The sequence below is a fragment of the Pseudoalteromonas sp. P1-8 genome, assembly GCF_001399985.1.
In the GTDB taxonomy this organism is placed as follows: Bacteria; Pseudomonadota; Gammaproteobacteria; order Enterobacterales; family Alteromonadaceae; genus Pseudoalteromonas.
The window spans coordinates 222,624-263,712 of sequence record NZ_LJSO01000008.1 but is presented as its reverse complement, the minus strand read 5'-3'; the positions used below and the strand labels follow the sequence as shown (position 1 = coordinate 263,712).

37 protein-coding genes and 1 pseudogene (1 of these 38 running past the window's edge) are annotated in these 41,089 nt (G+C 40.3%); 9 read left to right on the top strand and 29 right to left on the bottom strand.

Annotated features, from left to right (window positions below; all coding sequences use genetic code 11):
- From AN213_RS20280 to ilvN, 3 genes and pseudogenes are all read left to right on the top strand, one after another.
- A pseudogene (locus AN213_RS20280) lies at positions 1–384 on the top strand (transposase); the annotation flags it as partial.
- A gap of 785 nt (positions 385–1,169) precedes the next feature.
- Positions 1,170–2,894, top strand: a complete 1,725-nt coding sequence (locus AN213_RS13395) for an acetolactate synthase 3 large subunit (RefSeq protein WP_055198832.1) — start codon at positions 1,170–1,172, stop codon at positions 2,892–2,894.
- Positions 2,894–3,391 (top strand): acetolactate synthase small subunit, encoded by a 498-nt coding sequence (gene ilvN, locus AN213_RS13390; protein WP_054551998.1) that lies wholly within the window; start codon positions 2,894–2,896, stop codon positions 3,389–3,391. The genes AN213_RS13395 and ilvN overlap by 1 nt, the downstream gene beginning before the upstream one ends.
- 82 nt (positions 3,392–3,473) lie before the next feature.
- Here ilvN and AN213_RS13385 read toward each other — a convergent pair whose 3' ends face one another.
- The 15 genes from AN213_RS13385 to AN213_RS13315 form a co-directional block, all read right to left on the bottom strand.
- Positions 3,474–3,749 carry an HU family DNA-binding protein gene (locus AN213_RS13385; protein WP_004586404.1) on the bottom strand — a complete coding sequence of 92 codons (276 nt, stop codon included), beginning with the start codon at positions 3,747–3,749 and terminating at the stop codon, positions 3,474–3,476.
- 204 nt (positions 3,750–3,953) lie between these two features.
- Entirely contained in the window at positions 3,954–4,487 is a 534-nt protein-coding gene (locus AN213_RS13380) for a DUF3833 domain-containing protein (protein WP_055198831.1), read from the bottom strand.
- The gene (locus AN213_RS13375; protein WP_055198830.1) at positions 4,480–4,977 is read right to left on the bottom strand and encodes a chalcone isomerase family protein; all 498 of its coding nucleotides are present in this window, start codon (positions 4,975–4,977) and stop codon (positions 4,480–4,482) included. Before AN213_RS13375 ends, AN213_RS13380 begins: the two co-directional genes overlap by 8 nt.
- Positions 4,978–5,032: 55 nt before the next feature.
- A complete protein-coding gene (locus AN213_RS13370; protein WP_055198829.1) occupies positions 5,033–5,527 on the bottom strand; it encodes a DUF2878 domain-containing protein in 495 nt (164 codons plus the stop codon).
- Positions 5,505–6,767 carry a cyclopropane-fatty-acyl-phospholipid synthase family protein gene (locus tag AN213_RS13365; RefSeq protein ID WP_055198828.1) on the bottom strand — a complete coding sequence of 421 codons (1,263 nt, stop codon included), beginning with the start codon at positions 6,765–6,767 and terminating at the stop codon, positions 5,505–5,507. The genes AN213_RS13370 and AN213_RS13365 overlap by 23 nt, the downstream gene beginning before the upstream one ends.
- A 4-nt stretch (positions 6,768–6,771) precedes the next feature.
- On the bottom strand, positions 6,772–7,521 hold the full coding sequence (locus AN213_RS13360) for a DUF1365 domain-containing protein (RefSeq protein ID WP_055198827.1): 750 nt from the start codon (positions 7,519–7,521) through the stop codon (positions 6,772–6,774).
- Entirely contained in the window at positions 7,514–8,770 is a 1,257-nt protein-coding gene (locus AN213_RS13355; protein ID WP_055198826.1) for an NAD(P)/FAD-dependent oxidoreductase, read from the bottom strand. Before AN213_RS13355 ends, AN213_RS13360 begins: the two co-directional genes overlap by 8 nt.
- Positions 8,767–9,477: an SDR family NAD(P)-dependent oxidoreductase gene (locus AN213_RS13350; protein ID WP_054562359.1), complete on the bottom strand. Its 711-nt coding sequence runs from the start codon at positions 9,475–9,477 to the stop codon at positions 8,767–8,769. The genes AN213_RS13355 and AN213_RS13350 overlap by 4 nt, the downstream gene beginning before the upstream one ends.
- Entirely contained in the window at positions 9,477–9,923 is a 447-nt protein-coding gene (locus AN213_RS13345; protein WP_055021067.1) for a nuclear transport factor 2 family protein, read from the bottom strand. The genes AN213_RS13350 and AN213_RS13345 overlap by 1 nt, the downstream gene beginning before the upstream one ends.
- A 1-nt stretch (position 9,924) precedes the next feature.
- Positions 9,925–11,316 (bottom strand): deoxyribodipyrimidine photo-lyase, encoded by a 1,392-nt coding sequence (gene phrB / locus AN213_RS13340; protein ID WP_054562361.1) that lies wholly within the window; start codon positions 11,314–11,316, stop codon positions 9,925–9,927.
- Complete coding sequence (locus AN213_RS13335) at positions 11,316–12,269, bottom strand: DUF523 and DUF1722 domain-containing protein (RefSeq protein ID WP_054562362.1); 954 nt, start codon at positions 12,267–12,269, stop codon at positions 11,316–11,318. Before AN213_RS13335 ends, phrB begins: the two co-directional genes overlap by 1 nt.
- Positions 12,270–12,279: 10 nt before the next feature.
- Positions 12,280–12,930, bottom strand: coding sequence for a ChrR family anti-sigma-E factor (locus AN213_RS13330; RefSeq protein ID WP_055198825.1), 651 nt, complete (start codon positions 12,928–12,930; stop codon positions 12,280–12,282).
- Positions 12,923–13,546, bottom strand: coding sequence for a sigma-70 family RNA polymerase sigma factor (locus AN213_RS13325; RefSeq protein WP_054562364.1), 624 nt, complete (start codon positions 13,544–13,546; stop codon positions 12,923–12,925). Before AN213_RS13325 ends, AN213_RS13330 begins: the two co-directional genes overlap by 8 nt.
- Before the next feature lie 62 nt (positions 13,547–13,608).
- Entirely contained in the window at positions 13,609–14,187 is a 579-nt protein-coding gene (locus AN213_RS13320) for an LON peptidase substrate-binding domain-containing protein (RefSeq protein WP_055021069.1), read from the bottom strand.
- Between the two features lie 220 nt (positions 14,188–14,407).
- Positions 14,408–14,686, bottom strand: coding sequence for a hypothetical protein (locus AN213_RS13315; protein WP_054562366.1), 279 nt, complete (start codon positions 14,684–14,686; stop codon positions 14,408–14,410).
- Positions 14,687–14,944: 258 nt separating this feature from the next.
- On the opposite strand from AN213_RS13315, the gene AN213_RS13310 reads away from it, so the two are divergent.
- On the top strand, positions 14,945–15,574 hold the full coding sequence (locus AN213_RS13310) for a hemolysin III family protein (RefSeq protein ID WP_054562367.1): 630 nt from the start codon (positions 14,945–14,947) through the stop codon (positions 15,572–15,574).
- Here the strand turns inward: AN213_RS13310 and AN213_RS13305 are convergent.
- Positions 15,571–15,879, bottom strand: coding sequence for an MGMT family protein (locus tag AN213_RS13305; RefSeq protein ID WP_054562368.1), 309 nt, complete (start codon positions 15,877–15,879; stop codon positions 15,571–15,573). The genes AN213_RS13310 and AN213_RS13305 overlap by 4 nt on opposite strands.
- Positions 15,863–16,774, bottom strand: coding sequence for a LysR family transcriptional regulator (locus AN213_RS13300; RefSeq protein WP_055021070.1), 912 nt, complete (start codon positions 16,772–16,774; stop codon positions 15,863–15,865). The genes AN213_RS13305 and AN213_RS13300 overlap by 17 nt, the downstream gene beginning before the upstream one ends.
- A 117-nt stretch (positions 16,775–16,891) precedes the next feature.
- Here AN213_RS13300 and AN213_RS13295 point away from each other — a divergent pair, with 117 nt between their 5' ends.
- Together AN213_RS13295 and AN213_RS13290 are read left to right on the top strand one after the other, a co-directional pair.
- Positions 16,892–17,977, top strand: a complete 1,086-nt coding sequence (locus AN213_RS13295; RefSeq protein ID WP_054562370.1) for an efflux RND transporter periplasmic adaptor subunit — start codon at positions 16,892–16,894, stop codon at positions 17,975–17,977.
- The gene (locus AN213_RS13290; protein WP_055198824.1) at positions 17,977–21,048 is read left to right on the top strand and encodes an efflux RND transporter permease subunit; all 3,072 of its coding nucleotides are present in this window, start codon (positions 17,977–17,979) and stop codon (positions 21,046–21,048) included. The genes AN213_RS13295 and AN213_RS13290 overlap by 1 nt, the downstream gene beginning before the upstream one ends.
- A 68-nt stretch (positions 21,049–21,116) precedes the next feature.
- On the opposite strand, the gene AN213_RS13285 is transcribed toward AN213_RS13290, so the two are convergent.
- Positions 21,117–21,338 (bottom strand): hypothetical protein, encoded by a 222-nt coding sequence (locus tag AN213_RS13285; protein ID WP_054562372.1) that lies wholly within the window; start codon positions 21,336–21,338, stop codon positions 21,117–21,119.
- A 315-nt stretch (positions 21,339–21,653) separates the two neighbouring features.
- Between AN213_RS13285 and AN213_RS13280 the strand changes: the two genes are divergently transcribed.
- Positions 21,654–21,869 carry a hypothetical protein gene (locus AN213_RS13280; RefSeq protein ID WP_054562374.1) on the top strand — a complete coding sequence of 72 codons (216 nt, stop codon included), beginning with the start codon at positions 21,654–21,656 and terminating at the stop codon, positions 21,867–21,869.
- A gap of 136 nt (positions 21,870–22,005) precedes the next feature.
- Positions 22,006–22,194: a hypothetical protein gene (locus tag AN213_RS13275; protein WP_054562375.1), complete on the top strand. Its 189-nt coding sequence runs from the start codon at positions 22,006–22,008 to the stop codon at positions 22,192–22,194.
- Between the two features lie 73 nt (positions 22,195–22,267).
- Here the strand turns inward: AN213_RS13275 and rluF are convergent, their stop codons facing one another.
- The 11 genes from rluF to AN213_RS13220 all read right to left on the bottom strand — a co-directional run bounded on the left by rluF (position 22,268) and on the right by AN213_RS13220 (position 38,898).
- On the bottom strand, positions 22,268–23,212 hold the full coding sequence (gene rluF, locus AN213_RS13270; RefSeq protein WP_054562376.1) for a 23S rRNA pseudouridine(2604) synthase RluF: 945 nt from the start codon (positions 23,210–23,212) through the stop codon (positions 22,268–22,270).
- Positions 23,213–23,301: 89 nt separating this feature from the next.
- Positions 23,302–24,393 (bottom strand): ABC transporter substrate-binding protein, encoded by a 1,092-nt coding sequence (locus AN213_RS13265; RefSeq protein WP_055198823.1) that lies wholly within the window; start codon positions 24,391–24,393, stop codon positions 23,302–23,304.
- 43 nt (positions 24,394–24,436) lie between these two features.
- Positions 24,437–25,519 (bottom strand): DUF418 domain-containing protein, encoded by a 1,083-nt coding sequence (locus AN213_RS13260; RefSeq protein ID WP_095209757.1) that lies wholly within the window; start codon positions 25,517–25,519, stop codon positions 24,437–24,439.
- A gap of 7 nt (positions 25,520–25,526) precedes the next feature.
- Complete coding sequence (locus tag AN213_RS13255) at positions 25,527–26,741, bottom strand: EAL and HDOD domain-containing protein (RefSeq protein ID WP_054562379.1); 1,215 nt, start codon at positions 26,739–26,741, stop codon at positions 25,527–25,529.
- 91 nt (positions 26,742–26,832) lie between these two features.
- A complete protein-coding gene (locus tag AN213_RS13250; protein ID WP_055198821.1) occupies positions 26,833–28,371 on the bottom strand; it encodes a glycogen synthase in 1,539 nt (512 codons plus the stop codon).
- Between the two features lie 123 nt (positions 28,372–28,494).
- Positions 28,495–29,796, bottom strand: coding sequence for a glucose-1-phosphate adenylyltransferase (glgC, locus tag AN213_RS13245; RefSeq protein WP_054562381.1), 1,302 nt, complete (start codon positions 29,794–29,796; stop codon positions 28,495–28,497).
- Positions 29,797–29,814: 18 nt separating this feature from the next.
- On the bottom strand, positions 29,815–32,337 hold the full coding sequence (locus tag AN213_RS13240) for a glycogen/starch/alpha-glucan phosphorylase (RefSeq protein ID WP_055198820.1): 2,523 nt from the start codon (positions 32,335–32,337) through the stop codon (positions 29,815–29,817).
- Positions 32,330–34,387, bottom strand: a complete 2,058-nt coding sequence (gene glgX / locus AN213_RS13235; RefSeq protein ID WP_055198819.1) for a glycogen debranching protein GlgX — start codon at positions 34,385–34,387, stop codon at positions 32,330–32,332. Before glgX ends, AN213_RS13240 begins: the two co-directional genes overlap by 8 nt.
- Positions 34,377–36,614, bottom strand: coding sequence for a 1,4-alpha-glucan branching protein GlgB (gene glgB / locus AN213_RS13230; protein ID WP_054562384.1), 2,238 nt, complete (start codon positions 36,612–36,614; stop codon positions 34,377–34,379). Before glgB ends, glgX begins: the two co-directional genes overlap by 11 nt.
- On the bottom strand, positions 36,614–38,590 hold the full coding sequence (malQ, locus tag AN213_RS13225) for a 4-alpha-glucanotransferase (protein ID WP_054562385.1): 1,977 nt from the start codon (positions 38,588–38,590) through the stop codon (positions 36,614–36,616). Before malQ ends, glgB begins: the two co-directional genes overlap by 1 nt.
- A gap of 8 nt (positions 38,591–38,598) precedes the next feature.
- A complete protein-coding gene (locus AN213_RS13220) occupies positions 38,599–38,898 on the bottom strand; it encodes an isoamylase early set domain-containing protein (protein ID WP_054562386.1) in 300 nt (99 codons plus the stop codon).
- A gap of 1,210 nt (positions 38,899–40,108) precedes the next feature.
- Between AN213_RS13220 and AN213_RS13215 the strand changes: the two genes are divergently transcribed.
- On the top strand, positions 40,109–41,089 hold the 5' portion of the coding sequence (locus AN213_RS13215) for a bifunctional diguanylate cyclase/phosphodiesterase (RefSeq protein WP_055021078.1). Its footprint extends 942 nt past the window's final position; only the first 981 of its 1,923 coding nucleotides appear in the window; its start codon is at positions 40,109–40,111; its stop codon lies beyond the right edge, outside the window.

The window sequence follows — 41,089 nt, the reverse complement described above, 5'->3', positions numbered from 1 at the left end:
GAGCAATCTGACTACACCAGTATTAAATCTAGAATTAATGCAGCTCAAAATAATAAGCAACCAAAACCGCTTATGCGCTTTGCAGGTAGACCTCGTAAACATATGCCTAAGGGACTACCATTTGAGCTCAAAACATACCTGCAACTTGTTGATTGGACAGGCCGCTCAATACGAGAAAATAAGCCTGGGAAAATCCCAGATAATACGTTACCAATACTTGAAAGATTAAACATTTGTGCAGAAAACTGGCTCACACTTACTACTTCCTTTACTCGCTCATTTAAAAATACTGCAGGTAAAGAACAAGCAATCACAGCTTATACAAATCACATGAAGCGAAAACGAAGAAGCTCTATAGCTAATAGCTTAGCCTTATTTACTTAGTTACACATTCGACACTAGAAATCAATTTTACAAATCCAATCCTTTTAATTCTAGAAGCATAACAACTATTGCAACTAGCACTGACCAGTGTGTAAAACTAAAAAAATAACTCAGCACATAAGACTGAAATTTAATTAATGACAATGAAAAATCACTATTTTTATAGCAATTCAACTTGTTCTGAATAATTCACATCTATCTTTAGCTGATTCTTATTAAAAATAAGTTGGGTGTCTGGTTAAATATTTAAGTTGGCTGTCTTTTTAAAAATTAACCAAACCTTATTGTAGCGAGGTGTTAAGATGGGTGTCTAATTATAAAAAGAAACCTATTCTGATAGTAGCTAAGTTATGCAAGGCAGTAACGTAAATGCATTATCTATTGGTATAGTTAGCAATTTGCCACACGAACAATTCAATGCATAGTTCCACCCAAAAACAATAACAATTAAGCATATGGGTGCAACATAAATATCAAAAAACTTAAATACTGAAAAATTAATGCAAAAAGCCACATTTGCGGTTGACATCAGTTTCCAAAACGCTTAAAAATACTCCTAACATTTTTTAAACAGCAGCCATCTAGTCGGCTGTGCATTTTTTAGAAGAAAATTAAAAAATAATGAATATTCGCCGTCACCTTTTAGTCGTCAACGTTCTCGTACTGGTCTTAGTTACAAGCCCAGCGGGAGGCTATTAAAAGGTGAAAGCACGCTTTTTAAAAAACCCCCGCCATATGCGGGGGTTTTTTTATGCATTTATGCTTGCACACACAGAGGAATGAGGATGAGTACAACTGAATATAATGGATCCGAACTAGTTGTTCGGGCACTTAAAGGGTTGAATGTTAAGTATATTTTTGGCTACCCTGGCGGGTCTGTTCTTGATTTATATGACGCGTTATTTCAACAAGAAGATATTGAACATATCTTAGTACGTCACGAACAAGCCGCAACTCATATGGCTGATGGTTATGCCCGGGCTACTGGTGAAGTCGGTGTGGTGCTAGCCACTTCTGGCCCTGGCGCTACAAACTGTGTAACAGGTATCGCGACAGCGTACATGGATTCTATCCCAATGGTGGTGTTATCTGGCCAAGTTCCTACTGGTTTAATTGGTGATGATGCATTCCAAGAAACTGATATTGTTGGTTGTTCTCGCCCTATCGTAAAGCACAGCTATAACTGTCGTAGCGCAAAAGATATTCCAACAATCTTAGCTAAAGCATTCTACTTAGCCAGCACAGGCCGCCCTGGCCCGGTTGTGGTTGAATTACCTAAAGATATGCTTAACCCTGAGCTAAAGTTTCCATTCGAATTTCCAAAAACAACTGAGCTTCGAACTTATAACCCGAACACTAAAGGCCACTCAAAACAAATTCGCAAAGCAGTTAGCGCAATTTTAGAAGCTAAAAAACTGGTTATTTACTCAGGTGGCGGCATTATTCTATCAAATACCTCTGAGCAACTAACTCACTTGGTTGAATCATTAAATGCGCCAATCACTAACACCTTAATGGGCCTAGGTGGTATCAGCGGTACTCACCCTAACTTTATTGGTATGTTAGGTATGCATGGCAGCCTTGAGGCAAATAAAGCCATGGCAAATGCAGATGTTATTTTGGCTTTAGGCGCTCGATTCGATGATCGGGTAACGAATAACGTTAAAAAATTCTGCCCTAATGCCACGATTGTTCATGTTGATGTTGACCCAACCTCTATTTCTAAAACAATTAAAGCGCACATCCCGGTTGTTGGCTGCTTGAAAACAGTGCTTGAGCAGTTACAAACGGCGATTGATAAGAGCCCTATTTCAATTGATCGTTCGGCACAAGAAGACTGGTGGCGTCAAATTATTAGCTGGCGTGAACAAAAATGCCTAAGCTACAGCACTGATGGCGATAAAATCAAACCACAAGCCGTTATCGAGGCAATTTACAAAGCAACCGATGGAGATGCTTACATTAGCTCTGATGTAGGTCAGCATCAAATGTTTGCAGCTCAGTATTATCCGTTTAAACACCCTCGCCAATGGATCAACTCTGGTGGCTTAGGCACCATGGGCTTTGGATTACCTGCAGCAATGGGCGTTAAGCTTGCCTTCCCTGATAAAGAGTCTATCTGTGTAACGGGTGATGGTTCTATCCAAATGAACATTCAAGAGCTATCAACATGTTTACAATACAATTTAGCTGTGAAAGTTGTGTCGTTGAATAACCGCTCACTGGGCATGGTACGTCAATGGCAAGATATGATGTATTCAGGTCGTCACTCATCTTCTTACATGGAATCACTTCCTGATTTCGTAAAATTAGTAGAGAGCTATGGCCACGTAGGTATTCGCGTTGATCATATTGATGAGCTTCAACCTGCTATTGAAAAAGCCATGTCTATTAACGACAGACTGGTATTTTTAGATATCTGTGTAGATGAAAAAGAACATGTTTACCCTATGCAAATCAAGCTAGGGGCAGTCGATGATATGTGGTTACGTAAAGGAGTAAAAGCATAATGCGCCGTATTTTATCAATCTTATTAGAAAACGAACCTGGCTCGTTATCGCGCATTGTAGGCTTATTTTCACAGCGTGCTTACAACATCGATAGTCTGACTGTTGGCACAACTGACGATCATTCTCTTTCGCGTATTACCATTACAACCATGGGTGATGATCGCATCGTTGAGCAAATCACCAAACAAGTGAACAAGCTTGTAGATGTTCTAAAGATTATTGACTTAACCGAAATGGCACATATCGAGCGTGAGCTGTTATTAGTGAAAGTTTTTGCCCAAGATGAAACCACTCGAGCAGCAGTAACGCGTGTTGCTGATGTGTTCCAAGGTGCTATTTTAGATATGGGGCGCCACAGCTACACACTACAACTTGTAGCGAGCACAGAAAAGATTGAATCTTTCCTTGATACCCTGCGTCATGAATCAGACATTATTGAAGTTGTACGTTCAGGTGCGGTTGGTATTGGTCGTGGTGATAAAGCGTTAAAGGCATAAGCCTTTTTCGCTATCGCAACAAAACGCCAGTTACAAAAAAAGGGCTATAAGCCCTTTTTTCAATAATTAGTAAGTTACCCTATTAAGGATTAACTTGGTCTTTAAGACCTTTACCCGCTTTAAAGCTTGGGATAGTTGCTGCTGCGATTTGGATTTCTGCACCAGTTTGTGGGTTACGGCCAGTACGCGCTGCGCGCTCTTTTACTGAGAAAGTACCGAAACCAACTAATGCTACTGAGTTACCTTCTTTAAGAGAGCTAGTAACTGCGCCAGTGAATGCATCTAGTGCACGAGTTGCTGCCGCTTTTGAGATTTCTGCATCAGTAGCAATTTTTTCAACTAATTGAGCTTTATTCATTGTTAGATTCCTATTCGTTATTATTTTGCCTTCGCAAAACCTATCTTTATGCATTTTTGAGAAGTTAGCAACAGCAAATTGCTATTTTTACGTAATTTATTCAAAAATGACTACTATTTAACTATCAATCACAAGGTTAGTGACATCAGTATTAATAAAGACTTAATTTAACTTCCATCACAAAATTTTATGATAGCTAAACCATCATTCAATTTTCTCGATAACCAAGGTAACTTCCCCGACCTCAAAGCCAAACTTATCAATAGCGGTACGGTTTATCAAGCGTGATTGTGTTACCAAGTACATCCAATCATCGAAATTTACCACTAAAGTACTACCATCATATGGAAGCTCGACAGAATATGTCCAATGGAACACGCTTCCATTGCTCTCACCCTTTGCTTCGCCAATCACATCTGATGCTGTCCCTGTGATACTGCCATCATCATTAATGGTGATGTACCAAACACGGTTTTGCGTTTCGCCATCATCATAAACAAATTGCTCGTCAATCACTCCCTGATTGCCATTCCAAGATGCTTGCATGTCTACTACCAGCTTACGTGTTAACTCGCCCTTGTGGTCTTGCACAACGCCGTAGGCTTTGAGCTCACCACTAAAAAACTGCTTAAAGTCAAACTTAGGCTCTGTACCTTGATAATAATCAACATCTGGCGCAGAGCAGCTGGTAATTAACAGTACCATAGCGAAAATAAAGAGTGCTTTGAGCTTAATCATGTTTCCCTCCAATAAGCTGTTTACGAAGTGATGGTTCAGACGTGTCGGCGCTTAACCAAATTGCTAAGAAGTTGTCAGCGAATCTTTTATCATCGATTTGCCCTAGCTCTTTGTCATTAAAGTAAAAAGTACCAATTCCTTGTTCGTTTGTTTGAAACGACAATGAATCGTTTTTTTTGATATCAGGCCAAAGGGCTAGTAACTGTTTGTCATAAACACCTACCATGTCATTGAGCTTTAAATGTCGCCATTGCTCGTTGGTTGCTTTGACGATGTCTTTCGCATCGAAATCCCGCAAATAAGTAAGTGTAAGTTTGCTTGGGTGTTGGCCAAACTGATACGAGCCCGATGGAGTCTCTAATTTAGCGTTATAAACATCCCAAAACAGATACTCCATTTTCGCTTGGCCCACCGTTTTAAAGCCATTTGCATACACTCCCGCATAGAACAATAACGCAGCAAATAAACTTAAATTAAGTGACTGTTTCATCAAATAATCCTTAAAGTTGTGTTATCAAACACTACGAAAAACCACCTAAAACTGATCATTTAGCCGTTAAAAATCGCTTATTAATAGCGATAATAGCCATAAACATACTTGCCCAACCCAAACCATAAACCAGCCAAAACTGCCAAAGAACGAGCTCAGTATTAAGCACTTCAAAGCGCATTCCAGCGTAGTAACTAGCAGGAGCGAATAACGCGCAAACACCCCAAGCAATATACCAAGGCAGTTTTTGTAGAAACTGCATCGAAGTATTAATGGTTAAAAGCAGTGCAGCCCAAAGTACAACAAGCCATAAAGGAAAGGGGCTTACTTTAAAGGCAAGTAAATTAAAGCTGCTGGCGAGCAATTCATAGCCCAGTGCGAGAGGCAAGCCACATAATAGTAGCCAACTATCTTGCTGGCGTTGCTTTGATAGGTAAATCATCAAAGCGACAACAGCTAAAGCGGGTATCAGAGAGTTATGCTCAAGGAGTAAGGCCATAAACCAGACTCCTTGAAACAAAGCAAAATTAATAATCGAGCGCGATATCATCGCCAGAATGGCCAAAACGAGGTTTACGGGCAACTAAATGAACTGTACTGATAGCACGGGTTCTAAACGCACCTTCACAGTAAGCTAAATAAAACAACCATAAACGATAGAATCGCTGGTCAAATTTCACTTTATCTATTTCAGGCCAGCTAGCGACAAAGCGCTCGCGCCAATCAGCCAGTGTTCTTGCATAGTGAACACCAATATCTTTTACACTATGCACAACCATGTCTGTTTGCTGCTTTATTTGCTTATTCATTTCGTCTAAACAAGGCAAACAGCCACCTGGGAAAATGTACTGCTGAATGAAATCGGAATTTTTAAGGTAATGGCTGTAACGCTGATCAGCTATGGTGATTGCTTGAATAAGCATGGCACCACTGTCTTTTAATAAAGACTGACATTTTGCAAAAAAGCCAGGCAAATACTCATGACCGACAGCTTCAATCATTTCGATTGATACAAGCTTATCGTACTTGCCCTCTAAGAGGCGGTAATCCTGCTTTAATAAAGTAATTTTATGCTCAAGGTTAAGCTCTTTAACCTTTTGTTCAACATAGGCATGTTGCTCATCAGAAATTGTGGTCGTTGTTACATGGCAATCAAAATGTGTTGCTGCATAAATCGCAAATGCGCCCCACCCTGTGCCAATCTCAATCACCGAATCACCTGGTTGTAAATCAACCTGCTCACAAATCAATGCTAGTTTGTGCTCTTGGGCCTGTTCAAGGCTAGCTTGTTTTGAAGGGTAAACAGCACATGAATACAACATTTCGTCACTTAGAAATGCACTATATAAGTCGTTGCCTAAATCATAGTGCGCCGCAATGTTCTTTTTTGAACCGCTTGCTGAGTTTTTATTTTTAATGTGATTAACTCGGTGCACAATGCCACTCAAAAAGGCGAATTTTTTCTCGAATGCATCTAGCTGATCTTGATTAAGAGCAAATATTTCAATAAGTTTAGTGAGGTTGTCACAATCCCAATAGCCAAGAATATAAGCCTCTCCGGCCCCCACACTGCCAGATAACGCAAATGACTTATACATAGCAGCATCATTTACCGTGACCGTTGTGTGTAAATCACTTGTAATGTCACCGAATTGCTCTTTTTGGTTACCCTCTTTTAGGGTAATGCAACCTACATTGATACTGTTGAATGCACCTATTACCAGTTTTTTATAAAGCTTTGTCATCCAGCCGGTCGTTTGGGCTTGTGTTAAATTTGATACTTTTTCCATCACATCACCTAGTTGAATTCTCTTGTTTGCCCGAGTGGCCAATAAATGGCACACGTTTGCAAAACAACTTCAAAGCATGAAGGTAAATACCTTTAAAAATACTTAACGTCATAGCCGGAAACTGTTTAAGCACGGCGCTAACCTGCTCTTTCGTGAGAGGCTGCTTTTGCAAACGCAGGGTTGCATCAAACAAAAGAGTGTCGTCTTTTTTATTTTCAATATGAATCATGGTGTTATCAGAATTCATTCTAATATGCCAATGATAGTTCATATCTAAGTTCATGAAAGGTGATACGGAGAAAACCTTTTTAAAGTTCACTTTTTTTTCAAGGGGTACGACATAATAATGACGCTCATTCCAAGGCGTATTGCTCACTTCAGCAAGCATGTGAGTGAAATCGCCATGACCAGTTTGAAAGAAGAAAAAATTAACCGGGCTAAAATAAATTCCTAAACAGCGCACCTGTCCGAGCATAAAAACATGGGTAAATTCATCGTCAATCCCAAGCTCTTTAATTTTATTGAGTGCACGCTGCTTGAGTGGCAGCTGCATATCGGTTTGATAATTAAAATAGTCGCTCTGATTAAATTTAAGTGCCTTAAAGCCACTTAAGCCAAGCCAAGGATGAACTCCATTAAGCTCGTCAGGCTTAGCTAAATCAACCCACATCATATAAAGCGGGTACTTAAAGTGATGCTCTTTGACGGCAAAGCGCCTGTGGCGAACATCACCTACATATATGGCGCTATTCAAACTCGACTCCGAGTTGCTTTGCCACATTTACAGCACTTCTTACACCGTCTTCGTGGAAGCCGTTGTACCAGTACGCTCCGCAAAAATAGCTGTTATTTTTACCGTCAATAAGAGACTTTTGCTGCTGAGCGGCAATCGACTGCTTATTAAATACCGGGTGATGATAGGTAAACTCGCGTAAAATTTTATCTTTATTAATGCCATCAAGGTGGTTAAGCGTGACACAAAATTGCGTGTCGCTCTTAATGCCTTGCAGAATATTCATCTGATAAGTCACCACTGCGGCTTTGTCTGTGTTGTTATTTAACAGATAATTCCAGCTCGCCCATGCGGCTTTGCGTTTTGGTAGCAGTGTAGTATCGGTGTGTAGTACCACTGAATTAGCCGTATAAGGTATCGCTGAGAGAACACTTTTTTCGTCTTCAGTCGGATCTAATAACAGTTTTAATGCTTGATCTGAGTGGCAAGCAAACACAACTTTATCGAATGATTCACTGTGACCATCATCGAAATGGACATGCACACTATCATCTTTTCGAGATACCGAGCTGATATTACTATTTAAACGAATTTTATCAGCAAAACCTTGGATCATAGGTTTAATGTATTCGCGAGAGCCACCCGGAATAACATACCACTGCGGGCGATTAGTGATATCCAACAAACCGTGGTTATAAAAAAACTTAACAAAAAACTCTACGCCAACTTGTGCCATCTCTTTAATGCTTGTAGACCAAATAGCAGCGCCCATCGGCAAGATATAATGAAAACGAAAGAACTCGTTAAAGTCATGCTCGTCTAAAAACTCGCCTAGAGTTTGATTTGCTTTATAATTTTTTTCAACATGTAATGATTTACACACATCATTAAAGCGCACAATGTCTTTTAAAAGTTTCCAGAATTTAGGGCGAAAGATATTGCGCTTTTGTGCGAACAAACTCCAAAAAGTATGGCCGTTATATTCAAAGCCGGTTTGTTCGTTATGCACACTAAAGCTCATTTGCGTTTTCTGACGCTCAACACCCAAGCGCTTAAGTAGTTTTTCAAAATATGGGTAAGTTCGATCGTTAAAGACAATAAAGCCTGTATCAACAGCGTACTCAACGCCATCAACTTTTACGTCTATGGTTGCAGTATGGCCACCTATGTAGTCGTTTTTCTCAAATACGGTTACATCGTAGTGTTTATGCAATAGGTGCGCACAGCTTAAACCCGCTATGCCAGATCCAATAACAGCCACTTTTTTCAACGTGATAATCCTTTTGCAAGCTTCAGCCAAAGTGGCGTAGGAAGCATTCTTAAAAATTTTAAAATGAAGGTAAAACGGTGCGGAAAGTGCACTTCTTTGCGCCTTTTCGCGACCCCTTTATAAATATAATTTGCCGCTTTTTCTGCACTCACCGCCATTGGCATTGGAAAGTCATTTTTGTCTGTAAGCGGCGTTTTAACAAAACCTGGGTGAACTAAAGTGACATCGATATCTTTTAAATCAACCGCTAAGCTATTGGCTAAATAACTTACACCGGCTTTAGACGCACCATAAGCTTGGCTGCGTGGTAACGGTAAATAAGTCACACTAGAGCTTACGATTACAAGCTGACCACCGGGCTTTATTTTTGGTAATAACGCCTCCAGGCAATAGCCCATACTGAGCAAGTTGGTCGTGATCACCCGCTCAAACAAACTGCTGTCAAAATTGCGAGCATCATCAATGTATTCACAATTGCCAGCATTGAGAATAACCCGGTCAAATTGTGTATAAGCCACTGTGCTCGAACGAATATCTTGAAGGTCGGTTGCGTCAAACTGGCAAGACTCTATATTTTGATGCTGGCTCAATTTAGCAAGCTTTTCTGTATTTCTACCGCATGCAATGACCTGTTCATTATTGTCTGCATAAAGCTTTGCTAATGACTCGCCAATACCTGAGGTAGCACCTGTAATTAATGTCGTCATTATGCACTCGCTCTTTTATCGATGTATTTCACAGCCGAGCCAAGCACTGGAATATGCCTATAAAGCATAGCGCCTACATCAAAATAATCGCGGTGATTAATTATTTTATTGCTAGCAAATTTTAAACAGCTATGACCCGCAACCGAGATTGCTTTGCCTTTGTTTAGCTTTGGATGGCGATAATACATGGTCCAATAGATAAACGCAGTGTGGTCTTTGCTCTGAATATTTTCAGTAACATAGCTGTCTTCGATAGCAAATTCGCAAGAAAGCACATTGGCGTAGAGGTTTTTGAAATAGTCACGCAGATCCCCAAGACCATTTACCGCATGCAAGGGATCTGCAAACTGAATATCTGGGTGATAAATTTCATCCAGTAACTGTAAATTGTCTTTATTGAGTGATTGATAAACATCAATAAACCTATCAAGGATCGCCTTGTCCATGTCACACCTTAAATGCGTTTAGCGCTCGCTCTCGCGCGGCTTTATGATCAACAATTGCTGGCCAATAACTGCTCGACTTACCCTGTTTCGCTAAATAATCATGCGGAAAATGGATTTGTTTAGCAGGTATTTTTTCCAGCTCTGGTAAATATTTACGGATAAATTCACCATCTGGATCAAATCGCTCGCTTTGGGTGATAGGATTAAAAATTCGAAAATACGGCTGAGCATCACACCCCGTACTTGCAGCCCATTGCCAGCCACCGTTGTTAGATGCAAGGTCGCCGTCTATGAGATGCTGCATAAAAAAGCGTTCGCCTTTACGCCAATCAATTAATAAGTGCTTAGTTAAAAAGCTCGCGACCACCATGCGTAAACGGTTATGCATCCAGCCAGTTTGCAGTAGCTGCCTCATTGCTGCATCGACTAACGGGTAGCCTGTTTTACCTTCGCACCATGCTTTAAAGTCGCTTTCATCATCACGCCACTTCACGGCGTTGTATTTCTCATTAAAGTTATCGTATTTATTTAGATTTGGATAGATAGCGATAAGATGACGGTAAAACTCACGCCAAATCAGTTCGTTAACCCAACAAAACAAGTTACTTTTACTACTTCGTAGTACATCTGGGTGGCGCTGCTGGATCAGTGCCAATAGTTGATGAACGCTAATAATGCCAAGTGCTAAGTAAGGGCTTAAACCTGAAGTGCCTTTAATGCTTGGGATATCACGCTGGTCTTGATATGTTGCTAGCTTCTCTTCAATAAAGCGCGCGCAAACGTGGCTGAGCGTTTCATCATCGACAGGCCACTTTTCTGAGTTGCCGTCTGAGGCTAATAACTCACTTGGCTGCCACTCAATGGGCTCGAACATCTCTGGCGGCTCAGCAAAATAAAAGTGGGTGTCTTGATAAACTTTTAGCCATGCATTTTTAAATGGCGTGAATACTTTAAACATTTCGCCGCTTTGATTCTTGATACTCCCTGGCGGCGCAATTACATCGCCGTCGTATGCGCAAAAAGCAATCCCTTTACTATCAGCGTACTGTAAAAAGGCATTATCTCGGTTTACTTCATTAAGCTCATATTCGTTGTTAGCGTATACATTTTTTACTTGGTGTTGCTCGCAAAATGACGCTAATTTTTCAACACAACCGGCGTAATCAGCTGCATCAATAATATGTAATTCAATACCTTTACTTGCTAAAAGCTTCCCCAAGAAGCTAAGCCTACGCTTTAATAAATCTAGCTGAATATCAGCCACATCATGCTTTTGCCATTGCTTTTCAGTAATAAAAAATACCGCATTTCTGCAACCATTTTCGATTGCCTGATACAAAGCGTCGTTATTAAAAAGGCGCAGATCGCGCCTAAACCAAAATAATGTATTCATTAAATTCCGTAGCGTAGTTTTAATTCGTTCGGATAGGGGTCAAGATACACTTGCTTAGCAAGATACTCGTTTGGGTGCACTTTTAAATGATGCTTAATTAACGTAAGAGGTACGTAAAGTGGCACTAACCCTTGGCGATATTCATCGATGGCATCACGTAGTTCTTGCTTTTCAATCTTAGAAAGCGATTTTTTAAAATAACCTTGCAAGTGCATTAATGTATTAGCGTTATTTTTACGTGAAGCTGGTTTTTTAAGGGCTGTCATTAACCCCAAAATATATTCATCAGCCAAAGTTTGGATATCTTCGCCATCAAAAGTGCCAAGCAGATTTCCTAAGCTACGGTAAGCTTCGTAGTTATGAGCCATCAATAAGTACTTATATTGGGCATGAAACTGAGTCAATCTATGTACTGTGAGTGGTTGTTCGCTTAATGTTTGCCAGTGCTTATAGGTATAAACACGCATTACAAAGTTTTCGCGAAGGTGCATATCATTTAAACGACCGTTTTCTTCGCAAGGTAACAATGGGTTATGTGCCATTATTTGCTCTGCAAAAAAGCCGATACCTTCTGAGGTATTGCCCGTTCCCGCTTCGTTATAAATTTTAATACGTTCCATTCCGCAACTTGGGCTTTTGGCACAAAATACAAAGCCGCTTAAATCTGCAGTTTGCTCTGTCGCAACACGTTTACCGTATTCTGTTAATTTAGGGCCAACATCGCCAGTGCCATCTGGGCGACACACTTTAATAGTATCGCCAACACGCACTTGACGAATAGTTGGTCGAGGGATTGGCAGGCCTACCGCTACTTCAGGACAAAACTTTTTATACTCAACATGGTTAGCCAACTCATCCATGCAAAAATTAGATTTTTTGTGCCCGCTGTCAAAGCGAACTTTGTCGCCTGCTAAGCAGGCGCTTAAACCAATTTTAATTGTCGATTGCTGCATATAAACTCTACTAATAGATAAGATTACCAATTGGGTTCAGTAATTTACTAATACCTTTATTGAAGTGTAGGGCACTACTAACAACTGTAAAGCACAAGCACCCTTCAATCGTTTTAGGTGTGTGATTGTGACGACCATCTAACATCATAAAGTCACCCGGTACATAGTGTCCGTCTTCATCACTAAACTTCCCATCTAATAATAAAGTGAGCTCAAATCCAGTATGAGTGTGCTCAGGTATTTCACCACCCGCATCAATATGAAGCAGGCTTGCTCGTAATGGGCCATCTTCTAAATCAATACGAGAGCGGGCAAGTTTGCCTATTTGCATAAAATTGCTGTGGCCAATGCGTGTAAGTGCTCTAGGTAAAGTGTAGGTTTTATCTTTAACATCAACTGACACCTGTTCTTGCTCGTACACTTCATCAATTGATTCATCAGCGGTGATGGCATCAAAAAGTGTTTTATCGAACATATCATCCAAGTCGGTAGCTGATTCAGTAAAAACATTATCAGCATTTTTCGCTTCAAGCGCAGCGAGTTCGTTTTGACACACAGGGCACATTTCAACATGAATAGCGACTGCAACACTCAAAGTGGCAGGTAGATTACCTTCACTGAACTTGGCAAGCAATTCGTTGCTAGGATGGTGCTTAATCATGGTGATCTCCCATTTCATTGCGTAACTTCTGCAAGGCTAAGCGAAGACGAGATTTCACTGTGCCTACGGGAATATTTAAATGTTCAGCAAGCTGCTCTTGCGACATATCTTGAAAGTACACCCCGCGCACAACTTCACGTTGCGCAAGCGGTAGTTTATCAAGGTACTGTTTGATCTGTTTATCTTCTAAGTGGTCACTGAATTCGTGCTGGCCCGGCTCGGCTTCATCTATCAATGGCCAGATATCTTCACTAATGCACTCTTCTTTGCTGCTCTTCATTTTTCTTAGCATATCGAAAGAGGCATTACGCATTACTGTGTATACCCAAGTTGTCGCTGCACCTTTTTCTTTGTGGTAAAGGTGTGCTTTACGCCAAACTGAGGTTAGTGTTTCTTGAACTAATTCCATCGCTTGTGCTTCAGAACCGAACTGCTTTATTCCAAAACGTTTAATTTTTGGTGAGAAATATTGGAAAAGTATTGCAAACGCACGTTTATCACGGTGCTCAGCAACAGCAAATAAAGCATCAGCAAGCTCTTTGCTTGGAGTATCTGGCATGGCAGAGTATTGACCTGTGTTAGGTTTACAACCTGTTTGAAGTTGTTGACTTACCATCTTTATGTCATCCAATTATTGTCGTTTAAAGTAATACGGCAAATAGTTGATGTTAGATCACATTAATCAGTAAATTCGTTGTTGATTAGAGTATGGAGGAAACTTAGCAAGTTTTCAAAGTTAGATTTATAAGCAAGTTGTTGTTTTTTAACTAACGATATTGGCAAAATTTCAAGCCAACGGGCAACAACCCAAGCAAGGTTATCGAATTGTGGGGCTTTATATAGGCCTGCTAAATCCGGCTGATTTGCAAATACAGCACGAAGTGTGTCACTCAATAAAGTGTTTTCGTCATTAATTGGCGTGCTTACGTACCATGAAGGTGACGTAATTATTTCGATGTCAGCATGTCGAAGTTGCTGCTTATCCTGAAAAGCGTTATGCATAGACACTGCATGCTCAGCATAAACATCAATTAATAATTGACCATTATCATCTTGATTGAAGTCGGTTATTTGCACTAAACAACCAATTTCGGGCAAGTTAAGATCTGTATCGTGTTGGTAGGTGCACAGCACAAAACCAGTGTTATCTTGTACAGCTTCTTTGACCATCGTTAAGTAACGCTGCTCAAAAATTCTTAGCTTGGTGAACCCTTCAGGTAAAATAAAAACCGGTAAAGGAAAAATCGCACGCTTCATAAAGTCTACTATTCTAAAACCACATGCCTTTAATTACGTGCGCTTTTAATCCGCCGATCAATATTTCATGAAATCTTAATATCTACTTTGTACCTTAGAAGTTGAACCATTGTGCAACGTTACGAAATAATTCGATAGATGCATATGCACTGAGTAAACTCAAAACCGGTGCAACCATAAGTAAAAATAAGCTGATTTCACTACTCATTGTCTTGTTTCCTTACTGCTTGTTTGTTGCTTTAGGAGCTTGAGCAACTTTTAACTCTTCTTCTTTCGAAGCAATTGCATCTTCACTCATGTAAGTATCTAGTAACTTTTGAGCATCAAACTCAATGCTGTTCATTACGCTTTCCTTCAGCTCGTTACTCGCTTGTTGAACATAGCTTTTAACAGATTGTGTAATTGTGTTGCTGATATCTAATTCAAAGTCAGTAGCACTTGCTTGAGTTGACCCTAATACAAGTAACGCAGCAGTAGTTAATTTAAGTGAGTTATTCATAGTGGTATTCCTTGTCTCTTTAAGTAATTAGTCGTAATTACTTAATCAAAGGTTGTGCCACCCTGAAAATAAATTTTAAATTATTGATTTTTAAGGTTTAAATTATTGATTGGTTTTTTAACCTTATTCAGGGTTGGTTAATAAAACCAATGGATTTAAATGTTTTGACCAACATTTAGTGAAAAAATAAGCATTGTAAATTTCAGCGCACACTTGTACACTGAAACTGTTTTATTCACTCATTTTTAGTAGATAGATATGACAGAGCAACTCCCTTATTCACGCCAAGAAGAACAACTTAACGTGCTTACTCACGGCATGGGAGTACTGTTTGCGGTATATGTACTGTGGGACTTAGTTTCACAATCTAAAGCTGTGTCAGCTACGGTAAGTGCCATCGTGTATGGCTCAAGCCTACTGGTATTATTTTTAGCCTCGACCTTATATCACGCCAGTACCAGAGAGCGTATACGAGCCATTTATAAAAAATGTGACCACTGTGCGATTTACTTGCTTATTGCAGGTACCTACACGCCTTATTTGGTTATTTCGTTATCTGGGGCTTGGGCAATTGCTGCTTTGGTGTTTATTTGGACTTTAGCGCTTGGTGGTGTTGCATATAAATTACTGGTCAAAAACACGAATAAAAAGGTCTCACTCGCTACCTATTTATTAATGGGCTGGTTTGCATTAGCACTTGTTTATCCACTTTATTTGAACCTTGATTTAAGCGCTTTATGGTGGCTGCTAGCTGGCGGGATTGCCTACAGTTTAGGCACTGTGTTTTACAGCGCTAAAACCCGCCATTACAGCCATGCAATTTGGCATGTATTTGTGCTAGTTGGATGTGTTTGTCACTACTTATCAATTAGTTTGTATGTTTATTAGTCCCATTGATGCAGGCGCATATTAATTTTAGCCTTATTAAAAGTAACACCTTCACTGAGTAGTTTTTGTCGTTGCTCAAGGTGTTTATTGCTGCCTTCTGGAAACGATATTTTACCTTGGCTATTAACCACCCGATGCCATGGAATGCTTGAGCCCTCGGGCATCACTTTTAATAACCGCCCCACTAACCTTGAGTTATTAGGATATCCCGCAAGCTTTGCTACTTGCCCATAACTGGCAACTTTCCCCTCAGGAATGGCACAAATAATGGTATAAATTAAATCTTCTTTAGTTGCCTGCTGCACGACTCGACTCCAAATACTGTTTACTGACCTCGCTAAAATCCTGCCAAATGGCTCTTGCAACAGGGCCATGATGAACCGAGTGCTGTCGAAATACACGAATTTCTGCACCAAACTGGTGTTCACGATCGATAATTTTAATTTGTTGTAATAAACCAGCGTCAATTTCCGCTTGGCAATGTTGCAAACTGATCATTGCCCAGCCCGCACCAGAGAGCAAAAACGACTTAACACTGGTTATATCGTCAATTTTCATTAACGCAGAGCCTAGCGTATAAGAAAGCCTATCACTGTCAAAACTCAAGTCACTTTCAAACATGGCTAAACACGGGTAATTTTGAATATCTGCAAAACTGATTTCACTGGGCACTACATCAGGCGCGCTAACTATACCTATATCAAATTTACCAATCGGTAAACTTTCGAGATCCCCTGTTGCATGAAACAAATCAAACCAAGGGCCAATTCCTAAATCAGCCTGATGACTATTAACCTGCTCTAGAGATACAAAGCGCTTACCTGAAGAAATACTAAACTCAGTACTAGCAAAACGTTTGAAGGTTTGGCTGATCACTTGGTTATAACTATTTTGATGGCAAAGTTGCTCGTAACAAATTTTATAATTGGCTTCATTACCTAGTGCCAGCTCTTTAGCAAGTGAGCTTAACTCACTGTTTGCATTAAGTAATTGCTTGGCCTCACGATAAAAAATACGGCCCTTCTCAGTTAAATGTAACCTGTATTGGCTTCGGTCTAGTAACTCAAACCCTAGCTCTGATTCTAGCTTCTTAATAGCTAACGTGAGCGCTGGTTGAGTCTTATGCAATTTAAGTGCGGCTTGGCTCAAACTAGAGCTTTGCACAATAGCATCTAGAATGATTAATTGATTTAAATTCATTAATGGCAAACTATATAAATAAAATTTATGCTGTTTCTAAAATTTAATAATTTTTATTTTATATCTTTGCAGCGTATCCTGCAGCAAATTTATGCTTTCTTATCTATGGAGAAGACAATGAGATTGGCAACCGCCGCGTTAATGAGCAGCATGTTTTTGCTTCTTGCGGCATGTTCAGAGCAAGCACAGCAAGATGAAGCAGAGCCGGTAGTACGTCCTGTTAAACTTTTTAATATTGGCAATAATTCAGAACAAAGCATTCGCAGCTTTCCTGCTGAAGTTGTTGCTAACCAAGGTTCTTATCTCGCTTTTAGAGTAAATGGTGAGTTACTTGAGTTCCCTGCTCTTGCGGGCCAACACGTTGAAAAAGGAGAGCTTTTAGCAAAACTGGATCCTGAAGATTTTCAACTGCAGTATGAAGAGCGTAAAGCACGTTTTGAACTTGCAGCGTCTCAACTTGAGCGGGTGCAAAAGCTTTTTAATCGCTCCATTGCCAGTCAATCTGAGTTAGACCAAGCCCTTGCCAATAAACAGGTTGCTGAGTCAGCGCTAAAAATTGCCAAAACCAACCTAGATAATAGTGAATTACGCGCGCCGTTCGCTGGTACTGTGGCAAAGGTGTTTGTGAAAAACTTTGAAAATATTCAAGCAAAACAAAACATTCTTCGCCTTGAAACCCGCGACCTGATGGATGTGGTTATTCAAGTACCTGAAAAGCTCATTGCACGTATCGATAAAGACGTACATTACCAACCAGAAGTTGTATTTGATGGTTACCCAAACAAGTCATATCAATTAACCATTAAAGAGTTTGATACCCAAGCCGACCCAATTACTTTAACGTATAAAGTTGTGTTTTCATTACCTGTACCAGAAGATTTTAATCTACTTGCCGGTATGACTGGCCGCGTTGATATAGACTTAAGCAAAATCACCAGCTCACAGTCACCTTATACATTACTGCCTGTTGAGGCGGTATTCTCAGAACCTACTGAGTCTGAAAACAACAACAGCTATGTGTGGCTTTATGACGAAAACACCGGTTTAGTGCACAAGCAAGCTGTTGAAGTTGGCCAATTACACCGTGATGGCATTGAAGTACTCTCAGGTATCAAAGAAGGGCAAATCGTTGTGGCTGCTGGTGTGCACTTTTTAGAAGAAGGCATGAAAGTGCGTCCATGGCAAAAAGAGCGAGGCTTATAATGAGCTTTGCTGCACTCGCTATTGAAAGAAAAGTCATTAGCTGGATGTTCGCGCTGTTTTTACTGATTGGTGGAACCGTCGCTTACTTTGGCTTAGGACAACTAGAAGATCCTGAATTCACCCTAAAAAAAGCCATGGTGATCACCCTTTATCCGGGCGCGTCACCACAGCAGGTTGAAGAAGAAGTCACCTTCCCTATTGAAAATGCAATTCAACAGCTACCGTATGTTGATTACGTAACCAGTATTTCATCACCGGGTAAATCGCAAATTACCGTCGAGATGAAAAGCAATTATCGTAAACAAGACTTACGCCAAATATGGGATGAGTTGCGTCGTAAAATCAATGATCAAGCATCGTCGATGCCCTCTGGTGTTTATCCTAGTAAAATTATGGATGACTTTGGCGATGTATACGGGGTGATGTATGCAGTCACTGGTGATGGTTATTCTTACGATGAGCTTAAAGATTACGTTGATTATTTAAAACGTGAACTGGTTTTAGTCGATGGCGTTAGTAAAGTAACCGTGGGTGGTGAGCAACAAGCACAAGTCATGGTTGAGATTTCAACCCGCAAACTTGCCCAATTAGGTATTTCGCCTAATCGTATTTATCAGCTTTTACAAACTCAAAATAGCGTGTCGAACGCAGGTAAAGTGCGCGTTGGCGATGAATCAATTCGCTTACACCCAACCGGTGAATTTAAAGACGTAAAAGAGCTCGAAAACCTACTCATTTCAAAACCAGGTGAAAATGAGCTTATTTACTTGGGTGATGTTGCTACCGTTTTTCGTGAGTACGCCGAAGTCCCTAACAATATTATTCGCTATAACCAGCAACAAGCATTACTGGTTGGCGTGTCATTTAGCACAGGCGTTAACGTTGTTGATGTAGGCGCAAATATTGATGCCCATTTAGCGTCACTTGAATATCAACGACCACATGGTATGGAAATAAACAGCGTTTATAACCAACCTGCCGAAGTTGAAAAGTCAGTAAGTGGCTTTATTATCAGCCTACTTGAAGCCGTTGCTATTGTTATAATCGTGCTTTTAGTCTTCATGGGCTTTAAGAGCGGCGTATTGATTGGTGTAATACTTCTACTGACCGTACTAGGTACCTTCATTTTCATGAAGTTATTTGCCATTGATTTACAGCGAATTTCGCTTGGTGCCTTGATTATAGCCTTAGGGATGCTGGTTGATAATGCCATTGTCGTAACCGAAGGCATATTAATAAACCTCAAGCGCGGACAAACAAAACTGCAAGCAGCGACTAACATTGTTAATCAAACCAAGTGGCCATTACTGGGTGCTACGGTTATTGCTATTACTGCCTTTGCGCCGATTGGCTTGAGTTCAGATGCCAGTGGTGAGTTTGCTGGCAGCTTGTTCTGGGTGTTGTTTATTTCATTGTTACTAAGCTGGATCACAGCCATTACTTTAACGCCTTTCTTCGCTGATTTAATGTTTAAACAAGCCACTGAAAAACAGCCGCATCACGATGAAGACCCTTATCAAGGTGTTATTTTTAATGTTTATAAAGGCGTGTTACATACAGCAATGCGGTACCGTAAAACCACGCTACTGCTGATGGTGATCCTGCTTGTTAGCTCAGTTTATGGCTTTAAATTTATCAAGCAGTCGTTCTTCCCAGCATCGAATACTCCTATGTTTTATGTTGATTATTGGCATACGCAAGGCGCTGATATTCATACCACTATGGATGGTGTTGCAAAGCTCGAAAAATTCTTACAAGCCGACCCACTGGTTGAAGAAATAACCACAACGGTTGGTCAAGGTGCACCGCGTTTTATGCTGACTTACGCACCTGAAAAATCATACCCAGCCTATGGGCAATTGATTATTCGAGTAAAAGACCGCGAAGCTGTTACAACCATGATCAAAAAAGTACGCGATTACCAACACGAACATGTACTTGATGCTCAGCTTAAAGTTAAACGTATGGAGATTGGCCCATCAACAGATGCAAAAATTGAAGCGCGTTTTTCTGGTGCTGATCCTGTGGTACTTCGCCAATTAGCAAAAGAGGCAAAAGACATTCTGCATCAAGATGCTGGGGCATTTAATATCCGTGACGATTGGCGTGCTCGCTCGAAGTTAATTCGTCCGCAATTTAACGAGCAAAAAGCCCGTCGTTTAGGGATTGCTAAATCTGACCTTGATCAACTGCTTTTAACTAGCTTATCGGGTAAACAAGTGGGCGTTTATAAAGACGGCACGCAAATGCTGCCAATTATTGCTCGCTCACCTGCAGAAGAGCGCTTAAACGTTGAAAGCTTACGTGACTTACAAATTTACAGCCCAGTGTTAGGTGTATTTGTACCGGTGACACAAGTGGTTGATGATTTTGTTGTTGAGTGGGAAGACAGCTTGATCATGCGACGTGACCGTAAGCGTACCATCACTGTAATGGCCGACCACGATGTTATTGGCGATGAAACTCCAGCGAAGCTGTTTGCACGTGTTCGCAAAGCCATTGAAGCTATTGAGCTACCTCGTGGCTATGAATTGCAATGGGGCGGCGAGTATGAGTCATCAACAGATGCGCAAAAAGCTATTTTCGGCTCATTACCGCTAGGTTACTTAGCCATGTTTGCTATAACTGTATTGCTGTTCAATTCAGTTAAAAAGCCTTTAGTGATTTGGGCAACAGTGCCACTAGCCATTGTAGGTGTATCAGCTGGTTTATTACTAATGAATGCAGCATTTAGCTTTATGGCATTGCTTGGCTTACTGAGCTTAAGCGGTATGCTCATCAAAAACGGCATTGTATTAGTTGATCAAATTAACCTTGAACTCGATAGCGGCAAAGACCCTTACAAAGCAGTGTTTGACTCTGGTGTAAGCCGTGTTCGTCCTGTAGCGATGGCTGCAATTACCACCATCTTAGGCATGATCCCACTGCTATTTGACGTGTTCTTCCAGTCAATGGCGGTAACCATTATGTTCGGTCTTGGTTTTGCGACAGTGCTGACACTAATTGTTGTGCCTGTGCTCTATACCATGCTGTTTAAGATCAAAGTACCTAAACAGCGTCACGCTAATTAATACAGATTGACTCTCAACCTAAAGCCCTATCAGCAAACTGTTAGGGCTTTTCTTTATTACCTTTTATTTTAATAAGCAAAAAGGTAATAAAATCCGCCACAGCCAGCAAATAAAAATAAACAACACCAAAAATAAAAGCGCACTGGTTCTTGGTGCTTATAAATGGTGCTAATGCTCCCTGTATAACTTCGGCTACCTACACGAATTTTATTCGTTAATAACCCCAACACCCCATAACCAACAAACAATAGGGATGCAATAAAGATAAATGCATTCTGAAAGCTAGCCATTGATAACCCTGTTTATTAGTCGTGAAAATTGGTCAGCTATCAATTTTTAACTTATTTATTATTCTCGGTAAAGTCGGATGCCGAGAGCTCGCCTGTGTCTAGCATGAATTTTTGTTATTTAAGGTGGGTGTCTAGTTAACGGCACCAAGCTTCCAAAGGTTTGTCTAAAATAACTGTCTGTTTAATGATTAACTTTAAGTTGGGTGTCCATTTATGGTGGACTTTTTGTTATTTAAAGTGGGTGTCTATTTAATGATTAACCTATCAGCTTGTGTGCTAACCTATTGCTGCTTATTTAAGACTTGAAGGGCTAAGATGCGTAGAAAAGTACTTTACTTATTGATTGCAATATTCAGTGGTACCTTAAGCGCCAATGAAAATACATACTATCAGCATGAGTCTAATGTAGCTTTTCACGTTGCCGTTGAAAGTTTATCTGATGCTGTTTTAGCAATTGAAGGACAAAATGGATTGATATTTAACTCAAGATGGATTTTTGGGGAAATAGGCACACCAATCGCATATTTGTGAAGGGCAACAGTCACCCGATTTAGAGCTCGGGTGTGATTCTGTTTCAAGTCCGACTGTTGAATCTCATTACGACTTTCTACAAAACAGTCAGATTGCTCTTTATTTTAGACCTAAGCTAATTGTGAATGGATTCAAATTGATTGAAGCAAGTGTTAAAAACAATAAAGTAACACTATTACTATTTGAAGATGACAATACAAAAGAGCTGTTCTTTGTAAGGAAACATCAACTTATCGATATTATCGCGAAAAAACTCACTAAAAAAGAATTTCAACAGAAAAGAGACCGTCTTGAAGCTGATGCCACTGACCCTAATGAAGGCTGAGGTTGCACTATATATCATTAAAGAACCCTGAAGATTACGAGTAAATACTAGCCAGGGCTCTAATGCGCTGAGCTTACTTTTTCAGACTTAATGTGCCTGTGCGTTTAGTACTGCTACGCTTAGTTTGATTTGGTTTTGATGAATGTGAATTGCCAGCCTTTGCTCTTGATTGACCTTGCTTAGCATCACTGCGTGCTTTTTTCACGTATTTAGAAAAGTCGCGCTTTTTTTCTTCTTCATTACGTGGCTTTTGCTTAGCACGAGCTTGCGTTGGCTGTTTGTTTTCATCAATTGAACGCTCTTGTGTTTTACCTGAGTCGGCAATTGAGTTATTGATCTCAGCCATTTCTTGTTCGGTTAAGTGACGCCACTGCCCTACTTTTAAACCCTTTAGGGTCACGTTCATAATTCGTGTGCGCTTTAAAGTCACCACTTCATAGCCTAAATATTCGCACATACGACGTATTTGGCGGTTTAAGCCTTGTGTTAGTACAATGGTAAATTGCTGTGGGCCAGTTTGCTTGACCTTACACTTTTTAGTAACGGTATCGAGGATAGGAATACCGTTTGCCATCTTATTCACGAACTGGCGATTAAGTGGCTTATCAACTGTCACTACGTATTCTTTTTCATGATTATTACCAGCGCGAAGAATTTTATTAACGATGTCGCCTTCGTTAGTTAAGAAAATTAAGCCTTCTGAAGGTCTATCTAAGCGTCCGATTGGGAAAATACGTTCTGGGTAATTAACTGCTTTAACAATATTGCTTTGGATTTTTCGCTCAGTCGTACAAGTAATACCAACTGGTTTGTTATAGGCAATATAAACCAGCTTAGGCTTTGCTTTTAAAGGTTTGCCATCTATAAGTACATCATCGGCGTCACTAACTTTTACGCCCATTTCTGGCAAGTTGCCGTTAACAGTAACACGACCTTCTTCAATATATTTATCTGCCTCACGGCGTGAACAAAAACCTGTTTCACTGATAAATTTATTTAATCGCTTTAACTCTGTCATGGCACACTTCTGTCTGGATTTTAAAGCCGCTAGTTTATACCAGAAGGCTTTACCAAGCTAGGTAGAATCTAGGCTCTTTCATTGCACTTTTAGTGTAGTGCTGCGTTTTTGGGCTTTTCGCTCAATAAACTATGTAGTGTATCAAAATCGAAAGCGTACTCAGTGCTTTTGCTGTTTTGCAGTAAGAAGGTTTCAAAAGGGATAACCGACCAGTCTTTGATGTTTCTTAGCCAGCTGTAACTTTGAATATTGTGCTTTGTGATCACCCCAAGCTGAAACTTAATCGCATCGTGATTTTGCCAATAAGGGTTACCATTATGATGATCGATAACGCTAATTAGTGCCCACGCTCCCATCATAAAATGCCCGCCAACACTGGCTGTGAGTTTTTGTTGTTCTATTAAGTCTAAATTATCATCAAGCCAATCAATGCCACCAATGAAATAGGCTTTATCTTTTTTACCTTTTACTGCTTCTAGGGCACCTTGCGCCATCAAATCAGACGCACACCAAATCACATTCGTATCTGGGTATCGTTGTAATAATCGGCTCACTTTATTCTCGGCTTCTTGCTTATTCCAACTGGCATACACAACTTGCTCAAGCTCAACATCTTGTTTTCGTAAATAATGAACAAGGCCGTCACTACGGGTGTCAGATTCAGTGCCATAATGGCCATTGATAGCGACAAAGTGAGGCGTTTGCTTTGTATTTATTGCCTCCTCAAGTAAGGCTTTGCCAAGTTGTTCACCCGCTTTGAAGTTATCGTGAAATACTTCACCTAACCAATATTTAAAGCGCTGACGGGGTTTACCGACTTCGTCTCGCTCTACGCCAACAATCGTTTCTTCGAGAGTGATAAAATTTACTTTGTGTTGTTCAAGCAAGCTCATTGACTGCTCTGCGCCACCTGGGTAATTGATTAAAATTGCGTAATCAGGTTTAGGGTTATATTGCAGGTATTGTTTTAGTTCGGCTAATTGAATGTGGCGATTTCCACCACCATAAATTGTTGTGAGGGAAACATTATTTTGCTTGGCAGCAACCTGCATCACATCAGTCACTTTTTGCCAAAATACATCGCTTTTAACAGAGGGATTAACTAACAACACAGAGAATTGCTCGCCAGCATAAAGTGGTGAACAGCAAAGCAATGTAAAAACCAACAAGCAAACTCGCATTACCACTCCGCTTTGTTTTTCTTTGATTGTAGTATACGAGGAATTATCTAGACAATTTCCGCCAAATTAATTCACACGGACCATGTGTAAAGTACTGACTATACACTTTACAAAAAAACAATTGAAAAACAAGCACAACAGCAATAACCAACCAATAATCTATGCGATCAAAATTAAGTGCTGCGCTTGGGTATGCGACTTTAAAAAACAGGATAAAAATCACTGTTTGCATTAGATATAGCGTTAATGACATGCGTCCAGCTTGCTGTAGCAGTAACCAGTTACTGGGGGAATTTTTAACTATTTTCACAATGATGTGGCAATAACAAATGGCCATAGCTAAAGCAGCAAGCCAATTAATCGGTTCAGCAATCGCGTACATGAATACACTTTGGTCAGGCTCTATCATCAACCTTAGAGCCGTAAAACTTATCGCTGCAGCAGTAATCAACTTAAGCTGAGAGTGTGTTAAACCTTTAACAAATACCCCTTGTTTATATAAATAAACGCCCACCAGCATTAACCCTGCAGCCATCCACATAGTGATAAGCGGCACAGCAATAAGCATTATTATAAAAATCAGAAAGTTACTGACGAATCCTGCAAAATAAGAAGAGTAAGCCGCGTCATACGCCATTAAAAAACTCTCAGAGCTTCTCGTTACAGGGCTAAACTCTGGCTCTATAAAGGAGAGTAAAAATGAAATGAAGGCACCAAGAAGTAAAAACAGCATGCCCATACGCAGTATTTTTTCGTCATATTGCTGACTAAATTTAAGCGTTAACCAGCCTGCACAAGCATAAATAAACAAAATATCGCCAGCCCAAAATAAAAAACCATGGGCAAGGCCTATACATGCCAAAACTTTTAGCCGCTTATGTTGCTTCTCGACGCTTTGCCAAAGTTGCCATTGAATAACTAAAGACGCACCGAATAACAGGCAAAAAAGGCTTCTAAAACGCCCATCAATAAACACTGTATTTATGGTGTGAATGAGTGAATCTGAAAATGGTGGCGTAGCACTTGGGGTATAGTCATACTCAAACACAGCAAAGGTGTAGATGTTCATAAACATCAAGCCGAGTACCGCAATACCCCGTAAAACATCCATATTTATATTGCGCATAAATCCCTTATAGGTTTTGCCTGCAGCTATCGCTCCAATTTACCGCATTTTCGTATATCTTGGGAAGGTCAGCACTTTCAATACTTAAATAGGCAACAGCCTGTTCAAGTGCCCACCAACTGCCAGTTTCGTAAGCTTTGACAGTTTCTAGTATGTAATAGAGGATATTTTTTTCTTGCATGAGAGCAGCATGAATTTCGTCAGGAAACGGCAATCGATCCAATAGCTTTTCCATTGGCTGATCTAATATGGCATCGAGCAACGAAAACAGTCCCGTTAAAAATGCCTCACCTGTTTGTTGCTTAGCAACACGCTGCGCTATTAATTCGCAAAAGCGCGCTCTAACAACACAAAGCCGAGTAAGCTCGGCTGGTTTTGACTGGGCACTGTGGGCAGTAATAATTAGGCTAACAAACTTTTTCAGTCGTTCATGGCCTAAATATACAAGCGCTTGTTTTAGAGAGCCAATTTTGCTTTTAATAGGAAACACGCCGCTATTAATTAAGCGCAGCAATTTATAAGCAAGTGCGGTATCTAACGAGAACAAGCCCGCAATTTCACTTATATTTGGATCTGGGCGCATGACTTCAGCATAAATTGATAATACCAGCGCATAGTTGTAATCAATATCGCGATGCTGAATCATTTTGGGTTTAGCAAAGAAATAACCTTGAAAGAAATCAAAGCCCATTTTATAGGCTTTGTCGTAATCATCGGCTGTTTCAAGTTTTTCTGCCAAAAGCTTTATTTTTTTATGTTTTTTAAGCTTATTTACAACAGGGGCAATTTCTTCAAAGGGTGTTTGTTGAACATCAAACTTGATAAGACGAATAAGTTTTAAAAAGCGATCCCACTCAGGTTGGTAGACAAAATCATCCAGTGCCAACTTGTAGTTGTTGTGAAAAAGCTCACGACAATATTCGTAATTTTCGTCGGTAGGTTCCATAGTTTCGAGTAACTCAATCACCACATCTTGAGTTGGCAAAAACGCGCAAAGGTCCAGCTTCAAAGACTCTGGACCTATATTAATTAATGCTTTTTTGCCCGACGTAATATGACGGGTACCTAAATTGAGCTGGTTTTCCATAATGAGTCGAGCCGTTGCCGTACTCTCTGACACATCAGGAAAACTATTTTTTAAACTATCTCTAAATAGTAGCTCATAGGCGACAACTTGTTGACGACGATTAAAGACCGCTTGCCTAGCAACAAATACAGCCACTTTACCTACTTTTTATATTTTATCTCACACTAAGTAATTAATAGCTGAAATTGACAAAAAAGTCACTTAATTACCATGAATCACGCATTTTTTATTGATATAAGCCTGATAAATAGCCTTCTGCAACGGATTGCCACGTAAAACGGGCATTTTCAGCCTGTTCACATATTGCACACCATTGTTCTGGTTGTGATTTTTTAAGCTCAAGCGCATCGCTAAAACTAGTAACAAGTTCGTAGCTTTGTGATGCTAAACTCTCACCTTGGAAACTAAAACCACTCACATGATGCTCTACCGTATCACGCAAACCGCCAACACCGTGGACTAAACATGGCTGACCTGCTCGCATTGCTAACATCTGACTGATACCACATGGCTCAAACGAACTTGGCATTAAAAATAAATCGCCTAAGTGATACATATATTCGCCAACAAAATGTGCGTACCCTTTTAAAAATAGCAGGTTTTCTTGGCGAGCCATAACCGATGTCATAATTTGCTCAAGTTCAGCATCCCCTGAGCCTAAAATAATCATATAGCCGTTATGTTGTTTTAAGCGCTGACACAACTCATCTAACACCAGTCCTTTATCAAAAGGCTGGCGAAGTAACAGTGCTTTTTGGTCCGTTAAACGGCCCACACTGGTTACTAATGGCCCTGAAAAAGGCTGAGTTTTAAATTTAAGTAAGCGTTGATGCGCTATGTAATAGCTTGAATCTAAAACCGGACTTTTTGCCATCCATTGAAATAATGCATTTTCGGCATGTTGATAAAGGCTCGCTAAACTAATGTCCTCAAGCTTCATTCCAGGGTATTCGCAACCATTAAGAATGCCCACTACGCGGCCTTGTTCATAAGCAGCTTGTAGGTCAGCTTCAAGCCCCTCACCACCAAAGAAGCCTTTTTCTGCATCACTAGGGCGCAATACTTCTTGGCAATACGTTGGCGAAACGAGGTGTACTTTATCAACCAGATTAATTGCTGTACGCATTGGATTAAAGCAATCAAAATAACGCGGATCGCATAATCGTTCGCCGTTATAACCTAAGCTTGGGAACCACGCTTCTAGGCTTGAGCTATCGCCTTTAAAAGGACGTATCCCTTGCAATGCAAGGTTATGTACTGTGTAAGCTAAAAATAAGTGCGATAGTTTCTTATAACGGCTGTCTGTTTTTAGTAATAGAGCAACACAGGCACTGTGCCAGTCATGTAAATGCACAACATCCGGCGTGTGGATAAGCCCTTGTAATAAGGCCTCGCAAACTGCAGCGTTGAAAAGAGCAAACTTACTTGCATCGGTTGCAAATGGGCGCCCTGGTTCATCATTACAATAAACAGCACCATTATGGCGGCTAAATTCCCAATGAGATATAAGTAGTTGCGTTACACCTTCATCACTTTGAGCGAGCTTCCACACATCCAGTTTTTGCATTTGACCTGCAAATGGCACATGTACTACACCTATGTGATGACGCTCTAAATAATCAAAGCCATAATCAGGGATCACCACATCAACAGTAAGGCCTTTTTCTACTAACGCTTTAGGACAATCTCTAACAACATCCGCTACACCACCGACTTTTGCATTCGGTAATGCATCATTCTCTGCAGCTACCATCAATACATGCATGCTTTGCAGTACTCCATAAAACTGTTATACCAATCAGCAATAGTACTTAATTAAGCGAATTGGTATTATTCAAATATAAATAAGGGAGGGACATGCCCTCCCTTTTTCATTTAACGCGATTGCTTAAGCAAGTCGTTTATTATCTTGTTCTTGTTGTTTTAACTTTTTTGCAAGTTCATTCAACATATCACGAGTTACCAACACAATCCCTTTTTTCGAGACTCTAAAGCCATTTTCTTTGTCAGCTTTGTGATCGTAGCCAATTTCTAGACCTGCTGGGATCTCACAATTACGGTCAATAATAGCACGCCTAATTCGGCAATTTCGCTGTATTTTCGCACCAGGTAAAATCACAGACTCTTCAATTTCACAGAATGAGTGAACATATACATTCGAGAACAGCAGTGACTTTTTAACTTTAGAGCCAGAGATAATACAGCCACCCGAAACTGTTGAATCAACAGCCATTCCACGTCTGTCATCATCATCAAAAATAAACTTAGCAGGTGGTAACTGCTCCTGATAAGTCCAGATTGGCCATTTTGGATCATAAAGGTCAAGCTGAGGCTCTGGCATTACCAGCTCCATGTTAGCTTCCCAGAATGAATCAAGCGTACCCACATCGCGCCAGTATGGTTGACCATCTGTGTTAGAGTCTCTAAACGGATATGCAAACACGTTATGCTCTTCGATGATAGCTGGAATGATATCGTGACCGAAATCACGGCCTGAGCCTTCCGTTTCTGCGTCTTTTTTCAATTGTTCAAATAAGAACTCAGTATTGAAAATATAGTTACCCATTGATGCTAAGCAGGTTCCTGGTTTACCCGGTACAGACGTTGGCTCAGCAGGCTTTTCATCAAAACGACGGACACGATTACTTTCATCAACCGTCATTACACCAAATGTATCTGCAGCTTCTTCGCAAGGTACTTCAATACAACAAACCGTCATATCAGCACCTGTCTCAACATGTTTTGCTAACAAACCGCCGTAGTCCATACAATATACGTGGTCACCAGAGAGGATCATGACATACTTAGGCAGTTCATGACGGATGATATCCATATTTTGGAATACCGCATCAGCTGTACCGCAATACCACTCGTCACCATATCGCTGAGATGCAGGTAAAATCTCTACAGATTCACCCAATTCTTTCTTAAAGTGACCCCATGCACGGTTTACGTGACGAATTAACGAGTGCGACTTATATTGAGTAGCAATACCAACTCGACGAATACCTGAATTAATACAATTCGACAATGGAAAGTCGATTATTCGGTGTTTACCACCAAAATAGACAGCTGGTTTAGCACGCCAGTCTGTTAATTCATGTAAACGTGAGCCACGTCCACCGGCAAGAATTAGGGCATACGTTTCTCTGGTTAAACTACTTATGTATCGGTTTGCATAACTTGGCATAACTCTCTCCGTCTTAAGCTAGCTGCTTTTCTTCTGTGTGTTTTGCTGTGCACTAGTGTCCAGTAATGGCTCCAAATGCCAGATATCTTCACTGTATTGACTAATGGTTCTATCGCTCGAAAACATGCCACTGGCTGCAGTATTCAAAATACTCATTTTGGTCCAGTGAGCTGTGTCTAAGTAGGCTTGTTCAACTTGCTCTTGTGCTTCTACAAAGCTGGCAAAATCATGAGCAACTAACCATGGATCGTGCGGGCTCTTAATCGCCGCAATAATGTCGTCAAATAAATTAGGCTCAAACAAATTGAAGTGACCGCTCTCAAGTAATTGCATTACTTTATAGAGGCTGTCAGTTTGGTGAATAATCTGCTCAGGATTATAGTGCGCTTTGATATCATCAATTTGCTCTGCACGTGCACCAAATAAGAAGAAGTTGTCAGCACCCACAGCATCACGAATTTCGATGTTAGCGCCATCTAACGTACCTATAGTCAATGCGCCGTTCATCATGAACTTCATGTTACCTGTGCCAGATGCTTCTTTACCTGCTGTAGAAATTTGCTCAGATAAATCCGTCGCTGGGCAAATAGTTTCCATTGCTGTCACGTTGTAATTAGGTAAAAAAGCAACTCTTAAATACGGTTTAGCAAGCGGATCCTTGTTGATCACTTCTGCTACGTTATTAATTAATTTAATAATTTTCTTCGCCATGTAGTAACCTGGTGCAGCTTTGCCGCCCAATAGCACACAACGAGGAACAATGTTTGCTGTATCGCCTTGGCGAATACGGTCGTAAAGGTGAATAACGTGCAATACGTTTAATAGCTGACGTTTATATTCGTGAATACGTTTCACTTGCACGTCAAACATCATTTCGGCATCAAACTCAACACCACAGCGGTTTTTCACTAACTCAACAAGGCGTTGCTTATTGCTGTGTTTTACAGCTTGCCATTGTTTATGGAATTTAGGGTCGTCATATAAACGACGTACCTGACTAACTTTACTAAAGTCTGCAACCCATTCATCACCAATATGTTGATTAAGCAGTTTAGTCAACTCAGGATTACAATGTGCTAACCAACGACGAGGTGTTACACCATTGGTTTTGTTGTTAAACTTCTCTGGCCATAGCTGATAAAACTCATTGAATAGGCCTGCTTTAAGTAGCTCAGTGTGAAGTGCAGCCACACCATTCACCGAATAGCTACCAACAATCGCTAAATACGCCATGCGAATTTGTGGATCAGGGCCTTCTTCGATAAGCGATAGCGCACGTTGTTTTTCAACATCACCTGGCCATGCTAACGCAACTTCAGCGAGGAAACGTGCATTGATTTCGTAGATAATTTCTAAAATACGCGGTAATAATCGGGCAAATAAAGATACTGACCACTTCTCTAATGCTTCAGGAAGTAAAGTGTGGTTTGTATAGGCCATGGTCTTAGTCGTGATAGACCACGCTTCTTGCCAATCTAGCTCATACTCATCAACCAAAATACGCATAAGCTCAGCGACAGCAATACTTGGGTGCGTATCGTTTAATTGAAAAACATGGTAATCAGCAAAATCAGAGAAGTCTTCGCCATGTTTGCTAACCCAAGTGTCAATAATGTCTTGTAAGCTCGCTGATGATAAGAAGTACTGCTGACGTAAACGCAGTTCTTTACCGTTCTCACTGCTGTCATTCGGGTAAAGAACCATGGTAATTTGTTCAGCTAAGTTTTTACGCGCTACTGCTTCTGAGTAACTACCCGCATTAAATTCGCTCAAATCAAATTCGTCTGTTGCTTCTGATTTCCATAAACGTAAAGTATTTACAATATCATTCTTGTAACCCGGAATTGGCACATCATAAGGCACAGCTAAAACATCATGAGTATCTAGCCATTGACGGTGATCACGACCATATTTATCAGTATAACTTTCAACATGACCAAAGAATTTTACGCGCTTTGATTGCTCTGGTGCACTTAGTTCCCACGGGTGTCCTTCACGTAGCCAGTTATCAGGTTGTTCAATTTGATGACCATTTTCAATAGCTTGATTAAACATGCCGTATTCATAGCGAATACCATAACCAACCACAGGTAATGCAAGGCTTGCACAGCTATCTAAGAAGCATGCAGCTAAGCGCCCTAAACCACCATTACCAAGACCTGCATCATGCTCAGCCTCAGCAACTTGCTCGAGCTCTGTGCAGTATTCTTGTAACGCTTTAGCGACTTGCTCATCTAAGTCTAAGTTCAAAATCGCATTGCCAAGTGCACGCCCCATTAAAAACTCAAGTGATAAGTAAGCTGTTTTACGGCGTTTTTGTTCATGGATTTGCTGTTTGGTCACACGGCAACGAGCAACTAATCGGTCACGAATAGTTAATGCTAATGCATGGTATAAATACAGTTGTGATTTACCCACTTTGTCACGCCCAAGGGTGTAATAAAAATGGCGTGATAAGTCATCATCTAGCGTACTTTCATCAACTGTAGGCGCATCCTGCCAGCCCTTTACAATACATACTTGATCGGCATTTTTAGCCATGATTTAGATCCTCTGAATTGGCGGTAAAAACCCAGCTGCTCATTGCAGCAATCTGGTGTTCCTTATCAACAAATTGTGTTGACATAGGATGAATGCTGGTCAGTGCTAACTGCCACTTTCCTTTTTCTAAACTAGGAAGTTGGCAAGTTACCGGCTCTGCTCCTGCATTTAATATGATCAATAAAGCTTGATTTGTATGCTTGTCGGTCAGGCTGTATATCAACACTTGGCGATCACCTTGATGCCAATCGTCTTGTTGCATATTGGAGCCTGATTCGGTGAACCACGCGACTTCATATCGTGGGTCATTATCGTGAACAAAAAAGCGGTGTTTAAAAATGCTGAACTGCTTACGAATGCGCAGTACATCGTCAATAAATCGAGTTAGAGGATGACTGAATTGTGAGTCTTTCCATGCAAGCCAGCTTGTGCGATTGTTTTGACAATAGGCGTTATTGTTACCGCCTTGTGAGTGTGCCATTTCGCTTCCTAATGAAAGCATAGGCACGCCTTTAGAAAGTAACAAAGTTAACAGCATATTTTTTTGTTGTTGTAAGCGTAATTTGCTCACTTGTGGATCGTTGGTAAATCCTTCGACACCACAATTGAATGAATGATTACCACTGTGGCCATCACGATTTTGCTCACCATTAGCTTCGTTGTGTTTATGCTCGTAGCTAACTAAATCAGCCAGCGTGAAGCCATCATGGCTGGTGATAAAGTTAATACTGTTAAGTGGCCCACGTAGGTTGTGCTCAAACAAGTCAAACGAACCATGTAAACGTTTTGCAAGCTCGCCAATTACGCCCTGCTCTTGTTTCCAAAAGCGTCTTATCGTATCGCGATACTTATCATTCCATTCACGCCAAGGCGCAGGAAAAGCCCCTAATTGGTATCCACCGGGGCCAATATCCCACGGCTCTGCAATCAGTTTAACTTGGCTTAGTACTGGGTCTTGATTAATCGCTTGGAAAAACGCATGTGCCTGATTAAAGCCATTAGGGTTACGCGCTAAAATGGTCGCTAAGTCAAAACGAAAGCCATCGACTCCCATCACTTCAACCCAATAACGCAAGCTATCAAGTACCAGCTGTAAAGAGCGAGGCGAATCAATATTTACGGTGTTACCACAGCCGGTATCATTAATATAATGCTGGGGTTTATCAGCAACGGTGCGGTAGTAACCTAGATTGTCTAAGCCACGTAGCGACAAGATAGGTCCATCTGTGCCCGCCTCTGCTGTGTGGTTATAGACCACGTCGAGTATTACTTCGATATCTGCTTTGTGAAGCGCCGCCACCATTTCTTGAAACTCGCTAATATCATCATTAACCAGATACTCTTTATGCGGTGTAAAGAAATTAAGTGTGTTATAGCCCCAGTAGTTTTGTAAGCCTTTGGCTGTTAAAAACTGCTCACTGATAAAAGCATGAACGGGTAATAACTCTAAGCAAGTCACACCAATAGTACGTAAATGTTCTATAAAACTAGGGTGGCTTAAACCTAAAAACTTACCTTGTAACGGTTTTGGGATCTCAGGGTGGCGGCAGGTTGCACCAACCACATGACACTCATAAATTACCGTTTTTCCCCAGCAGTGATTCGGTTTTTTACCTGTGTAAGGTGCCAGTTCACGGACTCGTGATTTTGGCATATCAATGGCATTATTAACCTGACTTAACTTTCCTACAGGCATTTGCCCATAGTGACGTTCACTCCAAGTAAACTCACCATACAAATCTCGGGCATACGGGTCTAACAGCAATTTGTGATTATTAAAAAATAGTCCTTTTTCGGGTGCGTACTCACCATCAGCGCGAAAGCCATACAAGGCGCCACTTTTCAAAGGGCTCACTTTCAGTGTCCAGATGCCACCTTCGTTCATATGCATCGCAAGGGTAAGAACTTCTGAATGACCGCTGCTATCAAATAAGCACAGAGACATATGTTGTGCTTGTGGTGCGTACACAGCAAAGTTTACGCCCTCACCAACAACAGACGCCCCTAAAGGTGAGCTCACACCGACTTCTAGTTCGACACTATGACTCATCGCTCACCTTCTTAAGGTAAATTGTCGCAAGGCCTGGCAAAGAAACACTAATACTTTGATTAAAGCCATGACTTTCTTTCGCTTGGCTTACAATTATTTGCTCTGCATGATTAGTTGCTTCAACGCCAGAACCAAAATAATCCTCTTTGTCGGTATTCAAAATAACTTGATAGGTACCAGCTTTTGGCACACCAATCACGTAGTCGTGATACACCTGCGGCGTTAAATTACAGATCACCACCACAAAGTCTTCAGCTTTTTTTGCATAGCGAATAAAGCTAAACATACTTTGCTCAGCATTATTGCTATCAAGCCACGCAAAACCCGCAGGGCTTGTATCCTGCTCGTATAAAGCTGGCGTGCTAGTGTATACAGCATTTAAATCTTTAATCGTTTGCTGCATACCACTGTGGCTAATATGTTCAAGTAAATGCCAATCAAGCGATTGGTCGTGATTCCACTCTTTACGCTGGGCGATTTCTGCCCCCATAAACAATAATTTTTTACCTGGATGCGCCCACATAAAGGCATAATATGCACGTAAGTTCGCAAACTTTTGCCAGTCATCCCCTGGCATTTTTTCAATTAATGAGCCTTTACCATGCACCACTTCATCGTGGCTAAGCGGTAGAATGTAGTTCTCGCTGTAGGCGTAAACCATTGAAAACGTCATTTCATGGTGGTGATGCGAACGGTAAATTGAATCGCGCTGCATATAATGCAAACTGTCGTTCATCCAGCCCATGTTCCACTTATAACCAAAACCTAAACCATCATGGTCAACTTGGCGCGTAACACCTGGCCATGCTGTTGACTCTTCGGCCACCATCATAATGCCCGGATTTTTTGCATAGCAGCGCATATTGACTTGTTTTAAGCACTCAATGGCGCCTAAGTTTTCTCTGCCACCGAATTGATTTGCAACCCATTGCCCTTCTTCACGGCTATAGTCTAGATAAAGCATTGAGGCAACCGCATCCACGCGCAAACCATCAATGCCAAATTCATGCAGCCAGTACATTGCATTCGCAATTAGGAAGCTACGAACCTCTGCGCGGTCATAATTGTAGATATAGGTATTCCAATCAGGGTGAAAACCTTGTCTAACATCGGCATGTTCGTATAAATGGGTGCCATCAAAGCGATGTAAACCGTGAGGATCACTTGGGAAATGACCAGGTACCCAGTCCAGTATGAGACCAATATCTGCTTCGTGACATTGCTCGACAAAGTAAACAAAATCTTCAAAGCTGCCATAGCGACTGGTTGGGGCAAACAATCCAACAGGTTGATAACCCCAAGAACCATCAAATGGGTACTCGCTGATTGGCATTAATTGTAGGTGCGTAAAACCGAGCTCTTTTGTGTAAGGAATAAGATTATCAGCAAGTTCACGCCAAGTGAGATAGCGCTCGCCATCATCTCGTCTTTGCCAAGAACCCGCATGCACTTCATAAATACTAACAGGCGCATCAATACTGTTTCGTTTTGCACGATTTGCTAACGCCTTTTCAGAAAGCTGAATACCTGTTTTTAGCTTTTGTAGCACTGACGCCGTACCCGGTGCTTGTTGCATCTTAAACGCAAATGGATCGGCTTTATCAAGCACTTCTCCTGTTAGAGTGGTGATAGCAAATTTATAGCATTGATGCTCTTTAAGCCCAGGAATAAATAACTCCCATACCCCACTGGCAGGATGAAAACGCATAAAATGACGATTACGCTGCCAATAGTTAAATTCACCAATAACCGATACACTACTGGCATTCGGCGCCCACACTGTAAAGCGAACACCATCAACGCCTTGTTGAGTCACAAAATGTGCACCAAAATGTTGATACGCATGCTCTAAACTGCCTTCATTAAACAGATACATTGCCTGTTCATCTAAGCTGCTTTCAAAGCTGTACTCATCGTATTGTTGATGAGTAAATTCATTGCTATAGCTAACATCTAGCTGGTAGTCAGGCTTAGTTTTTGATTTAATATTTGCGATAAATAAATGACTATCACCTTGTTGCTGCGCAACGATTTTTTCTGTGCCAAGCAGAATCGAAACACTGCTTGCGCCAGGCAAAAAGCAACGAATTTCATAGCTGGTAGGGCCACTTTTATGCGCCCCAAGAAAGCTGAAAGGATCTCTAAAACAACCACTGGCTAATGCATCGATTTGTTTTTGATAAATAACAGGTTGTGCACTTTGCTCTTGACGAACACGACTTCGCATTATTGATTCCTTATCGAAATTAAATTGGCTAAGAATGACTGTTGCGCTTCGATAATCTGCGCCGCTGGACGCGACAATAAACGCCGCCAATTTGGGTACTCTTTATCAGTACCGGGGATATTTACAGGCAGTATTTGCTGATCTAAGTCATCTATTTGAATAGTAAATAGCTTTGCTGGTGCTGCCGCTAATGAGGATGCCAACGCTTCATAAACCGTAAAGGCATCTGTTTCTAACGATAAATGCTGATTTGACTCTCGTGCTATAAAATTAAGCATACGATGCTTTTCAATGTTTCTCGCATCGAATTGAGCCCGAGTTTGCTCATCATCAAGCAAACCATATTGTTGTTTAATAGTAATATCATGGCCAATCCACCAGCCTTTGAATGGTGGTACGTCATGGTTGGCTATCATTAAAAGACTATGAGGAGCAAAATGCTCAGCCGCTAAAAACTCACCTTGGTGATCCTTTTCAAAGTAGAACAACCCGTTTGAATAGATTGCACTTGCTTTTAATGCTTCACGCACTTCATTAGGTACCACGCCTAAATCTTCGCCAATAACCACACATTGATTGAGGTGAGATTCAATCTTTAGAATTGCTAATAGTTGTTCAAAGGGATAATAGACATAACAACCATCTTGCTGGGAATTATTTTCAAAACACCACCAAAGTCGGCGTATCGCCATAACGTGGTCAATTCTAAGTCCACCAACATCTTCCATATTGGCGCGGATAAGTGAGCGATAAAACGCAAAATTGTCTTTACTTAACTTCTGTGGATTAAGTGCCGGCAAGCCCCAATTCTGACCATGTTCAGCCCAAGGGTCTGGCGGAGCTCCAACATGTGCATTTTCGGCAAATAATTCATTTTGGCTCTTGAACTCACTGCCATCACCTGCACAGCCAACGGCTAAGTCATTAATAAGGCCAATTGCCATACCACTGTCACGGGCAGCTTGCTGGCAGATATTTAATTGAAGATGAGCTTGCCATTGTAAATAGCTAGCATAATCACGGTCCCCAACCAACATGGTCGACAGGCTGTGTTTATGGGTTTCACAAAAACGAGTGAACTGCTGTTTTCGCTCTGCTGAGCCAAATTCACAAAAGTGTTGATATAAACAGCTAAACACTTGATATTTAAAGTCACTAACTGATGTATAATCAATGTAAGTCGCATCGGTTTGCGGTTTATCCGCTAACAATTTAATAAGTGCATTATTATTTTTTGCGTCTTCGCATAATGACACTGCAATATACAGCGGGTTCAATAACGCTCGGCTATTTGGACTATAGGGACTCGCCCTCTCAGGGCTGTGTTCAAACAGTAAATGCAGTGGATTAAGCAACACATAATCCATGTTTTTAGTCGCGGCTGCTTTAATAAGCTTTGTTAAGTCAGCGAAGTCACCAATTCCTAACCCCTCTTCATTGCATAAGCTATAAAGCTGAATGGATAAGCCCAAACGCTTTTTGTCATCAATAGAGAAGCTTTCTTTAGGTGTGATCCATAGCTGACTGTGAGATTGCTGATCTGCCACAGTAATGAGTGCATCATGATAACCAATTGGCATTTCAGGAACTGGCAATGCAAGCTCAAGATAACGAATACCGTTTAGACCATAATCACCAAGAATAGCTAAACCTTGTAAGTTTTCACAAGTAAAGTGAATATCAAGCGAAGGCACGCTTAGAGTACATGAGCGTGATAATAAACGCTCATCAACGCGTACTTTCAAAATTGGGTGGTGTGCCTCAATAATGCTTGTATGAGGCAACAAATTCAGCCATGTACCTGCATCTAATGCAAAATTAAGTTGGTTAATTGCATCAGTATCCTGAGTATCTACACCACAACAACTAAGTGCCTGCATGCGTGTACTTTCATCGAAAATAACATGCTCACCAGTGTATTTAGTATATTCATAGCCTATGCCATGCAGGTAATATAACTGCGAAAGTGACTGCATCAAAACACCTAAGCGCGTTGGGTATTAACAATGCTGTTATCAGTACCAAAACCGTTAGGAATATAACCATCTGCTTGGTGGTCATTGTCCCATGTTTCGCCATTGATTAAGTAACGGAAGTGAAATTCTTGATCTAGCGGTAAGCGCTGCTTGCATTTGAATACTTGTTCTTTTTTATTAAACTTCATTGGCACTGGCTGCCAATCTGTAAACTCTGCAACTAATTGCACATCATCAGCGTCAGGGTGTTGGAATTCAAAGGTAACTTCTGTTTCGTCTTTAGTTTTAAAAAAACGTTTACTTAGCATAGTGGGCTCCAATTCAACCAATTGGTAAATTAATCCTTGCCACAGTACCGCATTCGACGACTCATTCAGCGGAAGCTGTGCGTTTCAGGTTTCTTAACTTGCTTACTAAAACATCAAGTTTGTATCTAGTAAACCAAACCTATATTTACGCATTATGACAGTGCATCTGTATGTTTTTCGCACCACCATAGTGCATAAAACACACAAAAACTACAACAATCATATTGCTGTATTATTACGAGCAATAACTGAACCAAGTTGATAATAAAATATACTTTATTTTCAGTACCTTTTTTATCAACCTTATTCGCAACTTATAAAAAAGTAGATAACAATTTAGATTGGGTAAAGTGAATAAAATTGAAGTGGAAAGTTAGAGCAATCATACTAAAATAAACACTACTTCTTTCGTCAAAAATAAACTGCCAACTATTTATAAAAACAAGACAAAACAGATTTACATCGTATAGCCCTGTTAAATAAATTAACAAACATGATGGTAATAAAATCTTTATTTTTTGACTGGTTATTAATTTTTTATCACAGGAAAACTTATAAAACGCAACGAAAATTTAATTTTATAAACCAGACGCTAATCCCGCACTACCCAATTAACTTTTTTAAAAATTATCTCAGTGCATATACAAACACAATAAGTAGAAAAGCGTAAATTCGAACGGACTACCAATCCCTGAAAGCATTAACAGTGCTGCTTTTCAGCAATGTTATAACCACTTTTTCTGACCACAAGAATAGCTAGCTTAAAACCTGTTTCGGATAAAACTAGCAAGCCACAGCAAAAGTTGGTATATAACATTTAAAAATTAACAATTAACCGAAAAAATAATAAATTCCACACACAGCCATCAGAGATAATAAAATAAATACAAAGTAGTGACTTATTGTTTAGCTAAACAATAACCATAAACACTATTAGTATGAAAGTATCTAAGCATTTTTGTCGGAAACAGTGCTAAAGTTTGCTCGATGAATAGCAATAATGCAGTATAAAAGTAAGGCTTCAATTAATTAGCATAAGAAAAACATTTTAGAGCATTAACACTAATGACTATGAATTTTCACATTCTATACTCATCCATGCCCCAAAGTATGAGAAAGGTTTTGTCTAATCTAGATACAAACAATATACTCGATGTATTAACTGGTGAGGTTTTATTGTAAAACAAAGACACCACAATGGTAGTAATGTATGGCCAATGCTCTTCGAACTTTATCAATAAGTATTATAACTTTAATAGCTTTTATATACGGCTTAAATATCTTCTTGACTAAACAGGTCAATGATTTGATGTACGCGCCAAAAGGCTTAGAACTACATACCTTTCAAGGTACAGATATTACAGTGGTAACAGCTCCTTGGTACAACCTCGTATTAAGTGGCCAGCATTTAGTTTACGATAATAATATTTCTTATATTGTTATTAATACAACAAATGAGTCAGTCGTAACAGCTGCGACTTCTGATCTTATACTCACTACATTATTCTCACCGGTAAACATTATCATTTTAATCTTGTTAGCATTAGCCATCAGTTGGTTAGTTAACTTAAGATTTCAAAATAATCATGAGAAATACGCTCTCAAGATGCTCAATACTAAATCAATTGAATTACTCAATAGTCTAAACTTAGCCAGTGAATCAGGTCTAAACAAGCATACACAACTTGAACAGTTACAAGTAAATTTTCAAACACTTACAACCCATATAACTAATTACACACGTGAATCTGAAGTCAGTATTTATCAAGATAAGTTAACCCACCTTATTGACCGACATGCCTATATAGAACACCTTGCCAAACAATTGAGACTTGCTGAGATGGATAAATTCAGCTGTGCATTACTATTTATAGATTTAGATGGATTCAAACAGGTAAATGACTCTTTTGGTCACAGTTTTGGTGACGATGTGTTAATTCAAGTAGCAACACGCTTGAGCAGTGTTTTACGCCACCATAAAATAAGTAATATTTCCCCAATTAGTCAACTAGAACAAAACTTAGCGCGCCTTGGTGGTGATGAGTTCTCTATTTTCATTAACTTAAAAGATGATAAAGACAAAGCACTAGAGGTTGCACAAAATGTACTGCACGAAATCGAACGTGATTTTGTTTTAGGTAACAAGCTAATCAAAATTAGCGCTAGTATAGGTATTGCGGTTTACCCAGAT

What these genes read in the sequence shown, in the direction of transcription:
- AN213_RS13395 (WP_055198832.1), top strand. Translation starts at nt 1,170, where the DNA reads ATGAGTACAACTGAATATAATGGATCCGAACTAGTTGTTCGGGCACTT.
- ilvN (WP_054551998.1), top strand. Translation starts at nt 2,894, where the DNA reads ATGCGCCGTATTTTATCAATCTTATTAGAAAACGAACCTGGCTCGTTA.
- AN213_RS13385 (WP_004586404.1), bottom strand. Translation starts at nt 3,749, where the DNA reads ATGAATAAAGCTCAATTAGTTGAAAAAATTGCTACTGATGCAGAAATC.
- AN213_RS13380 (WP_055198831.1), bottom strand. Translation starts at nt 4,487, where the DNA reads ATGATTAAGCTCAAAGCACTCTTTATTTTCGCTATGGTACTGTTAATT.
- AN213_RS13375 (WP_055198830.1), bottom strand. Translation starts at nt 4,977, where the DNA reads ATGAAACAGTCACTTAATTTAAGTTTATTTGCTGCGTTATTGTTCTAT.
- AN213_RS13370 (WP_055198829.1), bottom strand. Translation starts at nt 5,527, where the DNA reads ATGATATCGCGCTCGATTATTAATTTTGCTTTGTTTCAAGGAGTCTGG.
- AN213_RS13365 (WP_055198828.1), bottom strand. Translation starts at nt 6,767, where the DNA reads ATGGAAAAAGTATCAAATTTAACACAAGCCCAAACGACCGGCTGGATG.
- AN213_RS13350 (WP_054562359.1), bottom strand. Translation starts at nt 9,477, where the DNA reads ATGACGACATTAATTACAGGTGCTACCTCAGGTATTGGCGAGTCATTA.
- AN213_RS13345 (WP_055021067.1), bottom strand. Translation starts at nt 9,923, where the DNA reads ATGGACAAGGCGATCCTTGATAGGTTTATTGATGTTTATCAATCACTC.
- phrB (WP_054562361.1), bottom strand. Translation starts at nt 11,316, where the DNA reads ATGAATACATTATTTTGGTTTAGGCGCGATCTGCGCCTTTTTAATAAC.
- AN213_RS13335 (WP_054562362.1), bottom strand. Translation starts at nt 12,269, where the DNA reads ATGCAGCAATCGACAATTAAAATTGGTTTAAGCGCCTGCTTAGCAGGC.
- AN213_RS13330 (WP_055198825.1), bottom strand. Translation starts at nt 12,930, where the DNA reads ATGATTAAGCACCATCCTAGCAACGAATTGCTTGCCAAGTTCAGTGAA.
- AN213_RS13325 (WP_054562364.1), bottom strand. Translation starts at nt 13,546, where the DNA reads ATGGTAAGTCAACAACTTCAAACAGGTTGTAAACCTAACACAGGTCAA.
- AN213_RS13320 (WP_055021069.1), bottom strand. Translation starts at nt 14,187, where the DNA reads ATGAAGCGTGCGATTTTTCCTTTACCGGTTTTTATTTTACCTGAAGGG.
- AN213_RS13315 (WP_054562366.1), bottom strand. Translation starts at nt 14,686, where the DNA reads ATGAATAACTCACTTAAATTAACTACTGCTGCGTTACTTGTATTAGGG.
- AN213_RS13310 (WP_054562367.1), top strand. Translation starts at nt 14,945, where the DNA reads ATGACAGAGCAACTCCCTTATTCACGCCAAGAAGAACAACTTAACGTG.
- AN213_RS13300 (WP_055021070.1), bottom strand. Translation starts at nt 16,774, where the DNA reads ATGAATTTAAATCAATTAATCATTCTAGATGCTATTGTGCAAAGCTCT.
- AN213_RS13295 (WP_054562370.1), top strand. Translation starts at nt 16,892, where the DNA reads ATGAGATTGGCAACCGCCGCGTTAATGAGCAGCATGTTTTTGCTTCTT.
- AN213_RS13290 (WP_055198824.1), top strand. Translation starts at nt 17,977, where the DNA reads ATGAGCTTTGCTGCACTCGCTATTGAAAGAAAAGTCATTAGCTGGATG.
- AN213_RS13285 (WP_054562372.1), bottom strand. Translation starts at nt 21,338, where the DNA reads ATGGCTAGCTTTCAGAATGCATTTATCTTTATTGCATCCCTATTGTTT.
- AN213_RS13280 (WP_054562374.1), top strand. Translation starts at nt 21,654, where the DNA reads ATGCGTAGAAAAGTACTTTACTTATTGATTGCAATATTCAGTGGTACC.
- rluF (WP_054562376.1), bottom strand. Translation starts at nt 23,212, where the DNA reads ATGACAGAGTTAAAGCGATTAAATAAATTTATCAGTGAAACAGGTTTT.
- AN213_RS13265 (WP_055198823.1), bottom strand. Translation starts at nt 24,393, where the DNA reads ATGCGAGTTTGCTTGTTGGTTTTTACATTGCTTTGCTGTTCACCACTT.
- AN213_RS13260 (WP_095209757.1), bottom strand. Translation starts at nt 25,519, where the DNA reads ATGCGCAATATAAATATGGATGTTTTACGGGGTATTGCGGTACTCGGC.
- AN213_RS13250 (WP_055198821.1), bottom strand. Translation starts at nt 28,371, where the DNA reads ATGCATGTATTGATGGTAGCTGCAGAGAATGATGCATTACCGAATGCA.
- glgC (WP_054562381.1), bottom strand. Translation starts at nt 29,796, where the DNA reads ATGCCAAGTTATGCAAACCGATACATAAGTAGTTTAACCAGAGAAACG.
- AN213_RS13240 (WP_055198820.1), bottom strand. Translation starts at nt 32,337, where the DNA reads ATGGCTAAAAATGCCGATCAAGTATGTATTGTAAAGGGCTGGCAGGAT.
- glgX (WP_055198819.1), bottom strand. Translation starts at nt 34,387, where the DNA reads ATGAGTCATAGTGTCGAACTAGAAGTCGGTGTGAGCTCACCTTTAGGG.
- glgB (WP_054562384.1), bottom strand. Translation starts at nt 36,614, where the DNA reads ATGCGAAGTCGTGTTCGTCAAGAGCAAAGTGCACAACCTGTTATTTAT.
- malQ (WP_054562385.1), bottom strand. Translation starts at nt 38,590, where the DNA reads ATGCAGTCACTTTCGCAGTTATATTACCTGCATGGCATAGGCTATGAA.
- AN213_RS13220 (WP_054562386.1), bottom strand. Translation starts at nt 38,898, where the DNA reads ATGCTAAGTAAACGTTTTTTTAAAACTAAAGACGAAACAGAAGTTACC.